At 73.6% G+C, this 56857-nt stretch carries 54 protein-coding genes and 1 pseudogene; 21 read left to right on the top strand and 34 right to left on the bottom strand.

The genetic code is table 11. The features are described from left to right. Positions 1-115: 115 nt before the first annotated feature. The 3 genes from ACI795_RS12385 to ACI795_RS12375 form a co-directional block, all read right to left on the bottom strand. The gene (locus ACI795_RS12385) at positions 116-790 is read right to left on the bottom strand and encodes a GntR family transcriptional regulator (protein ID WP_457075813.1); all 675 of its coding nucleotides are present in this window, start codon (positions 788-790) and stop codon (positions 116-118) included. Positions 791-886: 96 nt separating this feature from the next. After that, on the bottom strand, positions 887-3307 hold the full coding sequence (ppsA, locus tag ACI795_RS12380; protein WP_457075812.1) for a phosphoenolpyruvate synthase: 2421 nt from the start codon (positions 3305-3307) through the stop codon (positions 887-889). After that, positions 3307-4191 (bottom strand): pyruvate, water dikinase regulatory protein, encoded by an 885-nt coding sequence (locus ACI795_RS12375; protein ID WP_457075811.1) that lies wholly within the window; start codon positions 4189-4191, stop codon positions 3307-3309. Before ACI795_RS12375 ends, ppsA begins: the two co-directional genes overlap by 1 nt. Before the next feature lie 345 nt (positions 4192-4536). Here ACI795_RS12375 and ACI795_RS12370 point away from each other — a divergent pair, with 345 nt between their 5' ends. The 3 genes from ACI795_RS12370 to ACI795_RS12360 all read left to right on the top strand — a co-directional run bounded on the left by ACI795_RS12370 (position 4537) and on the right by ACI795_RS12360 (position 7505). Continuing rightward, entirely contained in the window at positions 4537-4941 is a 405-nt protein-coding gene (locus ACI795_RS12370; protein WP_457075810.1) for a helix-turn-helix domain-containing protein, read from the top strand. 210 nt (positions 4942-5151) lie between these two features. After that, positions 5152-7305, top strand: a complete 2154-nt coding sequence (locus ACI795_RS12365; RefSeq protein ID WP_457075809.1) for a carbon starvation CstA family protein — start codon at positions 5152-5154, stop codon at positions 7303-7305. Beyond that, positions 7302-7505, top strand: a complete 204-nt coding sequence (locus ACI795_RS12360) for a YbdD/YjiX family protein (protein WP_457075808.1) — start codon at positions 7302-7304, stop codon at positions 7503-7505. The genes ACI795_RS12365 and ACI795_RS12360 overlap by 4 nt, the downstream gene beginning before the upstream one ends. 65 nt (positions 7506-7570) lie before the next feature. On the opposite strand, the gene ACI795_RS12355 is transcribed toward ACI795_RS12360, so the two are convergent. The 6 genes from ACI795_RS12355 to ACI795_RS12330 all read right to left on the bottom strand — a co-directional run bounded on the left by ACI795_RS12355 (position 7571) and on the right by ACI795_RS12330 (position 13469). Next, the gene (locus tag ACI795_RS12355; protein ID WP_457075807.1) at positions 7571-8503 is read right to left on the bottom strand and encodes a vWA domain-containing protein; all 933 of its coding nucleotides are present in this window, start codon (positions 8501-8503) and stop codon (positions 7571-7573) included. Positions 8504-8563: 60 nt separating this feature from the next. After that, positions 8564-9616, bottom strand: coding sequence for an AAA family ATPase (locus tag ACI795_RS12350; protein ID WP_457075806.1), 1053 nt, complete (start codon positions 9614-9616; stop codon positions 8564-8566). Then, the gene (locus ACI795_RS12345) at positions 9613-10449 is read right to left on the bottom strand and encodes a mycofactocin-coupled SDR family oxidoreductase (RefSeq protein ID WP_457075805.1); all 837 of its coding nucleotides are present in this window, start codon (positions 10447-10449) and stop codon (positions 9613-9615) included. Before ACI795_RS12345 ends, ACI795_RS12350 begins: the two co-directional genes overlap by 4 nt. Beyond that, positions 10446-11261 (bottom strand): mycofactocin-coupled SDR family oxidoreductase, encoded by an 816-nt coding sequence (locus tag ACI795_RS12340; RefSeq protein WP_457075804.1) that lies wholly within the window; start codon positions 11259-11261, stop codon positions 10446-10448. The genes ACI795_RS12345 and ACI795_RS12340 overlap by 4 nt, the downstream gene beginning before the upstream one ends. A 325-nt stretch (positions 11262-11586) precedes the next feature. Continuing rightward, on the bottom strand, positions 11587-12219 hold the full coding sequence (locus ACI795_RS12335; protein WP_457075803.1) for an acyl-CoA-like ligand-binding transcription factor: 633 nt from the start codon (positions 12217-12219) through the stop codon (positions 11587-11589). Continuing rightward, positions 12216-13469, bottom strand: a complete 1254-nt coding sequence (locus ACI795_RS12330) for a HupE/UreJ family protein (protein ID WP_457075802.1) — start codon at positions 13467-13469, stop codon at positions 12216-12218. Before ACI795_RS12330 ends, ACI795_RS12335 begins: the two co-directional genes overlap by 4 nt. Positions 13470-13681: 212 nt before the next feature. Between ACI795_RS12330 and ACI795_RS12325 the strand changes: the two genes are divergently transcribed. Beyond that, positions 13682-14254 carry a hypothetical protein gene (locus ACI795_RS12325; RefSeq protein ID WP_457075801.1) on the top strand — a complete coding sequence of 191 codons (573 nt, stop codon included), beginning with the start codon at positions 13682-13684 and terminating at the stop codon, positions 14252-14254. Here the strand turns inward: ACI795_RS12325 and ACI795_RS12320 are convergent. From ACI795_RS12320 to ACI795_RS12310, 3 genes are read right to left on the bottom strand one after another with little or no spacing between them, the layout of a single operon-like run. Further along, positions 14233-15054, bottom strand: a complete 822-nt coding sequence (locus ACI795_RS12320) for a MerR family transcriptional regulator (RefSeq protein WP_457075799.1) — start codon at positions 15052-15054, stop codon at positions 14233-14235. The genes ACI795_RS12325 and ACI795_RS12320 overlap by 22 nt on opposite strands. A gap of 26 nt (positions 15055-15080) precedes the next feature. Next, entirely contained in the window at positions 15081-15845 is a 765-nt protein-coding gene (locus ACI795_RS12315; protein ID WP_457075798.1) for an ABC transporter permease, read from the bottom strand. Continuing rightward, the gene (locus tag ACI795_RS12310) at positions 15842-16615 is read right to left on the bottom strand and encodes an ABC transporter ATP-binding protein (protein ID WP_457075797.1); all 774 of its coding nucleotides are present in this window, start codon (positions 16613-16615) and stop codon (positions 15842-15844) included. The genes ACI795_RS12315 and ACI795_RS12310 overlap by 4 nt, the downstream gene beginning before the upstream one ends. Before the next feature lie 118 nt (positions 16616-16733). Here ACI795_RS12310 and ACI795_RS12305 point away from each other — a divergent pair, with 118 nt between their 5' ends. Both ACI795_RS12305 and ACI795_RS12300 read left to right on the top strand, forming a co-directional pair. Next, on the top strand, positions 16734-18179 hold the full coding sequence (locus ACI795_RS12305) for a sugar porter family MFS transporter (protein ID WP_457075796.1): 1446 nt from the start codon (positions 16734-16736) through the stop codon (positions 18177-18179). Positions 18180-18278: 99 nt separating this feature from the next. Further along, a complete protein-coding gene (locus ACI795_RS12300; RefSeq protein WP_457075795.1) occupies positions 18279-19121 on the top strand; it encodes an arylamine N-acetyltransferase family protein in 843 nt (280 codons plus the stop codon). Between the two features lie 18 nt (positions 19122-19139). Here ACI795_RS12300 and ACI795_RS12295 read toward each other — a convergent pair whose 3' ends face one another. Next, on the bottom strand, positions 19140-19904 hold the full coding sequence (locus ACI795_RS12295) for a DeoR/GlpR family DNA-binding transcription regulator (RefSeq protein WP_457075794.1): 765 nt from the start codon (positions 19902-19904) through the stop codon (positions 19140-19142). Between the two features lie 62 nt (positions 19905-19966). Here ACI795_RS12295 and ACI795_RS12290 point away from each other — a divergent pair, with 62 nt between their 5' ends. From ACI795_RS12290 to msrA, 4 genes and pseudogenes are all read left to right on the top strand, one after another. Beyond that, entirely contained in the window at positions 19967-20089 is a 123-nt protein-coding gene (locus ACI795_RS12290; RefSeq protein WP_457075793.1) for a hypothetical protein, read from the top strand. After that, on the top strand, positions 20086-20781 hold the full coding sequence (locus ACI795_RS12285) for an NUDIX domain-containing protein (protein WP_457075792.1): 696 nt from the start codon (positions 20086-20088) through the stop codon (positions 20779-20781). Before ACI795_RS12290 ends, ACI795_RS12285 begins: the two co-directional genes overlap by 4 nt. A gap of 43 nt (positions 20782-20824) precedes the next feature. Continuing rightward, a pseudogene (locus ACI795_RS12280) lies at positions 20825-21058 on the top strand (PhzF family phenazine biosynthesis protein); the annotation flags it as partial. A gap of 25 nt (positions 21059-21083) precedes the next feature. Then, a complete protein-coding gene (gene msrA, locus ACI795_RS12275) occupies positions 21084-21596 on the top strand; it encodes a peptide-methionine (S)-S-oxide reductase MsrA (RefSeq protein WP_457075791.1) in 513 nt (170 codons plus the stop codon). A 351-nt stretch (positions 21597-21947) separates the two neighbouring features. On the opposite strand, the gene ACI795_RS12270 is transcribed toward msrA, so the two are convergent. The 4 genes from ACI795_RS12270 to ACI795_RS12255 form a co-directional block, all read right to left on the bottom strand. Then, positions 21948-22697, bottom strand: a complete 750-nt coding sequence (locus ACI795_RS12270; RefSeq protein ID WP_457075790.1) for an alpha/beta fold hydrolase — start codon at positions 22695-22697, stop codon at positions 21948-21950. A gap of 133 nt (positions 22698-22830) precedes the next feature. After that, complete coding sequence (locus tag ACI795_RS12265; RefSeq protein WP_457075789.1) at positions 22831-25542, bottom strand: ATP-binding protein; 2712 nt, start codon at positions 25540-25542, stop codon at positions 22831-22833. A 137-nt stretch (positions 25543-25679) separates the two neighbouring features. After that, a complete protein-coding gene (locus tag ACI795_RS12260) occupies positions 25680-25868 on the bottom strand; it encodes a hypothetical protein (protein ID WP_457075788.1) in 189 nt (62 codons plus the stop codon). A gap of 121 nt (positions 25869-25989) precedes the next feature. Next, positions 25990-26343: a nuclear transport factor 2 family protein gene (locus tag ACI795_RS12255; RefSeq protein ID WP_457075787.1), complete on the bottom strand. Its 354-nt coding sequence runs from the start codon at positions 26341-26343 to the stop codon at positions 25990-25992. A gap of 63 nt (positions 26344-26406) precedes the next feature. Here ACI795_RS12255 and ACI795_RS12250 point away from each other — a divergent pair, with 63 nt between their 5' ends. From ACI795_RS12250 to ACI795_RS12240, 3 genes are all read left to right on the top strand, one after another. Beyond that, positions 26407-27219 (top strand): MerR family transcriptional regulator, encoded by an 813-nt coding sequence (locus tag ACI795_RS12250; protein ID WP_457075786.1) that lies wholly within the window; start codon positions 26407-26409, stop codon positions 27217-27219. Between the two features lie 176 nt (positions 27220-27395). Beyond that, positions 27396-27551 (top strand): Zn-dependent oxidoreductase, encoded by a 156-nt coding sequence (locus ACI795_RS12245; RefSeq protein ID WP_457075785.1) that lies wholly within the window; start codon positions 27396-27398, stop codon positions 27549-27551. A 224-nt stretch (positions 27552-27775) separates the two neighbouring features. Then, positions 27776-28069 (top strand): hypothetical protein, encoded by a 294-nt coding sequence (locus tag ACI795_RS12240; protein ID WP_457075784.1) that lies wholly within the window; start codon positions 27776-27778, stop codon positions 28067-28069. 84 nt (positions 28070-28153) lie between these two features. Here ACI795_RS12240 and ACI795_RS12235 read toward each other — a convergent pair whose 3' ends face one another. Beyond that, the gene (locus tag ACI795_RS12235; protein WP_457075783.1) at positions 28154-30079 is read right to left on the bottom strand and encodes a BTAD domain-containing putative transcriptional regulator; all 1926 of its coding nucleotides are present in this window, start codon (positions 30077-30079) and stop codon (positions 28154-28156) included. Between the two features lie 47 nt (positions 30080-30126). Between ACI795_RS12235 and ACI795_RS12230 the strand changes: the two genes are divergently transcribed. Next, complete coding sequence (locus ACI795_RS12230) at positions 30127-31008, top strand: alpha/beta fold hydrolase (RefSeq protein WP_457075782.1); 882 nt, start codon at positions 30127-30129, stop codon at positions 31006-31008. A gap of 8 nt (positions 31009-31016) precedes the next feature. Further along, positions 31017-31415: a dihydrofolate reductase family protein gene (locus ACI795_RS12225; protein WP_457075781.1), complete on the top strand. Its 399-nt coding sequence runs from the start codon at positions 31017-31019 to the stop codon at positions 31413-31415. 51 nt (positions 31416-31466) lie between these two features. Here ACI795_RS12225 and ACI795_RS12220 read toward each other — a convergent pair whose 3' ends face one another. After that, positions 31467-32078, bottom strand: coding sequence for a TetR/AcrR family transcriptional regulator (locus tag ACI795_RS12220; RefSeq protein ID WP_457075780.1), 612 nt, complete (start codon positions 32076-32078; stop codon positions 31467-31469). Between the two features lie 192 nt (positions 32079-32270). Between ACI795_RS12220 and ACI795_RS12215 the strand changes: the two genes are divergently transcribed. Beyond that, positions 32271-32741, top strand: coding sequence for an ester cyclase (locus ACI795_RS12215; RefSeq protein ID WP_457075779.1), 471 nt, complete (start codon positions 32271-32273; stop codon positions 32739-32741). Between the two features lie 387 nt (positions 32742-33128). Then, positions 33129-34100: a quinone oxidoreductase family protein gene (locus ACI795_RS12210; RefSeq protein WP_457075778.1), complete on the top strand. Its 972-nt coding sequence runs from the start codon at positions 33129-33131 to the stop codon at positions 34098-34100. On the opposite strand, the gene ACI795_RS12205 is transcribed toward ACI795_RS12210, so the two are convergent. The 15 genes from ACI795_RS12205 to ACI795_RS12135 all read right to left on the bottom strand — a co-directional run bounded on the left by ACI795_RS12205 (position 34101) and on the right by ACI795_RS12135 (position 52997). Continuing rightward, a complete protein-coding gene (locus ACI795_RS12205) occupies positions 34101-35057 on the bottom strand; it encodes a VWA domain-containing protein (protein WP_457075777.1) in 957 nt (318 codons plus the stop codon). Then, a complete protein-coding gene (locus ACI795_RS12200; RefSeq protein WP_457075776.1) occupies positions 35054-35992 on the bottom strand; it encodes a DUF58 domain-containing protein in 939 nt (312 codons plus the stop codon). The genes ACI795_RS12205 and ACI795_RS12200 overlap by 4 nt, the downstream gene beginning before the upstream one ends. Beyond that, positions 35989-37251 carry an AAA family ATPase gene (locus tag ACI795_RS12195; RefSeq protein ID WP_457075775.1) on the bottom strand — a complete coding sequence of 421 codons (1263 nt, stop codon included), beginning with the start codon at positions 37249-37251 and terminating at the stop codon, positions 35989-35991. The genes ACI795_RS12200 and ACI795_RS12195 overlap by 4 nt, the downstream gene beginning before the upstream one ends. 199 nt (positions 37252-37450) lie before the next feature. Beyond that, positions 37451-38878: an NlpC/P60 family protein gene (locus tag ACI795_RS12190; RefSeq protein WP_457075774.1), complete on the bottom strand. Its 1428-nt coding sequence runs from the start codon at positions 38876-38878 to the stop codon at positions 37451-37453. Positions 38879-39208: 330 nt separating this feature from the next. Further along, on the bottom strand, positions 39209-40741 hold the full coding sequence (locus ACI795_RS12185) for an AMP-binding protein (protein WP_457075773.1): 1533 nt from the start codon (positions 40739-40741) through the stop codon (positions 39209-39211). A 124-nt stretch (positions 40742-40865) separates the two neighbouring features. After that, entirely contained in the window at positions 40866-41960 is a 1095-nt protein-coding gene (locus ACI795_RS12180) for an ABC transporter ATP-binding protein (RefSeq protein WP_457075772.1), read from the bottom strand. Further along, entirely contained in the window at positions 41957-43060 is a 1104-nt protein-coding gene (locus ACI795_RS12175; RefSeq protein ID WP_457075771.1) for an ABC transporter ATP-binding protein, read from the bottom strand. Before ACI795_RS12175 ends, ACI795_RS12180 begins: the two co-directional genes overlap by 4 nt. Further along, on the bottom strand, positions 43057-43947 hold the full coding sequence (locus tag ACI795_RS12170) for an ABC transporter permease (protein WP_457075770.1): 891 nt from the start codon (positions 43945-43947) through the stop codon (positions 43057-43059). Before ACI795_RS12170 ends, ACI795_RS12175 begins: the two co-directional genes overlap by 4 nt. Then, positions 43934-44971, bottom strand: a complete 1038-nt coding sequence (locus ACI795_RS12165) for an ABC transporter permease (RefSeq protein WP_457075769.1) — start codon at positions 44969-44971, stop codon at positions 43934-43936. The genes ACI795_RS12170 and ACI795_RS12165 overlap by 14 nt, the downstream gene beginning before the upstream one ends. After that, complete coding sequence (locus ACI795_RS12160; protein WP_457075768.1) at positions 44968-46566, bottom strand: ABC transporter substrate-binding protein; 1599 nt, start codon at positions 46564-46566, stop codon at positions 44968-44970. Before ACI795_RS12160 ends, ACI795_RS12165 begins: the two co-directional genes overlap by 4 nt. 437 nt (positions 46567-47003) lie before the next feature. Next, positions 47004-48005, bottom strand: coding sequence for an amidohydrolase family protein (locus ACI795_RS12155; RefSeq protein WP_457075767.1), 1002 nt, complete (start codon positions 48003-48005; stop codon positions 47004-47006). A gap of 10 nt (positions 48006-48015) precedes the next feature. After that, positions 48016-49122 (bottom strand): zinc-dependent alcohol dehydrogenase, encoded by a 1107-nt coding sequence (locus tag ACI795_RS12150; protein ID WP_457075766.1) that lies wholly within the window; start codon positions 49120-49122, stop codon positions 48016-48018. Positions 49123-49239: 117 nt separating this feature from the next. Continuing rightward, positions 49240-50358, bottom strand: a complete 1119-nt coding sequence (locus tag ACI795_RS12145; protein WP_457075765.1) for an NDMA-dependent alcohol dehydrogenase — start codon at positions 50356-50358, stop codon at positions 49240-49242. Between the two features lie 39 nt (positions 50359-50397). Further along, entirely contained in the window at positions 50398-51876 is a 1479-nt protein-coding gene (locus ACI795_RS12140; RefSeq protein ID WP_457075764.1) for an aldehyde dehydrogenase family protein, read from the bottom strand. An 11-nt stretch (positions 51877-51887) separates the two neighbouring features. Beyond that, positions 51888-52997, bottom strand: a complete 1110-nt coding sequence (locus ACI795_RS12135; RefSeq protein WP_457075763.1) for an NDMA-dependent alcohol dehydrogenase — start codon at positions 52995-52997, stop codon at positions 51888-51890. A 375-nt stretch (positions 52998-53372) separates the two neighbouring features. On the opposite strand from ACI795_RS12135, the gene ACI795_RS12130 reads away from it, so the two are divergent. From ACI795_RS12130 to ACI795_RS12115, 4 genes are read left to right on the top strand one after another with little or no spacing between them, the layout of a single operon-like run. Further along, positions 53373-54134: a CoA transferase subunit A gene (locus tag ACI795_RS12130; protein WP_457075762.1), complete on the top strand. Its 762-nt coding sequence runs from the start codon at positions 53373-53375 to the stop codon at positions 54132-54134. Continuing rightward, complete coding sequence (locus tag ACI795_RS12125) at positions 54131-54793, top strand: 3-oxoacid CoA-transferase subunit B (protein WP_457075761.1); 663 nt, start codon at positions 54131-54133, stop codon at positions 54791-54793. The genes ACI795_RS12130 and ACI795_RS12125 overlap by 4 nt, the downstream gene beginning before the upstream one ends. After that, positions 54790-55686: an amidohydrolase family protein gene (locus ACI795_RS12120; RefSeq protein ID WP_457075759.1), complete on the top strand. Its 897-nt coding sequence runs from the start codon at positions 54790-54792 to the stop codon at positions 55684-55686. Before ACI795_RS12125 ends, ACI795_RS12120 begins: the two co-directional genes overlap by 4 nt. 34 nt (positions 55687-55720) lie before the next feature. Further along, positions 55721-56638 (top strand): SDR family oxidoreductase, encoded by a 918-nt coding sequence (locus tag ACI795_RS12115; RefSeq protein WP_457075758.1) that lies wholly within the window; start codon positions 55721-55723, stop codon positions 56636-56638. Positions 56639-56857 lie beyond the last annotated feature (219 nt).

Here is a 56857-nt window from a genome sequence, read left to right as displayed (position 1 = left end):
AGCTCCTCACCGCGGGACGGTGGCCGCCGCTGGCCGGTGTCCCTGCCGGTGACGCTAGGACCGCTCGGCGAGGATTGTCAACAATCCGTGCCGACCGTCGACGGTGCTGCCGGCGTCAGCCCGTGGGCGGCTCCCGCAGCATCCCGATGACCGCGCGCACGTGCTCCCGGGCCGCTGTCTCCGCCGCGTCGCCGTCCCGCGCCACGATGGCGGCGACGACCCGCTGCAGCTCTGCCAGGGAGTGCCGGGGCCGGTCGGGGCGCAGCGACAGCCGGTACTGGTGCCGCACGATCTGCGCCTGCAGGCGCTCCACCAGGGCTGCCGCGACGTGCTGCCCGGCGATCTCCGACACCAGGGCGTGGTGCTGCTGGATCAGCGCCGAGTACTCGGTCAGCTCCTGGCGGGCGAGCGCCTCCGCCATCCGCCGGGCGTTCGCCTCGAGCCGGGCGACGCCCTCGTCGGTCACCGACTCGGCGGCCTTGCGGGCGAGCAACCCGTCGAGCACCAGGCGGCATTCCATGATCGCGACCGCCTCGTCCGCCGACACGGTGCGCACCCGCGCGCCCCGGTTGGGCACGCGCTCGACCAGCCCGTCGGCGACCAGCGCGTCCAGGGCCGTCCGCGCGCTGCTGCGGGTGACCCCGTACCGCTCACCGAGCTCCGCCTCGACCAGCCGCTGGCCCGGCAGGACGTCGCCGCGCGCCAGCTCGGCACGCAACCGCTCCTCGGCCAGCCGCCTGCCCCGGGCGCCGCTGAGCAGCGCCCCGTCCGGTCCGGCCGCGTCGGTCACGTGCGGAACGGTAGGCAGCCCGGTCCGGCGGCTCAACGACCGGCACCTCCACCGCACCCCCGCGGGGGGCACGGGTCCCCGGCAGCGGCTCCGCGGTCAGGTGGTGCCGGTGGCCGCCGCCGTGGTCCGGCCCGCCGTCCTCGCCAGGTGCAGCCAGGTGTCGACGACGGTGTCCGGGTTCAGCGACATCGACTCGATCCCCTGCGCCACCAGCCACTCGGCCAGGTCGGGGTGGTCGCTGGGGCCCTGCCCGCAGATGCCCACGTACTTGCCGCGCTCCAGGCAGGCCCGGATCGCCATCTCCAGCGCGGCGAGCACCGCGGGGTCGCGCTCGTCGAAGCCGCCGGCCACCAGGCCGGAGTCCCGGTCCAGCCCCAGCACCAGCTGGGTCATGTCGTTCGACCCGATGGAGAAGCCGTCGACGTGCTCGAGGAACTCGCCGGCCAGCAACGCGTTGGAGGGCAGCTCGCACATCATCACCACCGAGAGGTCGTTCTCCCCGCGCCGGAGCCCGTGCTCGCCGAGCAGGCGCACCACGCCCTCGATCTCGGCGACGGTCCGGACGAACGGGATCATGATCTTGACGTTGGTCAACCCCATCTCGTCGCGGACGTGGCGCAGCGCCGCGCACTCCATGGCGAAGCAGTCGGCGAAGTCGGCCGACAGGTACCGCGATGCGCCGCGGTAGCCGAGCATCGGGTTCTCCTCGTGCGGCTCGTACAGCTCGCCGCCGAGGAGGTTGGCGTACTCGTTGGACTTGAAGTCGCTCATCCGCACGATCACCGGTTCGGGAGCGAACGCCGCGGCGATCATCGACACCCCCTCGGCGACCCGCTGGACGAAGAAGTCCCGCGCCGAGGGGTAGGCGGCGATCCGCTCCTCGATCTGCGCCTTGAGCGGCGCGTCCAGGGTGTCCAGCTCCAGCAGCGCCCGGGGGTGGATGCCGATCTGCCGGTTGATGATGAACTCCAGCCGGGCCAGCCCGACGCCGGCGTGCGGCAGCCGGGAGAAGGCGAACGCCTGCTCCGGCGTCCCGACGTTCATCATGATCTTGGTGGGGATCTCCGGCATGGCGTCCAGCTCGGTCTCCGCGACCTCGAACCCCACCTCCCCGGCGTAGACCAGGCCGGTGTCGCCCTCGGCGCAGGAGACGGTGACCGGGTCGCCGTCGCGCAGCGCGCGGGTGGCGGTGCCGGTGCCGACGACGGCGGGGATGCCGAGCTCGCGGGCGATGATCGCCGCGTGGCAGGTGCGCCCGCCGCGGTTGGTCACGATCGCCGCGGCCCGCTTCATGATCGGTTCCCAGTCCGGGTCGGTCATGTCGGCGACCAGCACGTCGCCGGCGGCGAAGGAGTCCATCTGGTCGAGGTCGGAGAGCACCCGGACCGCACCCGCGCCGATCTTCTGCCCGATCGCCCGGCCCTCGACCACGACCTCCCCGGAGCCGGTGAGCCGGTAGCGCTCGGAGGTGTTCCCCGAGCGGGACTGCACCGTCTCCGGGCGGGCCTGCAGGATGAACAGCCGGCCGGTGACCCCGTCCTTGCCCCACTCGATGTCCATCGGCCGGCCGTAGTGCTCCTCGATCCGGAGCGCCTGCCGGGCCAGCTCGGTCACCTCGTCGTCGGTGAGGGACAGCACCCGCCGGTCGGTCGGGTCGACGTCGACGAACTCCGTCGTCCGGCCGACCTCGGCGTGCTCGGTGTAGACCATCTTGGTGGCCTTCTCGCCCACGCCGCGCTTGAGGATCGCCGGGCGCCCGGCGCGCAGCGCGGGCTTGTAGACGTAGAACTCGTCGGGGTTGACCGCCCCCTGCACCACACCCTCGCCCAGCCCGTAGGCCGAGGTGACGAAGACCGCGTCGGAGAAGCCGGACTCGGTGTCCATGGTGAACAGCACGCCGGAGGCGCCGACGTCCGAGCGGACCATCCGCTGCACGCCGGCCGACAGCGACACCGACTCGTGGTCGAAGCCGTGGTGCACCCGGTAGGCGATCGCCCGGTCGTTGTACAGGGAGGCGTAGACCTCCCGGACGGCCTGCAGCACCGCGTCGATCCCCCGGACGTTGAGGAACGTCTCCTGCTGCCCAGCGAAGGAGGCGTCGGGCAGGTCCTCGGCGGTGGCGCTGGAGCGCACGGCGAACGAGGCGTCGCCGTCGTCACCTGCCAGCTGCTCGTACGCCGCCCGGACGTCGGCCTCCAGCGCCGGCGGGAACGGCTGCTCGACGACGGCCTGGCGGATCTCCCGGCCCGCCGCGGCCAGGGCCCGGACGTCGTCGGTGTCCAGGTCCCGCAGCCGGTCGGCGATCCGGTCGGCCAGGCCGGTGTCGCCGAGGAAGCGCTGGTAGGCGGCCGCGGTGGTGGCGAACCCGTCGGGGACGCTGACCCCGGCGTCGGCCAGGTGGGAGATCATCTCGCCCAGCGAGGCGTTCTTGCCGCCGACCACCTCGAGGTCGCCCAGCCCCAGATCGGCGAACCACCGGACGTTGTCGTCGGTACCGGTACGGGTGTCACTGCTCATCAGGTCGTCCCTCTTCGTCGAAGGTCTCTGGCATGGGCGGGCCGCCCGGCCGAACGCCGCTGCCGGGCCAGGGTCTGGATCACCACGGCGGCGATCTCCTCGACGGAGGCCGCCGAGGTATCCACGGTGGGCAGGTCGTGGGCCTCGTACATCGCCGTCGCCCGGCGCAGCTCGAAGCGGCACTGCTCCTCGGAGGCGTACCGGGAGTCCGGGCGCCGTTCCTGCCGCACCCGGCTGAGCCGGGAGACCGTGGTGGTCAGGCCGAAGCAGCGGTCGCGCAGGTCGCGGACCGGGCGGGGCAGGTCGGTGGTCTCCAGGTCCTCGTCGACCAGCGGGTAGTTGGCCACGAACAGGCCGTGCTGGAGGGCGAGGTACATCGCCGTCGGGGTCTTGCCGCAACGGGACGGCGCGAGCAGGACGACGTCGGCCCGGTCCAGCCCGCGCGGGCTCAGGCCGTCGTCGTGCTCGATGGCGAACTCGATCGCCGCCATCCGGTCGTTGTACCGCCGGACGTCGCCCACCCCGTGCAGCCGCCGGGCCTCGCGCAGCCCCCGGGCGCCGAGCTGCTGCTCCACCAGGCCCATGTGCATCCCGAAGAAGTCGATGATCGGCGCCCTGGTCCTCAGCAGCTCCTCGCGCACCTCGTCGACCGCGGCGGTGGTGAACACCAGCGGCGCCACCGGGCCGGCCATCACCTCGTCGAGCTGCGCGACGACCTCGCGAGCCATCTCGACGGTGGAGATGAACGGGATCAGCGTCCGCTCGAAGTGCACGTCGGGGAACTGGATGAGCAGCGCGTTGCCCATCGTCTCGGCGCTGATCCCGGTGCTGTCGGACAGGAAGAACACCGGGACGACGGCGTCCGGGTCCCGGGCAGGGTCCATGCCGGCACCTCCGGTCGTCTGCGTCGTTGCAGAGAGAGCGAGCTCGGGTGAGCATCACACGCCGGGCGCCGCTGTGGCGGATCTGCTCCGATCCGCGGAAGACCCGGGCGGCGCGCGCCGGTGCGGGTGCCCGCGCGGCACACCGTTCCCGCCTGTCACCTCACGCAACGCACCGCTCCCCACCGGCGCACGGTCAACAAGTGACGAAGCGGACCGGTTCGTCTCGTCCGCACTGCACTCGCGCAGACCACCTCCGGTTCCCTACTGTCGGTGGCAACACGGAAGCGCAGCGTCGCAGTGATGAGTGAGCGCGCTGTCCGTGCACCGCCACCGAGAGGAACTCCCGTGTCCCTGCCCCAGCGCTCCCCCGCTCCGGCTCTCCCCCGCCCGGCCGCTCCCACCCAGCACCGCTACGCCCGGCCCGCGGTGCCCGGCCCGCGCACGGCGATGCGCCCGGCGCCGACGGGCTCCCGCCTGCAGCCCGGCGCCGTGCCCGCCGGGCAGTACCCGGTGGGCATGCGACCGGCCCAGCCGGCCGTCCGCCCGCTGGCCGAGCGGCCCGCTCCGCGCGCGGTGGCCGCGTTCCTGACCGTGGCCGAGGTCGCGGCGATCATGCGCGTGTCGAAGATGACCGTGTACCGCCTCGTGCACGGCGGCGAGCTCGCTGCGGTCCGCGTCGGCCGCTCCTTCCGGGTCCCCGAGCCCGCCGTGCGCGAGTACCTGGCCGAGGCCCGCACCGACCTCGACTGAGCGGAGCGCGGTTCGCGCCCGGGCGGTCGTGGTCGGGCGTGGCATCCGCACGATCTCGTACCGCACCCTAGGCTCCCGCCGTCGGCGTCACCGGGGAACGCCGCGGGCCCGGAGGCGCACATGTCCACGACCGTCACGACAGACGACCCAGCCGGCGACGGCGGAGGGCAGCCCGCACCGACGTCGGGGCGTCGCTCCCCACTCCGGTCGGTGCTGGTCTGGTCCGCCGTGGCCGCGCTCGGCGCGGTCGCCTGGACCGTGCTGGCGCTGGCCCGCGGGGAGTCGGTCTCCGCGCTGTGGATCCTGTTCGCGGCGCTGTGTTCCTACGCCATCGCGTACCGCTTCTACTCGCGGTTCATCACCTACCGGGTGTTGCGTGCCGACGACCGCCGCGCCACCCCCGCAGAGCGGCTGCACAACGGTGTCGACTTCGACGTCACCGACCGCCGGGTGCTGTTCGGCCACCACTTCGCCGCCATCGCCGGAGCCGGGCCGCTGGTCGGGCCGGTGCTCGCCGCGCAGATGGGCTACCTGCCGGGGACCATCTGGATCGTCGTCGGCGTCATCTTCGCCGGGGCCGTCCAGGACCTGACCGTGCTGTTCTTCTCGATGCGCCGCAACGGGAAGAGCCTGGGGCAGATGGTCCGCGAGGAGATCGGCATCGTCGGCGGGATCGCAGCGCTCGTCGCCGTCTTCGCCATCATGATCATCATCCTGGCCGTCCTCGCGCTGATCGTCGTCAACGCGCTGGCCGAGTCGCCCTGGGGCGTCTTCTCGATCGCCCTGACCATCCCGATCGCCCTGTTCATGGGCATCTACCTGCGCCGGCTCCGCCCCGGCAGGGTGCTCGAAGCCACCGGCATCGGCGTCGTCGCACTGCTGCTGGCGATCATCGGTGGCGGCTGGGTCCAGGACAGCGGGCTGGCCGACGCGCTGACGCTGTCCAAGGAGTGGCTGGTCCTCGCGCTGGTCGTCTACGGGTTCGTCGCCTCGGTGCTGCCGGTCTGGCTGCTGCTCACGCCGCGCGACTACCTGTCGACGTTCATGAAGGTCGGCGTGATCCTGCTGCTGGCCGCCGGCCTGCTGATCGCCCGGCCGGTCCTGCAGGCCGACGCGGTCACCGACTTCGCCCGGGAGGGGACCGGCCCGGTCTTCGCCGGCTCGCTGTTCCCGTTCGTCTTCATCACCATCGCCTGCGGCGCGCTGTCCGGCTTCCACGCCCTCATCTCGTCGGGGACGACCCCGAAGATGGTGGCCAAGGAGAGCCAGGTCCGGCTCATCGGCTACGGCGGGATGCTGATGGAGTCCTTCGTGGCCATCAGCGCGCTGATCGCCGCGTGCGTCATCGACCAGGGCCTCTACTTCGCCATGAACAGCCCGGCCGGGGCCACCGGCGGGACGGTCGAGACCGCGGCCGCCTTCGTCAACGGGTTCGGCTTCGACACGACCGCCCAGGACCTCGCCGCCGCAGCCGCGGCCGTCCAGGAGCCCACCCTCATCTCGCGCACCGGCGGCGCCCCCACCCTGGCCGTGGGGATCTCGCGGATCTTCAGCGAGGCGTTCGGCGGCGGGCTCCAGGCGTTCTGGTACCACTTCGCGATCATGTTCGAGGCGCTGTTCATCCTCACCGCCGTCGACGCCGGGACGCGGGTCGGCCGCTTCATGCTCCAGGACTCGGTGGGCAACGTCTGGAAGAGGTTCGGCGACCTGTCCTGGCGACCCGGCAACGTCATCGCCAGCGCCGTCGTCGTCGGCCTGTGGGGCTCGGTGCTCTACATCGGGGTCACCGACCCGCTGGGCGGGGTGAACCAGCTCTTCCCCCTGTTCGGGATCGCCAACCAGCTGCTCGCCGCGATCGCGCTGACCCTGTGCACGGTGCTGCTGATCAAGCACGGCAAGCTGCGCTACGCCTGGGTCCCCGGCATCCCGCTGGCCTGGGACCTCGTCGTCACCATGACGGCGAGCTGGCAGAAGGTCTTCTCCGACACCCCGGCGATCGGGTACTTCGCGCAGGCGCAGCGCTACCGCGACGCGCAGGCCGCCGGCGAGCTGCTGGCGCCGGCGCAGGACCAGGGGCAGATGGACCAGGTCGTCTTCAACAGCACGCTCAACGGCGTCCTGCAGGCCTTCTTCGCGGTGCTGGTGCTCGTCGTCGCCGCCAACGCGGTGGTCGTCGTCGTCCGGGCGATCCGGGCCGGGGGCTCGCTGCCGACGTCCGAGGAGCCGGCCACCCCGTCGCAGCTCGTCGAGCCCTCCGGGCTGTTCGCCACGGCCGAGGAGAAGCGGGCCCTGGCCGAGCACGAGCGGCTCGTCGGCGCGGGGTCCGGTCGCGGCGGCCGACCCGCGGACGGCGGCCGGCCGTGACCGCCGGGGAGGTGCGGGGCGCCCTCCTCCGCGCCGGGCGCGGGGTGCGCTGGTACCTGCGCGCGTGGAGCGGCGAGGCGCGCTGGGACGAGTACCTGGCCGAGTGCGCCGCGCACGGGCACCCGCCGGTCAGCCGGCGGGAGTTCGAACGCCGTCGCGCCACGGCCCTGGAGCGGACCGCGGGCGGCCGCTGCTGCTGATCCCCGCCGGCGCAGGACCGCGTTCCGGTGGGTGGGGAGCCGTTCCGCCGTCCGGGAGGGGCGACTCAGCCGGCGAAGACGGCGCTCAGGGCCGCGGCAGCGTCGCGGTGGTCGCGGACCGGCCTGAACCGGCCACGCCCGGCCCGGGCGAGGTCGCGTCCCAGCTCCACGTCCACCTCCCCGGAGGTGTCCAGCAGCACGTCCAGCCGAGGCAGCCGGGCCGCGGTGAGCCGCGGGTCCGGCCCGGCGTTGTGCACGCAGTCGGAGAGCAGGAGCACGCGGGAGTCCCGTGGTGGCGCCCCGCCCAGCTGCGCCGCAGCCGTCTCCAGCGCGAAGGTCACGTTGGTCAGCCCCTGGGCCGGCACCCGGAGCAGCAAGTCCAGGACGGCGAGCGGCGCCACCTGCTGCTCCATCCGCACCAGGACCGCGGCATCGGACCAGAAGGCCACCACCGCGAGCCGGTCCCGGGCCAGCTCCCCGGCCAGCGCACCGACCGTGGCCGCGGCAGTGCGCACCCGCTCGCCCCTCATCGACCCCGACACGTCCACCACCAGCACGACCGATCGCCTCTGCCGCACCCGCTCGCGGACGACGATGTCGCCCGCCTCCGGGAACGGGTTGCCGGCGATCGCCTCCAGGGTGCGCTCCAGGTCCAGCTCGTCCGAGCCGCCGCTCCAGGCCGTGCTCGTCAGCTCCCCGACGCCCCGGCGCGAACGGCGCTCCCGCGGTGGCCTGGGCACCGAGAGCCGCCGGGCAATCTGCCGGGCGCGGGCTCGGGTGCGCTGGTCGACCGAGCTCTCCGTGGCCAGGTCGGCGAGCGGGACCAGGTCGGCCGGCTCGTCCGTCGTGCCCGACGCGGTGCCGCCCGGTCGGGACGCCCCGGTCCGGGTCCGTCGGCGGTCACCGGAGGACAGCGCCAGCCCGCCGCCACCCGGGGCCGGCTCGTACAGCGAGGGCTGCTCGGTGAGCTGTTTGGGCTTCCGGCGCAACGGCCGCATCCCCCGAGCAGCACCAGACCGGTCGCGCCGGGCGATCGGCGAGTCGCCCTCGACCGCTCTTCAACCAGGCTCGGCGGCTGCCGGCTGCAGCAGGAAGTGGTCCTCCCAGATCTCCCGGAGCACCGCCTCCGGCGTCGTCTCGACGGTCTCGTCGAGGAAGACCCGCCCGGACAGCGCCAGCAGCACGGCGTCCAGGACCACGGCGGTGTACTCCGCCGGCAGCCCGCGTGGTGGGGAGACCGACGGCTCGTCGGGCAAGGGCACGGCCCGCATCGCGGCGAGCTCGGCGGCGACGAGCGCGGTGTCGATGGCCCCGCGCACGCTGCTGCCCTGCCGAATGTCGTCCCGTTCCCGGGTCGCCCGGGTCAGCGCCACGGCGTCGGCGACCAGCCTGGGCGACTCGACGCCGGTGCGGCGGCCGACGATGCCGCGCTCGGCGTCGGCGTCCTGGTAGCCGATGGCCAGCCGGCAGAGCCGGTCGTGCACCGAGGTGGACAGCCGGGTGGTGCCGACGTTGTCGTAGGGGTTCATCGAGGCGACCACCCGGAAGCTGGGCTCCGCGGCCACCGTCCCGACCCGGGGGATGGCGATCCGCCGCTCGGCCATCGCGGTGAGCAACGTGTTGAGCGTGTCCTCCGGCGCGCGGTTGAACTCCTCGACGTACAGGAAGCCGCCGGCGCGCATCGCCTCCACCAGCGGGCCGGGCACGAAGTTGTCCGGCGAGTAGTCCTCGCGCAGCACCCGCGCCGGGTCGTGGTGCCCGACGAGCCGGGTGGGCGTCAGGTCGGCGTTGCCCTCGACGAACACCAGCGGGATGCCCCACTCAGCGGTGATCGACCGCAGCAACGTGGACTTCGACGTCCCCGGCGGCCCTTCCAGCAGGACGTCCCGGCCGGCGGCGACCGCGGCCAGCAGCAGGTCCAGTTCCCGGGCCCGGCCCACCAGGTGGCGGGCCACCCGGCTGCGAACAGCCCGGACCGAGGCGCCGTCGTCGCCGGTGACCCGGCCGCCGGTCACCCCGGGATCGACGTGCTCGTGCGTGTCCAGGGCGTGCTCCTCGCTCCGCCGCAGCGGGGACGGCGACCGTTCGGCCGCCGTCCCCGCCCCGGTCACTTGGCGGTGTATCCGGCGTCGACCGGGAGGGTCACGCCGGTGATGTACCGCGCCTCGTCGGAGACGAGGAACAGGATCGCGTTGGAGATGTCGACCGGCTCCACCCACGGGATCGGCAGGGCGTTGGTCGAGGCGAAGATCGGCGCGGCCTTCTCCCGGCTGGGTGCCGGGTCGTCGGGCGCGAACAACCCCCACGTCTTCTGGTTCTGGATCATCACCGTGTCCACCCCCGTGGGGTGGACCGTGTTGACCCGGATGGAGTGCTGGGCGAACTCGTTGGCCAGGGTCCGCATGATCCCCACGACGCCGTGCTTGGCCGCGGTGTAGTGGATCGTGTTCGGCGTCCCCTTGAGCCCGGCGGTCGAGCTGGTCAGCACGATCGCCCCGCCCCGCCCGCCCTCGATGAGGTGCGGCAGGGCCACCTTGCAGGTGTTCCAGACCCCGGTGAGGTTGACGTCGATCATCTCCCGCCAGGCGTCGTCGGTGAGCTCCAGCGCCGGCTCGATCTCGAACACCCCGGCGTTGCCCAGCACGATGTCCAGGCGGCCGAGCTGGGCCACCCCGTCGTCGACCGCCGCCCGCAGCGCCGCGGTGTCCCGGACGTCGGCCTTCGTGGCGACGATCCGCCGGTCCAGCGCCTCGACCTGCCGCACGGTCTCGGCCAGGTCCTCGTCGGTGGCCGGCGGGTACATCTGGATCGACTCCACCGGGCCGGCGATGTCGACCGCGATGATGTCCGCGCCCTCCTGCGCCAGCCGCACGGCGTGGCTGCGCCCCTGGCTGCGCGCCGCACCGGTGATGAAGGCGACCTTGCCCTCGACCCGCCCGCTCACTTGGCGAGGATCCCGGCGTCGACGGGCAGGGTGACGCCGGTGACGTAGCGGCCGTCGTCGGAGACCAGGAACAGGATGGCGTTGGAGATGTCGACCGCCTCGATCATCTCCACCGGCAGCAGGTTGGAGATCGCGCCGGCCATCGAGGGGTCCTCGGCCAGGAACTTCTCCATCACCGGGTTGACGACCATCGGGGTGTTCACCCCGGTCGGGTGCACGGTGTTCACCCGGATCCGGTGCTGCGCCAGGGTGGTGGCGAAGGTCCGCATCAGCCCGACCACCCCGTGCTTGGCCGCGGTGTACCCCTGGCCGCCGGCGCTGTCCCCGCCGATCCCCTTGAGCCCGGCGGTCGAGCTGGTCAGCACGATCGCACCGCCGTCACCCTGCTCGATCAGCACGGGCGCGGCAGCCCGGACGGTGTTCCAGACCCCGGTGAGGTTGACGTCGATGACGTCCTGCCACGCCTGCGGGGTGTCGGCCCCCTCGCCCATCGGGGCGATGCCCGCGTTGGCCAGCACGATGTCCAGCCGCCCCAGCTGGGCGACCCCCTCGCGCACCGCCGTCTCCATCGCCGTTCGGTCCCGGACGTCGGCCTGGCTGGCGATGATCCGCCGGTCGAGGGCCTCCACCTCCTTGACCGTCTGCTGCAGGTCCTCTGGCGTCGCCAGGTCGTAGGCGACCGAGTCGATCTGCTGGCAGAGGTCGACGGCGATGATGTCCGCGCCCTCCTGCGCCAGCCGCACCGCGTGGCTGCGACCCTGACCGCGTGCCGCGCCGGTGATGAACGCGACCTTGCCGTCGAGCTTTCCCATTCGTCCTTCTCCTCAGACGTCGTCGTCAGCGGATCCGGTCTCTCGCCTCGCGGCGGGGGATCGATCCCCGGCGCCCTGGTCGGGCACCGAGTTCAGGGGTGCGGCCGTCGTCCGACCGCCGCACGTCCGGCCCAGCTGTGCCGGTGGCCCGGGGCGACTGGCCGTGGGCGCGCCCACGGCAAGCTCCTCGTGTCGACCACGGCGCCCCCGGGTGATCTGGGTCACGGACGAGACGTCGCCGACGTTAGTGGCACTCGGTGCCGAAAGGCAATGGCCGACGGGGCGCGGGGTCCCTCCGGCCCGGCCACGGACCCGGACCACCCCGTCAGCGGCCGGCCGGTTCCGCGGGCAGCAGGAGGCGGAGCATGCCGAGGAGCGCGTCGGCGAGCTCGGTCTCCGGATGGGCGATCCAGTGCGCGTGGGCGGCGACCGTCGCGGCGACCACCGCGTGCCCCAGGGCCTCCGCGTAGTAGGGGTCCGCGCACGGGCGCGTCCGGGCGTGGTCGGCCACTGCCCGGCACCACCGGGACAGCACCACCGAGGTGTGTGCGGCGAGCGCGGGGACGCCGAGGATCAGCTGGGCGCGCTGCAGTGCCCACTCGCGGTCCTCCGGTGGGTGGTGCAGGGCGGCGAGGACGGCGCGGGTCACCACCGCCGGGCGGGGCTCGCCGGGATGCGCGGCGGCGAGCCCCTGGCGGAGCCGGGCCAGCTCGGCCGGGGACTCGACGAAGAGCACGTCGGCCTTGCTCTCGAAATAGCGGAAGAAGGTGCGCCGACCGATCCCGGCGGCCCGCGCGATGTCGTCGATGCTGGTTCCCTCGAACCCCGCTGTGACGAACAACCGCTGCGCGACGGCAGCCAGCTCGTGGGGGGTGGTTACCGCGGGTCGCCCGGTCGCTCCGGCCGGATGTGCAGCTCGATCCCCCACATCCACCAGTCTGCTCCGCCGGCGGGTCATCCACCGCCGGCGCCCGCGACTCCGGGCCGGCGGCGCACCCGGTCGCTGTGGGCACGGTCGACCGGTCGGTCGGCTGCCCGGCAGACCACCGCGAGGGCCGCCAGGCCGGCGACGACCCACCAGGGGTGGGCCACCAACGTCTCCTCCGCACCGGCCAGCGGATCGGCCGACCAGCCCAGCCGGTCCAGCGCCCAGGTCGTCGCGGCGACCAGGGCGACCAACGCCCCCACGGTGCGGACCTGCGGGTACCACCGGGTGCGGGAGAGCAGGTACAGCGAGGGGAACACCAGGGCGACGGTGAGCAGCTGGGCCAGCTCGACACCCACGTTGAAGGCCAGCAGCGCGGGGACCGAGGTGGCGCCGGCCAGGCCCAGGTCGGTGAGGATGCCGGCGAACGCGAGCCCGTGCACCAGGCCGAAGCCCCCGGCCACGAGCACCTCACCGCGGCGGGCCAGCGGGCGCAGGGCGTGCACCGCGGCGACGCCGACCGACACCGCGATCAGCACCTCGACCGGCGCGCTGGGCGCGGCCACCCAGCCCAGCGCGGAGGCGAGCAGGGTCAATGAGTGCCCCACGGTGAAGGCGGTGACCACCGCCAGCACCGCGCCGAGGGTGGGGCGTACGCCGTCCCGCCGGCGCCACCGGCCGCCGACCGCCACCACCGGGGCGATCAGCAGCAGGGTGAGCAGGAACAGCAGGTGGTCCGCGCCCGCCAGCACGTGGTGCAGGCCGTAGCCGACCATGTCGGCCAGCCCGGTGGCGGCCGCGTCGCCGACCACGAGGGTGTCGTCGGTGGCGGTGAGCACGCCGGCGGTGGAGATGTCCCCGGCGGCGTCGGTCAGCACGACCACAGCCTCGTGCGAGGTGTCGGTCGCGATGACCCCGTCGTAGGCCAGCGTGAACGACGACGGGTCCGCTCCCCCGGTGTCGAGCACCACGTCGACGCGGTAGGAGTCGATGCCCTCGACCGTCTCGCGCACCACCGGCGACCAGGTCTCGGCCCAGACGCTGCCGTCGCGGCCGGTGACGGACAGGTGGTCGGCCAGGTACTCGGTCACCGCCACGTCGGTGGCCGCCTCGCCGAGCACCGCGTCGAGGGTGTCGGCGGCGACGGAGACGGTGGCCTCGACCTGCTCCTCCCCCACCCGCACCGCCAGGGTGCTGCTGGTCAGGCTGTGCGCCTGGGCCGTGCCGGCGGTGAGCAGCAGCAGCCCCCCGGCCGCGACACCGCTCAGGGCGGTGGCGGCCATGACTCGGGAGAGCGGGGCACGAAGGGCGCGCGTCGTCATGGCGTCGACCGTGACCGGTCCGGCTGTGCCCGCGCTGAGGACGCCGTGTGGGGCGTCCAGGAGCCACCCAGGGACCGCACAGGTGGCGCACGTGGCACACAGAGCCGCGCCGTCCAGCGTGGTCCCCACACCCCGCGTCGTCCCCCTGACGACCGCGACCGACAGGAGCTCCCGTGAAGATCCGCAAGGCCGTGGCCGCCCTGGCCCTCTCCGCCACCCTCTCCCTCGCCGCCTGCGGTACGTCCGCCACCGAACTCGCGGCCAGTTCCGGCGACACGTCGACGTCCACCTCGGCGGCCGAGTTCGGCGGTGGCGGGATGCCCGGCGGCGGGCAGGGCGGCCCCGGCGGTTCGGTCGACGTCTCGTCGGTGACGACGGAGGAGGAGCTGGTCGCACTGGTCCAGGACGCCTACGGCGACCCGAGCCTGGACCTGCACCGCGGTCACCAGCCGGTGGAGGACGTCCTGGACGAGGTGCTCGGCATCAGCCACGAGGAGCTGCACGTCCGGATGGACAGCGGGCAGGGCCTGGCCGCGGTGGCCGAGGACCTGGGCGTCGACCCGCAGGAGCTCATCGACGGCATGGTCGCGAAGTACGCCGTCGCCATCGACACCCTGCTGGCCGACGGCACGATCACCCAGGAAGAGGCCGACCAGTACCTCGCCGACCTCCAGACCGCGTTCGAGTTCCGGGTCACCTGGGACGGCGAGGAGGCGACCCCGACCTACGCCGGCCTGGGCGCCTGAGTTCGCCCGGCGGCTCCCGCAGGCTCCGGGCAGGTGCGCCGGATGTTCGTCCAGCCGGTCCAGCCGCGCTGCTCGAGCAGCCGGAACAGCCGGGGCGCGCAGGGGAAGTGCTCGACGAACGCCGCGTCGAGCAACGCCACCAGGTCGTCGCTGACGGGCTGCCCCGCCTCGTCCTCGCCGGCCTCGTCGGCCTGGGCGACCGCCGCCTCGATGAAGGCGACCACCCGGTCGGCGAGCGCGGGCAGCCGCGGGTCGTCGGCCGTGCAGTCGGCGAGCTCCCCGACGTCGAGGTAGAGCCGGCGCAGCGTCGGGTGCTCGATCTGCCCGTGCTTCACCGCCATCATGACCGGCACCTGTTCGGGCACCTGGGCCGCGATGAGGATCCAGCTGTCCCGCTCGATCTCGATCAGCCGCTCCGGGAAGCCGAGCTCACGCATCCGGTCGAGGTAGGCGACCGCCACCGGTGGCAGCACCAGGTTCTCCCCCGCCGCGAGCTGGGCGATCCGCTCCCGGTGCCGCTGGCGGTCGCGGATCTCGGCGCGCAGGCGGCGGTCGACCTCATCGACCGCCGCCGCGAACTCGGCCTCGCCTGCCGCCAGCAGCTCCCGGACCCGGGCCAGCGGGACGCCGGCCTCGGCCAGGGTGCGGATCCGGATGAGCTCCACGACGGCTGCGGCGTCGTAGCGCCGGTAGCCGGAGGAGTCCCGCTGGGGTTCGGGCAGCAGGCCCGTGGCGTGGTAGTGCCGCACGGCACGCACCGTCACGCCCGCGTAGGACGCCAGCTGGCTGATGGTCAACACGCAGCCGTTCCCCTCTCCCGCCGTCGTCAGGTGATCTTCCTGCGGTAGGTCGTCATCGCCAGGGCGTAGGCGACGAGCAGCAGCCCGACGCACCAGGCGACGGCGGTCCAGCCGTCGTCGCCGACCGGCTGCTCCGCGTACAGGTTCCGCAGCGAGTCCACGATCGGGGTGACCGGCTGGTGCTCGGCGAACCAGCGGACCGGGCCGGGCATCCCCTCGGTCGGGACGAACGCCGAGCTGATGAAGGGCAGGAAGATCAGCGGGTAGGAGAACCCGCTGACTCCGTCGACCGATGTGGCGGTGAGGCCCGGGACGACCGCCAGCCAGGTGAGCGCCAGGGTGAACAGCACCAGGATCCCCGCGACGGCGAGCCAGGCGAGCACGCCGGCGCCGGAGCGGAAGCCCATCGCGACGGCGACGAGCAGGACGAGCACCAGTGAGACCAGGTTGGCGACGACCGAGGTCAGCACGTGACCCCACAGCACCGCCGAGCGGGCGATCGGCATCGACTGGAACCGCTCGAAGATCCCACTCGAGACGTCGGTGAACAGGCGGAAGGCGGTGTAGGCGGTCCCGGAGGCGATGGTGATGAGCAGGATCCCGGGCAGCAGGTAGTCGACGTACGCCACACCGCCGGTGTCGATCGCGCTGCCGAAGACGTAGACGAACAGCAGCAGCATCGCGATCGGTGTGAGTGCGGTGGTGATGATCGTGTCCGGGCTGCGGAGCACGTGCCGCAGCGACCGCTTCAGCAGGGTCGTGGTGTCGCGGACGGCGTAGGTGGTGCTCATCGGTCCGTCCCCTGCTGGCCGGAGCCGACGATCGCCAGGAAGACGTCCTCCAGGGACGGCAGCTTCTCCACGTACTCGACCGTGGCCGGTGGGAGCAGCTGCCGGAGCTCGACGAGGCTGCCCTCGGCGATGATCCGCCCCTGGTGCAGGACGGCGATCCGGTCGGCGAGGTGCTCGGCCTCGTCGAGCTGCTGCGTGGTGAGCAGCACGGTGGTGCCCTGGCGCACCAGCTCCCGCACCGTCTGCCAGACCTCCAGGCGCGACTGCGGGTCGAGCCCCGTCGTCGGCTCGTCGAGGAAGAGCACGGGCGGGTCGCCGATCAGGCTCATGGCGATGTCGAGGCGACGGCGCATGCCGCCGGAGTACGTCGCCACCCGGCGGCCGGCGGCCGCCACGAGGTCGAAGCGCGCGAGCAGGTCGTCGGCGATCCGGCCGGCGTGCTCGAGGTGCCGCAGCTGGGCGACGAGCTCGAGGTTCTCCCGGCCGGTGAGGACCTCGTCGACGGCGGCGAACTGCCCGGTGAGGCTGATCGACCGGCGGACCTCCAGGGGCTGGGTGGTGACGTCGTGCCCGTGGACGACGGCGGTCCCGCCGTCGGGCCGCAGCAGCGTGGACAGGATCCGCACGACCGTGGTCTTCCCCGCGCCGTTGGCGCCCAGCAGGGCGAGGACCGTGCCTGCCGGGACGGTCAGGTCGACGCCGCCGAGCACCGTGCGGTCGCCGTAGGACTTGGTCAGCCCGGCGATCTCGATGGCTGTTGTGGTGGTCATGGCGGGAGCGTCCAGCCCTGACCCTGCGTCAAGGTCAAGCCCACTCTGGGCAGGCGGTGCCGGGCTGGCGGCCCTACGGTGGCGAGCGCTGTGCTGGCACGCTGACGGGGAGAAGCCGATGACCGCATCCGAGGCCCGGGAACCGGCTGACCCCGGCACGACCGGCATCGACGTGGCGCGTGACGACGGTGGTGGGCTGACCGGTGCCGTGGTGGTCGTGGCGCTGGTCTCGGCGATCTCCGGCCTGCTCTACGGCTACGACACGGGGATCATCTCCGGGGCCCTGCTGCAGATCAGCGACGAGTTCGGCATCGGGAACGGCTGGGAGCAGGTCATCGCGGCCTCGATCCTGGCCGGCGCGGTGGTCGGGGCTCTGGTGTGCAGCTGGCTGAGCCAGCGACTCGGCCGGCGGACCACGCTGCTGATCGTCGCCGCGGTGTTCGTCATCGGCTCACTGGCTGCCTCGCTGGCACCGAACCCGGTGACCCTGTCGCTGGCGCGGGTCGTGCTCGGCTTCGCCGTCGGTGGTGCCACGCAGACCGCTCCCGTGTACGTCGCAGAGCTGGCCCCGTCGAGGTACCGCGGCCGCCTGGTGCTCTTCTTCCAGATCGCCATCGGCGTCGGCATCCTCACCGCCACGATCATCGGCGCGACCGAGAGCGTCGACTGGCGGCTGGCCATCGGCGCGGCCACGGTGCCCAGCGCGCTGATGCTCGGGCTCATGCTGCGCCTGCCCGACAGCCCGCGCTGGCTGGTCAAGGCCGGCCGGGGTGACCAGGCACGGGAGGCACTCCAGCGGGTGCGCCCGCGCGGCACCGACGTCTCGGGTGAGCTGCACGACATCGAGGAACTGGTCGAGGCCGAGCGCACGGCGAGCACCAGCGGCTGGCGGGGACTGCGCGAGGGCTGGGTCCGACCGGCGCTGATCGTCGGGTGCGGCCTGGCGGTCTTCACCCAGCTGTCCGGCATCGAGATGATCGTCTACTACTCCCCGACGATCCTGACCGACAACGGCTTCTCCGACACCGCGGCGCTGCGGGTGTCGGTCGCCCTGGGCGCGACGTACCTGATCACGCAGCTGATCGGGCTGGCGGTCATCGACCGCGTCGGCCGGCGGCGGCTGACCCTGATCACCCTGCCGGGCGCGGCGCTCTCGCTCATCGTGCTGGGCACCTTCTTCGTCACCGGCAACGACGGCGAGGCCCAGGTGCCCTACATCATCGCCACGCTGATCGCGTTCATGGCCTTCACCGCCGGCGGCATCCAGCTCATGGGCTGGCTCACCGGCTCGGAGATCTACCCGCTGGCCACCCGGGAGGCCGGTGCCGCCGCACAGTCGGCGTCCCTGTGGGGCACGAACCTGCTCATCACCCTGACCCTCCTGAGCCTCATCGAGACGATCGGCACCGGTCAGACCTTCTGGCTGTACGCCGCGTTCAACATCGCCGGGTTCGTCTTCCTCTACCAGCGCATGCCCGAGCTCACCGGTCGCAGCCTGGAGCAGATCGAGAACCGGCTCGCCGCAGGGCGCTTCCGGCCCGCCGACTTCGCCGGGCGCCGGTGACTGCGGGCCGCCCGCGCCGACCCACCCCCGGGTAGCGTCGGGCGACCCCATCGCACCGTGCGCAGCCGGCCCGCCGGGCCAGGAGGGCGGGACCCGCCGATGTCCGACGCAGGCCGACCGGTCCGGCACCCGGAGTGGGCGACCGGAGAGCTCCACCTGGCCGGCTACCTCGACCGGATCGGGCACCCGGGTGCGGTCGCGGCGACCGGCGCCACCCTGCACGCCCTGCACCGCGCGCACGTGGCCACCGTCCCCTTCGAGAACGTCGACGTGGTCCTGGGCCGCCCGGTCGCGGTCGACCTCGACGGGGTCCAGGCGAAGCTGGTGGACCGTCGCCGGGGCGGGTACTGCTACGAGCACGCCACCCTCTTCGCCGCCGTGCTGGAGGAGGCCGGCTTCCGCGTGCAGCGGCTGCTGGCGCGCGTCGGCGGGGACCGGGTCCGCCCGCGGCCCCGCACCCACATGGCGCTGCACGTCCGGGGCGAGGACGGGGAGTGGCTGGCCGACGTCGGGTTCGGCAACGCCCTGCTCGACCCGCTCCCCTGGGGGGACACCGGCTGGCACCGGCAGGGCGAGTGGCGGTACCGGATGACCGGTGGGCAGGAGGGCTCCTGGCTGGTCGAACAGCAGACCGGGGACCGGGTCACCCCCCTCTACGGTCTGGTCGACGAGCCGGTGCACGCCTCGGACGTCCTGATGGCCAACCACTTCACCGCGACCCACCCGTCGTCCCCCTTCGTCGGGCGCCTGGTGGCCATCCGCAAGGACGACGACTCGTTCGTCCGGCTGCGCGGGACGACCCGGCGGGTGGAGTGGCCCGACGGCAGCGCCGAGGAAGAGCGGCTGGCACCGGCGCAGGCGGTGGCGGTGCTGCAGGAGGAGATCGGCGTGCCCCTGTCGGACGCGGACACCCGGGCGCTGGAGGCGGCGCTGACCCCCTGAGCCGGTGCGCGCCGACCGTCAGCGACGTCCCGCCCGGACGATCGGCACGCCCATCCACCCCAGCCGGGACACGACCTCGTCGTCGGCGGGTGCGTCGGTGACGACGCCGGCCACGGCGGCCAGCGGCAGCACGGCGAACCGGGACGCTGCCCCGATCTTCTCCGTGCTGGCCAGCACGTAGGTGTCCGCGGCCCGCCGGGACAGTGCACGCTTCATCGCGGCCTCGTCGGCGTCGCCGGTGGTCAGACCGCTCTCCGGGTGCACGCCGGTGACCCCCAGCAGGAACAGGTCGGCGTTGACCGCCTCGGCCGCCTCCACCGCAGCTGCGCCGGAGGCCACGGCCGAGTGCTTGAACAAGCGGCCGCCCAGCACGTACACCTCGACGGTGGGGTGGTCGACCAGCGCGGCGGCGACGGTCGGGCTGTGCGTGACGACGGTCGCGGTCAGGTCCGGCGGGAGCTGGTGGACGACGGCGAGCGCCGTGGTCCCGCCGTCCAGGATGACGGTGCTCCCCGGCTCGATCAGCGCCGCGGCCGCCGCGGCGACCCGGGCCTTGCTGTCCACCGCCACGGCCTGTCGGGTCGCGTAGTCCGCCACCGCCGGCGATGCAGGGACGGCTCCGCCGTACACGCGCTGGCAGAGGCCTGCGGCGGCCAGCTCCCGCAGGTCACGGCGCACGCTGTCCTCACTCAGACCGAGCTCGACCGCGCGGTCCTTGGCGACGATCCGGCCGTCGCGCGCGAGCCGCCCGAGCAGGAGGTCCCGCCGTTCAGGGACCAGCACGCCCACCACCCCCGTCTGCACGTTGCTTCACGTTGTTGCACGTTTCTGCATAGGGTAGCGCCATGCCGCCGACTCGACGACCGATGCTCGTCCTCCTCGCCGCCCCCTACCGCTCCGGCACCGGTGCCGAACCCACCCCCGTGGCCGCCGACCTGGCCCGGCTCGCCGACCGGGCCGTCGCTTGAGCACGCCGACCGCACCCGTGCCGGGGGTCGACCTGCCCGACGCCCGCGGCCGGACGGGGCTGGACCGGGCGGGGCGGGAGCTCACCGGCAACCCCGACGTCCGGGTCACCGACGTCGAGGTGCTGGCCGCGGCCTGGCACGTGCTGCGCCGCACGACCCTGGAGGTCCGCGGGCGGGACGGGAGCGTGCGGACGCAGCAGCGCGAGACCTACGACCGCGGCAACGGCGCGACCGTCCTGCTCTACGACCTGGACCGCGGGACGGTGCTCCTCGGACGGCAGTTCCGGTACCCCGTGTACGTCAACGGGCACCCCGACGGGATGCTGCTGGAGACCGCCGCCGGCCTGCTGGACGACGACGACCCCGCCACCGCGATCCGCCGGGAGGCGGCCGAGGAGCTCGGTGTCGTCATCGGTGACCTGGAGCCGGTGTTCGAGGTCTACATGAGCCCGGGGTCGGTCACCGAGCGGCTGCACTTCTACGCGGCGCCCTACTCCCCCGACAGCCGGGCCGGCCGCGGCGGAGGGCTCGTGCACGAGGGTGAGGACATCGAGGTCTGCGAGCTGGACTTCCACGACGCGCTCGCGCGGACCGCCGACGGCCGGATCGCCGACGCGAAGACGATCATGCTGCTCCAGTGGGCGGCGCTGTCCGGCCCGTTCGCATCTCGGGAGCCGCGGTCGCCCACCTGACCGCCATCGGCCGCGGCGACCGGCGCACGACGGCGGCAAGCCGGCCGGCGTGGTGCTGGAGGCGAGCGACATGACGGAGGACCAGATGCTCGCCGTCGCCGCCGAGGTCGGGTTCTCCGAGACCGCCCTCCTGTTCCCGGGCGCGGAGCGGGTCCGCGCGCGGTACGTCAGCCCGCTCGCGGAGGTGTGCTCCTGCGGCCACGCCGCGATCGCTGCCGCGATCGCCGCACGTCAGGAAACACCGGGACCCGTGGCGGTGTTCTCCGTGCGTCGTTGACGTTCGAGGGAAAGAGGCACACACCGTGACCACCGAGACAGCGATCCTCGCCGGCGGCTGCTTCTGGGGCGCCCAGGAGCTGCTGCGCAAGCGCCCGGGGGTGCTCTCCACCCGCGTCGGCTACTCGGGCGGTGACACCCCGAACGCCACGTACCGCAACCACGGTGACCACGCCGAGGCGGTCGAGATCGTCTTCGACCCCGACCAGATCTCGTTCCGGGAGCTGCTGGAGTTCTTCTTCCAGATCCACGACCCGTCGACGAAGGACCGGCAGGGCAACGACATCGGTCGCAGCTACCGGTCGGCGATCTTCTACACCAGCGACGAGCAGCAGCGCGTCGCGCTCGACACCATCGCCGACGTCGACGCCTCGGGCATCTGGCCCGGGAAGGTCGTCACCGAGGTCGAGCCCGCCGGCCCGTTCTGGGAGGCCGAGGAAGAGCACCAGGACTACCTGCAGAAGATCCCCTTCGGGTACACCTGCCACTACGTGCGCCCCGACTGGGTGCTCCCGCGCCGCGAGGCACAGACCGCCTGAGGACAGGCGGGCCCGCATGGTCCGCGCGAGGGGTGGACGGCCGGCCCGGTCGGCCACCCCTCGCTGCCTCCGCCCGGCGTCAGCGCCCCTGGCCGCCCGACGCAGCCGCCCGTGGCCGGACCCCGTCGCGGGCGGTGCGGTGAGGGTGCGCAGGGCAGCTCCCAGCCTGGCGACGTCGGCCACCGGAGTGGCCGAGCTGCAGCTCACGCGAACCGCGCCGGGCAGCCGGACGGCGCGGTTCGCGCGGGCGTCATCGTGGGACTGCCGCACCTTGGCGGCGCCGAGCCGACCGCCCCGAGCCCGCTCGTCAGCCGGCTGCCGGAACGGGCGGGACGGACGTGGTGCGGCAGCTCAGCCGGCCGTCGCGCGGGCGGCCTCGGCGATCAGGTCGGCGACCGCGCCGGGCCGGGACACGGCGACGGCGTGGGAGGCGTCGACCTCGACGACCGTGGACCGCGCGCGCTGGGCCATGAAGACCTGCGCTTCCGCCGGCACCGCGAGGTCCTGCTGCGTGACCAGGGTCCAGGACGGGATCGTCCGCCAGGCCGCCGCCGTCGCCTTCTCCTCCAGCGCCTCGCTGGTGATGGGCCGCTGCGTCGCGATCATCAGCTCGACGACCTCCGGGGGGACGTCGGCGGCGAACACCTGACGGAACTTGTCCGGCTGGATGTACAGGTCGGTCACCGTGCCGCCGCGCCCGTCGGGGACGGGAACGGGGTCCAGCGCGGACCCCAGTTCGTTGCCGGGGAACCTCCCGGCCAGCTCGCCGGTGCTCTCCCCCTCCTCCAGCAGGAAGCTGCCCACGTAGACGAGCGCCCGGACACCGGGGTGCCCGTCCGCCGCCACGCTCATCACCGAGCCGCCGTACGAGTGGCCGGCCAGCACGATCGGGCCGCGCACCTGGTCCAGGATGCTGCGCAGCTGGTCGGCGTCGTCGCGCAGGCCCCGGAGCGGGTTCGCCGCGGCGATGACCGGGTGGCCGTCGCTCCTGAGCTGCTCGATCACCCCGTTCCAGCTCGCCGATTCGGCGAAGGCGCCGTGCACGAGCACCACGGTGGGCTTCTCCTGAGCCGGCGGGCGCTCGTCGGTGGTGATGGTCATCGTCGTTCCTCTCGATCCGCAGCGACCGGGACGACCGGACTGGCCGCGTCAGCGCTGGTGGACCGACCGTAGGAAGCGGTGCCCCCTCCTCGCGTACGTCAGATGACCGTCGCGCCGACGTCGATCGGGCCGTTCAGGGACCGATCGCGCCCCGCAGCGCGACGCGGGAGGTGATCCCCAGCTTCGGGAAGACCCGGTGCAGGTGCGTGCCCACCGTCCGGTGCGAGAGGTACAGCCGCGCGCCGATCTCCCGGTTGGTCAGGCCCTCCGCGGCCAGCTGCGCGATCAGCAGTTCCTGCGGGCTCAGCTGCTCGCGCGCCTCCGGGATGCGCGGCCTGCTCTGCTCCCCGGCGGCGCGCAGCTCCTGCCGCGCCCGGTCGCCCCACGCCGCGGCGCCCAGGGCGTCGAAGGTGTCCCGCGCGGCCCGCAGCGGGGCACGGGACTCCGCCGCCCGCCGGCACCGCCGCAGCCAGGCCCCGTGGGCCAGCTGCAGCCGGGCACGGGCGAAGGGCCAGGCGCCCAGGTCGGCCGCCAGAGCGGCCGCGAAGAGCTCCTCGGCCTCGTCCTCGGGGGCCAGGAGCGCTCGGCCGTAGCGCAGCCCGATGTGCAGCACCGGCGACGGCGTCCGCGCCGCGATCGCCTCGAGGTCCGCCACGATCGGCTCGACCTCGGCCCGGTGCCCGCTGTGGACGGCGGCCTCCACCAGGTCGCCGATCGCGAAGCTGCGCACCACGGGGTGGTGGGCAGGGTCGGCGGGGTCGGAGAGACGGACGAGCTGGTCCCAGGCCGCCCGGTGCAGGCCCAGGTTGAGCGCGACCATGCCCCGAGCCAATTGCACCCCCGCCAGGAGCGCGCTCGAGTCGACCTGCAGGCCCAGCCGGGCCGCATCGGCGAGACGTTCCTCGACGTCCTCGGCGCCCCTCAGCGCGGCGACCGCCGACTGGACCACCAGGGAGATGCCCCCCATGAGCGGCTGCGCGGAGTCGGCGGCGAGCCGGACGGCCTCGTCGGCAGCCGTGGCGGCCAGGTCGAACCGCCCGACGTTGAGCGCGCTCCACGCCTGCACGGCCAGAGCCCGACCCAGGAGTCCGAGCCGACCGTCGGCCCGCAGGCCGGTCAGCGCCGACGTCAGGAACTCGACGGCGAGCGGGAAGTCACCCACGACGCTCGCCGCGAAGCCGGCGGCCTGGGCCCGCGCCGGGGCGAGCGGACCGTCGGACACGGCGCGCAACCGTTCGTGGAGCATCGCCCCGCGTTCGAACGGGGCCACGTAGGAGAGCACTTCCACCACGAGCACGTCGTCGGGGTCGACGGCGCGGTCGACGACCCCCAGGAGGCGGGCGCGCGCCTCGGCGCCGGGATCGGCCCACCAGCACCGCAGCGACGCGGCCTGGAGGAATCTGAGCGCCTGGTCGGTCCGGCCGTCGGCGGCGGCCGCGGCCGCGACCTCGGTCAGCATCCGGGTGCCCGCACGGACGTCGTGGATGCCCTCCGCGAACCCCTCCCGGATCACCGTCATGCGAGCCCGCTCGCGGGCCGGGACGTCGAGGACCGCGGTCTCGCGCAGGAGGCGGTCGACGACGTCGGGCCGTCCCCACTCGAAGGCCAGCTCGGCCGCGCGCAGGTAGCGCCGCGCCCGCTCCGCCGGGTCGGCGGTCAGTCGGGCGGCCCGCTCGATCGCCGCCTGTGCCGCCGCCACGCCACCTCGGCGCTGGGCGCGGGCCGCGGCGTCCTCCAGTTGGGCGGCGATCGCGTCGTCCGGCGCATCGGCAGCCGCGGCCCGGTGCCAGATCTGCCGGTCGGTGCCGCGCAGCGTCCCAGCCAGCGCGATGTGCGCGCGCTGCCGCTGGGCCAGGGTGGCCCGCTGCCGGATCGCGTGGCGGACCAGCGGATGACGGAAGGCCAGCGTCCCGCCGTCGGCGGCGACCAGCCCGACCTCGACGGCCGAGGTCAGTGCCTCCGCGGTGACCTCCTCGCCGCGGAGTGCGGACGCCGCGGCGAGGGCCTCCCCCAGGTCGCCCTCGTCGTCCAGCGCTGCGACGAGCAGCAGGTCCCGGGTCCCGTCGGGCAGCCCGGGGAGCCGCGCCGCGAACGCGTGCTCCAGTCGCGCGGTCAGCGTCAGGGGCGCCCGGTCGTCCCCCGTGCCCTCGAGGGGCAGCTCCGCCAGCGCGAGCGGGTTCCCCGCGGCCACGGACAGCAGGCGCCGGCGGTCGACCGGATCGAGCTGCGCCGCCCGGCGCGCCAGCACGGCCTCGGCGGAGCGACGGTCCAGGCGCTCCAGGTGGTGTTCGTCCAGCGCCGGACCGGAGAGGACGGACGGGAAGCCGTCGCGCTGGGCCGCCACCAGCACCACCGCCTCGGACTCCAGTCGCCGCGCGACGAAACCGAGGACCTCGGCGCTGGGCCGGTCGAGCCAGTGCGCGTCGTCGATCACCAGCACGAGGGGCTGGTCCGCGGCGCTGTCGCTGATCAACGTCAGGGCCGCCAGACCGATCAGGAAGAGCTCCGGTGCAGCGTCGTCGGTCATGCCGAACGCAGACTTCAGCGCGCGCCGCTGCGGGGCGGGCAATGCGGGGAGGCGACCGAGCAGCGGCCGGACCAGCTGGTGGAGGCCGGCGAACGGGAGGTTCATCTCGGACTCCACGCCGGTCGTGCTCAGCAGCCGCAGCCCGCGTTCGGCCGCGGCCTCGCACACGTGGTGGAGGAGGGCGGACTTGCCGATACCGGGCTCGCCGCGGACGAGGACGGCGGCGCCGCGGTGGTGCACATCGAGGAGCAGTCGATCCAGCGCGTCGATCTCCGCGTCCCGGCCCACCAGGCCGGCTGTCGTCGTGTCCGCACCCATCAGCGCCACCACCGTCCGGCTGCCGCGCGCTCCCTCGACGACGGCAAGCTAGTGGGCGCGGGCGAACCAGGTAAAGGTCCGATACGAGGTCTCTGCTTCCCATGTGGCCGGGCGCTCGCGGCCGCCCGTCCGGCGGGTCACCGCCTCGTCCCGTCCTGCCCGCCCGGGTCGCGCCGTCGCGCGGCCCGAACACGGGCGGCCGAGACGAGGCGGTCGTCGCAGCCGCGGAACTGCCGTCGCTCCGCGGCCAGCTGGCGGATGGCGACGAGCGAGGCCGGCTCCCTGCTCTGCGGTGTGGTGGACGGGGCGTCCTGGTCCGGAGTCATGCCGGAATGCTCGCCGCGGGCCGAGCCACGCACATCCGTCAGATGACCGGTGGTCGACCTCATCCGGCACTCGGAGCGCGGCCGGCCCCAGCGCACGCCGACGACGGCGTGGCCGCGGTCGTCACGGCGCGATGACGAGCTCCGCGATGGAGTCGCCGTCCATCGCGAAGCGGTAGCGCAGGTCGACGACGCCACCGGGGAAGTCCCCCTCCAGGTGCTTGGTGGCGACCCAGTGCGCGTCGTCGGAGCGCTCCGCGGCGATGAGGGTGCTGGTGTACCTGAACTCGGCCCCGGCCTTGGTCAGGAAGCGCCGGACCTCCTCGGTCCCGCGGTAGGTGATGCCGTCGTCGACCACCACGGCGGTCGGCGTGAAGGCCTGCAGCGCGGTGTCCGCATCGCCGGCGTCGTGCGCGGCGAGGTAGCCGCGGATCGTTGCGGGGAGCTGGTCGGGCTGGATGGCGTTCGACGTGGTCATGGCCCCACGGTGCGGCCTCCTGGACCGGGAGGGTCAAGCGCTGGACTCTCCCCCAGGGAGAGGGTGCACAGTGCACGTGTGCTGGCGATCGGCGAGTTCTCCCGGCTGACCCACCTGAGCGTGCGCACCCTGCGCCGGTACCACGACGCCGGCCTGCTCGAGCCCGCGGCCGTGGACTCCACGACCGGATACCGCTACTACAGCGCAGAGCAGATCCCGATCGCCCAGGTCATCCACCGGCTGCGCGAGCTGGACGTCCCGCTGCCCGACGTGCAGCGCATCCTGCGCTCCCCCGACCCGGGCGCCCGGGCCACCCTCGTGGCCGACCACCTGCAGCGGCTCGAGTCGGAGCTGGACCGCACCCGCGCCGCGGTGGCGTCGCTGCGCCGGCTGCTCCGGCCGGAGCCGGCCCCGTTGGACGTCGAGCTCCGCGCGGTCCCGGCGACGACGGTGGCCGCGGTCGAGGACGACGTGGCGCACGAGGAGGTGCTCGGCTGGTACGCCGGCGCCATGGCCGAGCTGGACGCCGTGGTCCGTCGGCCGACCGGCGCTCCGGGCGGGCTCTACGACAACGCGCTGTTCGAGGAGGGCCGCGGGCACCTTCTCGTGTACCGGCCCACGGCGGAACCGCCGCGCAGCGGCCGGGTGCACCCGGCGACCCTGCCGGCCGTCGAGCTCGCCGTCACCACCCACGCCGGGGAGCACGACGACATCGACGTCACCTACGGCGAACTCGGCACCTGGGTGGTGAGCAACGCGCTGGCCGTTGCCGGGCCGGTGAGGGAGACCTACCTGGTCGGCCCCCGCGACACCGCCGACCCGGCTGCCTGGCGCACCGAGATCGGCTGGCCTGTCTTTCGGATGGCCCCGCGATGAGCGGTCAGCCCTTCCGCTGCCTGCGACGGCGTCGACCACGCCGACTCCTCGGGTGCTGCCGCGGCCCGCACAGGGAGCTGGGGCTCGCCCCGGACGGCGCGACCCGGACGGCGCGGTGGCGCCGCTACCGGATCGACGGCACCCGACGTGCTCGGATGATCCTCTAGCGTCGCCCCGTGCGCGCTGTGCAGATCACCCGCTTCGGCGGGCCGGAGGTCATGGACGTCGTCGACCTGCCCGACCCGGTCCCCGGGGACGGCGAGCAGCTCTACGACGTCACCTCGTCCGGGGTGAACTACGCGGACACCCACCACCGCGTGTCGTCCAACTGACGTCAGCGTCGCCCCGTCGCCGCCGGGAGTCCCACTCGTGCGGCACGGCCGATCCATGGTGTCGGGTCGATCACGGCGTCGCGTCGACTCCTCGCCTGACACCGTGCCCACGAGGTGCGTCGCTGAACAGCCCGTCCGCACCAGCCGGCCATCAGCGGACGCCCCGTCCCACCACGGAACCGACACGGGCTCAGCTGGGCCGAGGCCCTGAGACGTCAGTCGCCGTGCGGGTCGAGGTGGTTGAGGGTCGCGACGACGCGGTCGTGGTCGCCACGGGCTTCGCCGAAACGGAGGAACTTGACGTTCTACACCTGGATCTCGCGGGCGTCCGGCTGGGTCCGGATCAGCTCGGTGACCTCGTCGATGAAGTCGGCGAGGGGCATGGCGAACTCGCTCTCCTCGTGTCCCGGCAGCGGCTCACCCGCTTCGGCGGCCCCGAGGTCCTCGACGTCGCCGACCTGCCCTGCCCAGCCCCGGGGAAGGCGAGCAGCTGTGCGACGGCTCCTCGTCCGGCGTGACGTACGCCGACACCCACCGCCGTGAGTCCTGAGGAGCACCGCGGCGTCGAGCGACGGGCGCCGCCCGGACCCACGAGCGACCGCTCAGCGGCCCAGTGCCGTGAGCACGTCGGCCACCGGCCCGGCGGTGAGCAGCCCGCTGCCGGCGGTCAGCTCCCCGGCGGCGGGGGCCAGCGCGGTCGCGGCACGGTCGGCGAGCGCACCGTCGCCGACGGCGAGGGCGGCGCGGGCGGCCAGCACCCACAGCGCCTCGAGCAGGAGCCCCGGCGGCGGGTCGGGCAGCGCACGCACGGCCTCGGCGGCCTCCGCCTCCCGCCCCGCGGCCAGGAGGCGGTGCGGGCGGACCCACTCCTCGTACGGCCCCGCATCGGCGACCGCACCGGCGGGCAGGCCGCGCGCCACGCGCAGACAGGTGACCGCCAGTGGCACCAGCCCCGCGGCCACGCCGGGCATGCCGCTGTCGTCGAACCGGCGCAGCGCCGCCACCAGGACGTCCTCACCGGCGCCGCCGATCACCGCGTGCAACGCCCGCCAGGCGCCGGTGAACGACCCGACCAGCGGCCGCTCGTGCTCGACGGCGAGCCCGTCGAGGTCGGCGAGGTGCCCGGCGGCGCCGGCGAGGTCACCGAGGGCGGTGCGCGCCTGCAGTCGCACCAGGTGGCCGAGCACCAGCGCGTCGGGCAGGTCGTACCCGCCGGCGAGCTCGATCAGCTCGGCGCCGATCGCGTCGCGCTCGGCGGCCCGGCCGGCGGGGTGGCAGGCGTGCAGGTACACCGCGTCCAGCGCCGCCGCCAGCAGCGCCGGGTCACCGCTCCGGCTGGCCAGCGCCACGGCCTCGGCGGCGGCCTCCGGTCCGCGCGGACCGGGGACGCCGCGCAGCTCCAGCGCGAGGGCCACCAGCACCCTCGCGCGCACCGGTGACGGCGCCGAGGTCGGCAGCCGGGCCAGCGTCCGCTCCGCGGCCGCGGCGAGCTCCGCGGACTGGCCCGGGTCGTCCGAACGCGGCCAGACCGACGGGACGTCGAAGGCGCCGAGCACCCGGGCGGTGAGCACCGGGTCGCCGAGCTGCTCGGCGGCGGCGACGGTGGCCGGCCGTTGGTCGCGGGCGGCGGCGAGCCCGCCGGCTCCGCTGACGGCCAGGCCGCGCAGCAGTGTCACCGTCGACTGCAGCCGCGACCGCGCCCCCGGGCCGGGCGCGGTCCAGCTGCGGGCGGCCTGCCGGAAGACGTCCTCCGGCTCGCCGGCGGGCACCCGGTCCAGGGCCGGGTCGCGACGGAGCACCGCCGTCTCCAGCGCGGCCAGCCGTGGCCCGGTGTCCAACCCCAGCTCGTCGGCCAGCCGCGTACGGGCACGACGGAGCACGCCCAGCGCCTCGGGCAGCCGGTCGCCGCGGTACAGCGCGAGGGCGAGCAGTCGCCAGCCTTCCGCACGCCACGGCTCGGTGCCGGTGTGCGCCTCCAGCAGCGGGACGGCGTCACCCGCGCGGTCCAACGCGAGCAGGGTCGCGCCCAAGCGCTCGACCGCCGTGGACCGCAGCTCCGCCCAGCGGGCCCGGTCGGCCACCGCCCACGGCCGATCGTCGATCCCGGCGAGCACCGGGCCGCGCCACGCCCCCAGCACGGCCTCCAGCACCGGCAGGGCCTCCCCCGGCGGGAGGCCGACCGCCGCAGCCACGTCGCGCTCGACCCGCCAGGCGTCCACGCCGTCGGCCGGGAGGCGCAGGGCGTAGCCGGGGCCGTCGGTGACCAGCAGACGCGGTCGGGCGCGGGGCGCCCGCCCGGGCTCCAGCCCCCGGCGCAGCGCGGCGACGAAGGTCCGCACCGCGGCGACGGCACCCGCCGGGGGCGCGCCGTCCCAGAGGTCGTCGACCAGCGTGCCCACCGGGACCACGCGCCCGCGCGCGACGACGAGCCGCGCAAGCAGCTCGCGGTGTCGCGGTCCCCCGAGCTGCAGCTGACCGCCGTCCGGACCCCACGCGACGACCGGCCCCAGCACGCCGACGGTCGTCATCGGCCGGCGCTCATCGTCTGCTCATCGGGGCGGTGGACGGTGGGCGCATGACCCTCTCGATCCCCGGACTCGACACCGTCCGCGTACCGGTCGCCCACGACGTCGCCCTCTCCGCCCAGGTGGGCGGCGAGGGGCCGCCGGTCGTGCTGCTGCACGGCTTCCCGCAGACCTCCCTGATGTGGCGCGCCGTCGCGCCGGAGCTGGCCAGGACGCACACCGTGATCGCCCCCGACCTGCGCGGCTACGGCGCCAGCGACAAGCCGGCTGCCACGGGCCCCGACGTCTACAGCGCCCGGACCATGGCCGGTGACGTCGTGGCGCTGGCGCGGGCGCTGGGCCACGAGCGGTTCGCCCTGGTCGGTCACGACCGGGGTGCGCTGGTGGCCGTGCGTGCCGGCCTGGACCACCCGGACGTCGTCACCCACCTGTGCTCCCTCGACGTCCTGCCCACCCTCGACTCCTGGGACATCCTGCACGGCGTCCAGGCCGCCGTCGCCTGGCACCTCTACCTGATGGCGCAGCCGCCGGGACTGCCCGAGGCGATGATCGCGGCGACCGCCGACGACTTCTTCGGGTCGTTCCTCGACGGGTGGGGCCCGTCCGGGCTGTTCCCCGACGACGTCCGGGCCGAGTACCTGCGCGCCTCGCGGGAGGCGGTGCCGTCGATCGTCGCCGACTACCGGGCCAGCGCCGGCGTCGACCTGGCGCACGACCAGGCCGACCGCGCCGCGGGACGGCGGCTGACGATGCCGGTCACGGTGCTGCAGCAGGACTGGGGTGCCGCGCTGGGCTTCGACGCGCGCGGCCTGTGGTCCCGCTGGGCGGCGGACCTGGACCACCGGACGACGACCGCCGGCCACTTCATGGCCGAGGAGGCGCCGGCCGAGGTGGTCGCCGCGGTGCACGACCTGCTGACCCGCGGGACCTGACGGAGGCGATGAACGCCCACTGGTCGACCGCCGACCAGCAGCCCGGCGCGACGCCGGCACACGTCGAGTGCGCCGGTCGCTGGCGGGCCGTGCCGAAGGTCGTGTTCTTCTCGACGATCAGTCCGGTCGACGGGAACGCCCGCCTGGTCACCGGCGACGCCGTCGCCGAGATCGCCCGGCCGAAGGCGGAGGACGGCGGCCCGATGGACGTGCTCGGGGCCACCCTCGCGGGGGCGGCCGTGCGGGCCGAGCTGGTCGACGAGTACCTGCTCGTCACCCACCCGGTCCTGCTGGGCGGCGGCACCCCGTTCTTCCCCGCCCTGGACACCTGGGTGGACCTGGACCTGGTCGAGACCCGGGCGTTCCCCGGCGGCGTCCTCCTGACCAGGTACGCGACCAGGCGGTGAGGCACCGACGCGGGACAGGCCCGGGCCACAGGCCGGTCCCGCGTCGGCCGGTCAGCGCTCGTGCTCGTGGCGCTGCCGGCTGACGGTGAGGATCTCGTCGGAGAGGTCGGGGTCCGCGAGCCGGACGGCGCGGGAGAGGACCATCGCCCCGACCATTTCGCTCAGCAGGGTGATCGACCGGCGTCGGGCCTCCTCGGGGTCGATCGCCTCGCCGCGCTCGGTCGCCTCGAGCTGCTGCGCAGCGTCGAACCCGGCGATGTAACCGGCCACGCCGCTGGCGTAGGCCGCCTGGACCGCGGGTCCGTGGCGCCCGGCGTCGGTGACCAGCGCCGCCGACGGGCACCCGCCGTCGGGCATGTCCCGGTGCCCGGGCGAGAGATAGCCGGCCACGGTCTCGGCGAGCGAGGGCCGGTCGGGGTCGGTCGTGTCGGTCGTCCGCGCGAGCGTCGCGAGCGAGGTCGCGAAGGCGTCCTCGCAGACCGCCACCGCCAGTGCGTCCTTGGAGTCGAAGTGGTTGTAGAAGCCGCCGTGGGTCATCCCCGCGCCCTTCATGAGCGCAGCGATCCCGACCCCGTCGATGCCGTCGGCTCGGAACCGGGCGCTCGCCGCATCGACGATGCGCTGACGCGTCTGGGCCATGTCCTGCTCGGAGATCCGGGGCATGCGGGAGTCCTCGTGGTTCGCTTGACTTTTAGATGACGGTCGTCATCGTAGGAAGCATTATGACCATCATCCTGAACGCTACCGGGGATCGCTCGGGACGGACAGACGGCGTGCTGACGGTGCCGACCCGGTGAGCTCGCACGCCGTCCGACATGGGGTTGCAGCGACGTCGACGATCAACGAAGGAGAGCAGTGACGAGCAACGAAGAGGTCGTTCGCGAGGCGTACCGGCTGGCGGAAGGAGACGCCCTCGACCCGGACGGCTTCCGCGCGCTGTTCGCCGAGGACGGGACGTTCAACGACAAGCCGAACGCGCTGACCGCCCGCGGGGACCAGATCCCACAGGCGCTGGCCGGCCTCGCCCGCGCGTTCCCCGACATCCACCGCGAGCTGCTCAGCGTGCACGCGGTCGGTGACGTCGTCGCCGTCGAGTTGCGGATCCAGGGCACCCATCTCGGCGGGTTCCCCACCCCAGCCGGCGAGATCCCGCCGACCGGCAACCGCATCGACGTGCCGACGGCCGATCTCTGGCACCTCCGCGACGGGAGGATCGCGACCTTCAACTGCTACAACTCCGCGAACATCTGGCTCGCTCAACTCGGGGTCCACCCCGACTTCACGTCGGCGGTCGGGGCCGCCGGAACGGCCGCCGCGGAGGCATAGCCACCGGAACAGCCGCCTCGGCGACGTAGCCGCCGCGGCGCCCGACCCGTGCTCGCCTCGGTGGCCGACCGCGTCGTCCACCGAGGCGAACCGGCCGCCCCACCGACGGGCCAGGCACCGGTCAGCCCTGCCGACCCATGACGCCCCGGTCACACCCCGCGAGGCCGCTCACCCAGATCGGAGCCCGACCGTGTACCAGATCAAGACCTACACCCTCCGCACAGCGGAGGCGCTCCAGGAGTACGCCACCGTCCACTGATCGCGGGCCTCCGACGAGGCCACCGTTCGCATCGCCGGGACGGCTCCGGTCCGGTCGCCTGGACTGCGGTTCCCCGCGTCACCAGCCGGACAAAGCAGTCGGGCCTCCTCGCGCATAGCCTCCGCACCATGCGTGCTGTGCAGATCACCCGCTTCGGCGGGCCCGAGGTCCTCGACGTCGTCGACCTGCCCGACCCGGTCCCCGGGGACGGCGAGCAGCTGTACGACGTGAGCTCATCGGGGGTGAACTACGCCGACACCCACCAGACGGAGAACAGCTACCTCGCCCCGCAGGAGCTGCCGCTGATCCCGGGTGCGGAGTTCGTCGGCGCCCCGGCCGGCGGCGGGCAGCGGGTCGTCGGGCTGCTGGCCGGCGGCGGCTACGCCGAGCGGGTCGCGGCCAACACCCGGCTCACCTGGCCGGTGCCCGACGAGGTCACCGACGAGCAGGCCCTCGCCGTCGTCCTCCAGGGCGCCACCGCCTGGCACCTGCTGCGCACCTCCACCCACCTCTCCCCCGGCGAGTCCGTGGTGGTGATCGCCGGGGCCGGCGGGGTCGGCACCCTGGCCATCCAGCTGGCCAAGCACTGGGGCGCCGGCCGGGTCATCGCCACCGCCTCCAGCCCGGAGAAGCGCGCCCTGGCCGAGTCCCTCGGCGCCGACGCCACCGTCGACCCCGCCCTGGCCGACGACGACCCGAAGACCTTCACCGCCGCCCTGCGCGAGGCCAACGACGGCCGCCCGGTCGACGTCGTCCTGGAGATGACCGGCGGCAACGTCTTCGACGGCGCCCTCGCCGCGCTCACCCCGTTCGGCCGGCTCGCCGCCTACGGAACCGCGGGCCGGGTGCCGCCGAAGCCGGTGAACCCGCAGGCGCTGATGGGCACCAGCCGCGCGGTCGCCGGCTTCTGGCTGGCGCACTGCTTCCGCCGTCCCGAGATGCTCGACGCGGCGATCACCGACCTGCTGGCCATGGTCGCCGCCGGCACGCTGCGCCCGGTCGCCGGCGGCCGCTATCCGCTGACCGCCGTCCGCGAGGCCCACCAGGACCTGCTCGCCCGCCGCTCCACCGGCAAGCTCGTCCTCGACCCCACCCGGTAGTTAGAGCAGGCGGTTGGTCCAGAGCAGGGAGCCGACGACGCCGAGGAAGGCGAGCAGCAGACCGCCGCGGACGAACCACGGGCTGATGTCCTGCAGCTCGGTGGTGTAGCCGATCTGGCTGCCGAGGTCCTCGTAGACCTCCTCCAGCTCCGCCGCGCTGGCCGCCTGGCTGTAGCTGCCGCCGGTCTCCTCGGCGATCTGCTCCAGCGTCGCGCGGTCGACCGGCACCGGCACCACCTCGCCGTTGAGGTCGAGGGTGCCGTAGTCGGTGCCGAAGGCGATCGTGGACACCGGAACCTCGGCGTCGTTGGCCGCGTCGATCGCCTGGGTCTCGTCGCGGCCCATGGTGCTGTAGCCGTCGGACAGCAGCACGATCCGCGCCGGCGGCACCGACTCGCCCTCGCTCTCCAGCGACGCCTGGTAGTTGCTGATCGCGGTGAGCGAGGTGAAGACGGCGTCGCCGATCGCGGTCGCCTCGGCGAGCTCCAGGTTGTCGATCGCCGTCCGCACCGCGCCGCGGTCGGTGGTCGGGGTGACCAGCGTGCTCGCGGTGCCGGCGAAGGCGACCAGGCCCAGGTTGATCCGCTCCGGCAGCACGTCGACGAACTCCTTGGCGGCCACCTGCATCGCCTGGAACCGGTCTGGCTCGACGTCGGTGGCGCGCATCGACAGCGACACGTCGACGGCCATCACCACCGTCGCCCGCTCCCGCGGCACCCGCACCTCCGTGCTGGGCTGGGCCAGGGAGAACACCAGCACGCCGAGGCCGAGCGCGACCAGACCGAAGGCGACGTGCCGGCGCCACCCCGGCCGCTTGGGCACCAGCGAGCCGAGCAGCGCCACGTTGGTGAACCGGGCGGCGTACCGCGCCCGGCGCAGCTGCAGCACCACGTACAGGCCGACGACGGCGAGCACCGCGAGCAGGGCGAGCAGCCACAGCGGCGACTGCAGGGTCATCGGGAAGCTCCTCCAGAGCCGGCGCGCCGGCGGTCTGCCACGAAACGGACGACGTCGGCCAGCCAGTCGCGGTCGGTGCGCAACCGCAGGTGCGCCGCCCCCGTCCGACGCAGCCCGGCCGCGATCTCCGCACGCTGGGCGGCCGCCCCCTCGGCGAAGCGACCGCGGAACGCCGCGTCGCCGGTGGGCACCTCCAGGGTGCGCCCGCTCTCCGGGTCGACGACGGTGAGCAGCCCCACGTCGGTCAGCTCCAGCTCCCGCGGGTCGACGACCTCGACGGCGAGCAGCTCGTGCCGCGCCGACAGCCCGCGCAGCGGCCGCTCCCAGTCGGCGGGGCCCCGCGCGTCAGAACCCAGGAAGTCGGAGATCACCACGACCAGCCCGCGGCGACGCTGCGGCCGGCGCAGCAGTTCCAGCGCGGCGGCCAGGTCACCGCGGCGCCCACCGGCCGCCCGCGGGGTGGCCACCACCGAGCGCAGCAGCCGGTCGGCGGCCAGCCGCCCCGGCGCCGCCGGGTAGCGGTCGACCCGCTCCCCCGTGGTCACGATGGCGCCCAGCCGGTTGCCGCCGCGCACCGTCAGGTGGCTGACCGCGGACAGCGCGGCGATCGCCAGGTCGCGCTTCTCGCACTGCGCGGTGCCGAAGTCCAGGCTCGCCGATAGGTCGACCACCGCCCAGGTCTCCAGCTCCCGGTCGGCGATCGTCTCCCGCACGTGCGGCACCTGGGTGCGCGCGGTGACCGGCCAGTCCATCCGCCGGACGTCGTCGCCGGGGTGGTAGCTGCGGGAGTCACCGGCCTCGCTGCCGGAGCCGGGCACCAGGCCCAGGTGGTCGCCCTGCAGCAGGCCGTCGAGCCGCCGGCGCACGGTCAACTCCAGCCGCCGGAGCAGCACCTCGGAGGAACCGCTGCCGAAGTGCGGCGGGGCGCCGGTCACCCGCGCTGCGGCCCGGTGTCGTCGGGCCGCTCACCGTGCGCCGCGGTCGAGCCGGTCCCCGGCTGGCCGTTGGGCGCCGGCGGCTGACCCCACGGCTGCGGCTGCCCCTGACCCCAACCCTGCGGGCCGGGCTGCTGCTGCGGCTGCCCCCAGCCGGGCGGCGGGCCCGGCTGCGGCTGACCGGCCGGGCCGAAGCCGGGCACCATCGGGCCGCCGGGCACGCCGGGCCCGAAGCCCCCGGCCCGCTGCCGGGGGGTCACCTGCGGCAGCGGCACGCTCTCCACGATCCGCCGCACCACGTGGTCGGCCGGCACCCCGTCGGCCAGCGCGTCGTAGGACAGCACCAGCCGGTGGCGCAGCACGTCGCCGGTGACGTCGAGGACGTCCTGCGGCAGCACGTAGTCCCGGCCACGGATCAGCGCCAGCGCGCGGCTGGCGCCGATCAGGCCGAGCGAGGCGCGCGGGCTCGCGCCGTAGGACACCCAGCCCGCGACGTCGGGCATGCCGTGCTCGCGCGGGGCGCGGGTGGCCACCACCAGCCGGACGACGTAGTCGACCAGCGCGTGGTGGACGAACACCTCCGAGGCGGTCTTCTGCAGCCGGCGGACGTCGTCGGGGTCGAGCACCCGCTCGGCGACCGGCGGGACCGAGCCCATCCGGTAGATGATCTCCCGCTCCTCCTCCGGGCTCGGGTAGTCGACGAGCACCTTGAGCAGGAAGCGGTCGCGCTGGGCCTCGGGCAGCGGGTAGACGCCCTCGTTCTCGATCGGGTTCTGCGTGGCCAGCACCAGGAACGGGTCGGGCAGCTTGTGCGTGACCCCGCCGATGGACACCTGCCGCTCGGCCATGACCTCCAGCAGCGCCGACTGCACCTTGGCCGGCGCTCGGTTGATCTCGTCGGCGAGCACGAAGTTGGCGAACACCGGGCCCAGCTCGGTGTCGAAGGAGTCCTGCCCGGCCTTGTAGATCCGGGTGCCGATGATGTCGGCCGGGACCAGGTCGGGGGTGAACTGCAGCCGGGCGAAGTGCCCGCCGACGACGGTGGCCAGCGTCTCGACCGCCAGCGTCTTCGCCACCCCGGGCACGCCCTCCAGCAGCACGTGACCACGGGCCAGGAGGCCCACCAGCATCCGCTCGACCAGGCGGTCCTGGCCGACGATGACACGCTTGATCTCGAAGAGGGCCCGCTCGAGCCGGGCGGCGTCGACGGAGGGCGGGGTGGGCTGCTGCTGGGCGGGCGCGCTGCTGGCGGCGGTCACCCGGCCAGTGTCCTACAGGCAGCTGTGCAAGGGGCCGGCACGCACCGGTGGCGCATGCCCGGCGCGGCACACCGGCCGCGCCCGCCGCCGGGGCGGAGAGCCTGCCTCTGCGCTCTCCACCCTGCTAGCCTGACCCTCGCGTCGGGCAGCTCCCCCCGTGGCTGCCCGACGCCCTTCCCCGTCCGGGCCCGGTGCCCGCTCAGCCGGTCGGCCGCACCGCGCCGAAGTAGGTCGAGCTCGACGTGCGGGCCGACGAGATCCGCACCGTCTGCCCGCGGTCCGGCGCCTCGATCATCTGGCCACCGCCGATGTAGAGCGCGACGTGCACGATCGCGCCGTAGGTGGGGTTGGCCCGGCCGTCGTCCCAGAACAGCAGGTCACCCGGCTGCAGGTCGCCCACGGCCACCCGGCGGGTGGAGAACCGGGCGTACTGCTCGCGGCTGGTGCCACCGATCCGGATCCCGGCCTGCGCGTAGGCGTACTCGGTGAGCCCCGAGCAGTCGAACCCCCACACCCCGGTGTCCGGCGTGATGCCGTAGCTGGGGCCCTTGCTCCCGCCGCCGCCCCAGGAGTAGGCGACGCCGAGCTGGCTGCGGGCCGCCGCGATCGCGGTCTGCGCCGCCGAGGCGGAGGGAGCCCCGGCCGTCGTCCCGCCGACCGGCGCGGTGCCGCCCCCGCCGGACGACGAGCCACCGCCCGAGGACGAGCTGCCACCGGAGGACGAGCTGCCACCGGAGGACGAACCACCACCGGAGGACGAGCTGCCACCCGACGACGACCCACCGCCGGACGGGGAGCCCCCGGACGGGGTGGCGCGCGACGGCGTGGCCGCGGCGCGGGCCGCGGCGGCACGCTGCTGCTGCTCCTCGTAGGCCTGGGCCGCGGCGCGCGCGTCCTGCAGCCCGGTGAGCGTCTGCTGTGCCGCGCTGAGCTGCTCCTCGACGGCGGCCTGCTGCTCGGTGAGCTCGTCGGCCTGCGCCCGGGCGGAGATCTCCTGCTGCTGCGCGTCGGCCAGCAGTGTGGCGGTCTGCTCCTGCAGCCCGTCGGCCGCACCGAGGGTCTGCTGGGCGACGGCGTCGGCAGCGGCGGACTGCTCCTGCAGCACCGTGAGCTGGGCGACGACGTCGGTGCGGTGCTCGCCGACCACCTCGAGCAGGGCGGCCCGCTCCAGCAGCTGGGCCGGCCCGCCGGCCGACAGCAGCGCCATGGTCCCGGAGGAGGTGCTGCCCTGGATGTAGCTGGAGCGGGCGAACGCGGCCACCTCGTCCTCGCCCTGCTGCAGCGCGGCCACGGCCCGCGAGGCCTCGGCTGCGGCGGCGTCGGCGTCGGCCCGCGCCTGCTCGTAGGCGGCCTGCGCCTCCTCGTAGTCCTGCAGGGCGATCTGCGCGGCCGCGGAGGCGGCCGCCGCGGCGGACTCGGCCTGGGCGAGCTGGGCGTTGATCGCGCCCACCTGGGCGGCGGCGTCCTGCCGCGCCCGCTCGGCGCTGCTGATCCGGGCGTCGCCCGGATCGGTCGGCGCGGCCATCGCCGGCGCCGGGGCGACCAGCAGGCACACGGTCACCGCCGCGGCGATCCCGAGGGTGCGGTGCACCCGTCGTCGTCCACCCGTGCTGAGCTGCGTGCGCACTGACCCGACTCCTCGCGTTGCCCGGCACCTCGGTCAGGCGCCGGTCTCGACCAGTCCAGGCACACCCGTCTGGGTGTGCTCTCGACCGCGTCATCGACCGGATCGGGTGAACGCCTTGAGCCAGGCGGGGTCGTCTCCCCCTCAGGGGTGAGGCGTCGGCGCACGGCACGTGCTGCGCGGGCGGCTGCTGTTCCCGGGCGAACCGTCGTCCCCCCGCACCAGCGCCTGTCCTCCCACCCCGGTGCTGCTGCGGGGGGACAGGCAGTGATCAGGTCACCTGATCGATGCCGGAGGGGCCGGGCCGGGCCGGCCGCCAGCAGGGCCCTGCGACTACTGGCGCTCCTGGGTGCCCCAGAACGCCTCGCGCAGCTTGAACTTCTGCACCTTGCCGGTCGCGGTGCGCGGGATGGCCGGGCGGAACTCCACCCGCTTGGGCGCCTTGTAGCCCGCCAGCCGGGTGCGGCAGTGGGCGATGATCTCGGCCTCGGTGACCTCCGCGCCCTCGGCGAGCACGACCAGCGCGGTGACCATCTCGCCCCACCTGTCGTCGGGCACCCCGATCACCGCGACCTCGGCGACCGCGGGGTGGCTGAAGACCGTGTCCTCCACCTCGATCGAGGAGACGTTCTCCCCACCGGTGATGATCACGTCCTTCTTCCGGTCGGAGATGGTCAGCACGCCCTCGTCGTCGACCATGCCGCCGTCGCCGGTGTGGAACCAGCCGCCGTCGAGCGCCTCGGCCGAGGCCTGCGGGTTCTCCCAGTAGCCGGCGAGCACCGTGTTGCCCCGGGCGAGCACCTCACCGGTCTCGCTGGTGCGGATCCGGGTGCCCAGCGCCGGGACCCCGGCCCGGGACAGCGCCCTCGCCCGCTCCTCGGGGTCGAGCCGGTCGTACTCGGCGCGCGGCCGGTTGACCGTCAGCAGCGGGGAGGTCTCGGTGAGGCCGTAGATCTGGTTGAACTCCCAGCCCAGCTCCGCCTCGATCCGGGCGATGGTCCGGGACGGCGGCGGCGCACCGGCGACGACGATGCGCACCCGGTCGCGCCCGGGCACCGGCCCGTCCCACTCGGCGGCCGCGTCCAGGACCGCGTTCCACACCGCCGGCGCCCCGGCCATCAGGGTGACGCCGTGCTGGTCGACCCGGCGCAGGATCTCCGCGCCGTCGACCTTGCGCAGCACCACCTGCGTGCCGCCCAGCCCGGCCACCGTGTACAGCAGCCCCCAGCCGTTGCAGTGGAACATCGGCAGGGTGTGCAGGTAGACGTCGCGGTCGCTGACCTGCATGTGCATGCCGAAGGTGACCGCGTTGAGCCAGACGTTGCGGTGGGTCAGCTGCACGCCCTTGGGGCGCGCCGTCGTCCCGCTGGTGTAGTTGATGGTGGCGGTGGCGTCCTCGTCGGGCTCGGCCCAGGGGCGCGGTTCGGTGTCCGGGCGCAGCAGCCCGGTGTCGTAGTCCTCACCCAGCACGAAGCGGTGCCGCGCGGCGACGCCGGCCAGCGCGGGTGCGAGCTCGGGGTCGACCAGCAGCACCTCCGCGCCGCAGTGGTCGACGATGTAGCGGACCTCCTCGGTCTGCAGCCGGAAGTTGACCGGCACCAGCACCCGCCCCGAGGAGGGGACGGCGTGCAACAGCTCCAGCAGCCGGGCCGAGTTGTGGCTGACCACCGCCACCCGTGCGCCCTCGGCCACCCCGAGCGCGTCGAGGCCGGACTGGACGGCGCGGGCCCGGCGGGCCAGCTCCCGGTGGGTGGTCCGCCCCAGCGAGGGAGCCGGCTGCGTGGGCTCGTCGACCACGCCGACCCGGTCGCCGTAGACGAGCTCGGCCCGGTCGAGGAAGTCGCGGGTGGTCAAGGGCACGCGCATGGCGGCTCCCCGGTGCCGGGGCCGGCTGCACTGCCGGCCGCTACGTGGTCTGGGTCACGCTAACCGGCGCAGCCGGGCCGGACGAGGGGGCGCGCACCGCGCCGGCGCCCGCCCCCTCCTCCGGTCATCCCGCCGTGGCCGGGCCGGCCGGCACGGGAACCGCGGTCGCCCCGGCGGGCCGCCGCAGGCTCTCCTCGACCCCGGCCAGCGGGAAGTGGCAGGCCACCTGGTGCCCGGGCCGCAGCTCGCGCAGCTGCGGCGCCTCGTCCGCACAGCGCTGCTCCGCCTTCGGGCAGCGGGTACGGAAGCGGCAGCCGCTGGGCGGGTCGATCGGCGACGGCGGATCCCCCGCCAGCGCCTTGGGCCGGTGCGCCCGGCCGGTGGCGGCGTCCACCCGCGGGATCGAGTCCAGCAGCGCCGCGGTGTAGGGGTGCAGCGGCTGCCGGTAGAGCCCCTCGGCGGGGCCGACCTCGGCCAGCTGCCCCAGGTACATCACCGCGACCCGGTCGCTGACCTGCTTCACCAGCGCCAGGTCGTGGCTGATGAACAGGTAGGCGAGGTCCAGCTCCCGGCGCAGCTTCTCGAACAGGTTGAGCACCTGCGCCTGGATCAGCACGTCGAGGGAGGAGACCGCCTCGTCGCAGATGACCAGTGCCGGGTTCAGCGCGATCGCCCGGGCGATCGCCACCCGCTGGGCCTGACCACCGGAGAGCTCGTGCGGCCGCCGGCGTCCGTAGGACGACGGGTCCAGCCCGACCAGGTCCAGCAGTTCGTTCACCCGGGCGCGCCGCCAGTCGGCGTTGCCCGCGCCGTAGCCGATCATCGGCTCCTCGACCAGCTCGGTGATCCGCCAGCGCGGGTTCAGCGAGCCGAACGGGTCCTGATAGACCATCTGCATCTGCCGCCGGGCGTCCTTGAGGTCGCCCCGCTTGAGCGTCATCAGGTCCTGCCCCTGGAACTCCACGCTGCCGGACTTCGGCCGGGGCGCCTGGATCACCGACCGGGCCAGCGTCGACTTCCCCGACCCGGTCTCCCCCACCACCCCGAGGGTCTCCCCGGCGCACATGTCGAAGGACACGTTCGACACCGCGTGGACCACGCCGCCCCGCACGCCGCCGGCGGCGCGGACCGGGAACTCCTGCACCAGGTCGCGAGCCTTGAGCAACGGCGCCTTGCCGCGCACCTGCTCGCCCTCCACCCGCTCGTCGACGGCGGTCATCGCTGCTCTCCGTTCTCGGTGCCGCAGGGATGCCAGCAGGCCCATGCGTGCTGTGGCTCGTGCTCGACGAGGGCGGGCTGCTCCACGCACCTGTCCGTGGCGTTGCCGCAGCGCGGCCGGAAGGGACACCCCTTGGGCAGGGCCGAGAGGTCCGGCGGCTGCCCCGGGGTGACCGGCAGCAGCGAGTGCGGCTCCCGCTCCAGCGCCGGGATCGCGCCGAGCAGCGCCCGCGTGTAGGGCATCCGCACGTTGGCGAACAGGGTGCGCGTCGGCGCGTGCTCGACCGCGCGGCCGGCGTACATGACCACCACGTCCTGGGCGTAGCTGGCGGCCAGCCCCAGGTCGTGGCTGATCATGATGACCGCCATGCCGAGCCGCTCCTGCAGCTCGACCAGCAGCTCCATGATCTGCGCCTGGGTGGTGACGTCCAGCGCGGTGGTGGCCTCGTCGGCGATGAGCAGCCGCGGTTCACCGGCGAGGGCGATGGCGATCATCACCCGCTGGCGCATGCCGCCGGAGAGCTGGTGCGGGTACTCGTGGAAGCGCCGCTCCGGCGCCGGCAGGTGGACCAGCCGCAGCAGCTCGATGGCCCGGGCGTGGGCGCCCTTCTTGTCCAGGTCGCAGTGCGCCCGGACCGCCTCGGTGATCTGCAGGCCGATCTTCATCGTCGGGTTCAGCGACCGCGCCGGGTCCTGGAAGACCATGGCGATGTCGCCGCCGCGCAGCTTGCGCAGCTCCCCCTCGGACAGCCCGAGCAGCTCCCGGCCGTCGAAGCGGATCGAGCCGGTGATCTGCGCCGTGGGCGGCAGCAGCCCCATCAGCGCCCGGGAGCTCACGCTCTTGCCGGAGCCGGACTCACCGATGATCGCCATCATCCGGCCGGGCACCAGCTCGTAGGACAACCCGTTCACCGCCCGCACGCACCGGCCACCGCGGGTGAACTGCACCCGCAGGTCCTGCACCTGGAGCAATGGCTCGCCAGCGACCGGCTCCGGCCGGCCGAGCACGCCGGTGGCCCCCGGCGCCAGGTCCGAGGAGATCGCCCCCGAGGTCACATGGGTGTCCGCGACCCCGAGGGCCGCCGTCCGCTCGCCGCTCATCGACCGCTCCATCGCGCCCGGAGGTTCTCCCCGAGCAGGTTGAAGGACAGGACGGTGACCAGCAGCGCCAGGCTGGGCCAGACCACGAGCATGGGCGTCGCGGAGAGGCTCAGCTGGCCGTCGGCCACCATGTTGCCCCAGCTGGGAGCCGGGGCCGGGATGCCCAGACCGAGGAAGCTCAGCGCGCCCTCGATGATGATCACGATGCCCATGCCGAGCATCGCGAAGGTGATCAGCTGTGGGGCGATGTTGGGCGCCAGGTGCTTGAACAGCACCCGCCACCCCGGCGTCCCCGCCAGCTGGGCCGCGGCCATGAACGGCTGCTCGCGCAGCCGGATCACTGCCGAGCGGGCGACCCGGGCGACCGCCGGGATGCTGAAGAAGGTCAGCGCGAAGATCGTGTTGGTCATGCTCGGGCCGAGCGCCTGCGCCACCGCGAGGGTGAGCACCAGCGACGGGAACGCGATCAGCACGTCGAGCACGCGCATGATCACCGTGTCGAGCAGACCGCCGACGTAGCCCGACAGCGCACCGAGGGTGCCGCCGATCACCAGGCCAAGCACGTTGACCGTGGCGGCGATCAGCAGCGAGGCACGGCCACCGTGCAGCAGCCGCGACAGGATGTCGTTGCCGTTGGGGTCGGTGCCCAGCAGGTGCCCCGGGGAGCCGGCCGGCAGGTAGCTCTCCAGCACGCTCCCCCCGACCGGGCGCGGGAGCCCCAGGACGAGCGGCCCCAGGAAGCAGGCCGCCGCGATGACGGCGATCATCCCGGCGGGGATCCAGGTGCCCAGGTTGGCGGGCCGACGGCGCCGGCGGCCGGCCTCGACCTGCTCCAGGTCGACGTCCGGGCCGACGGCGGACGCGGCCGCTGGTTCAACGACTGTCATGGCGGATCCTCGGGTCCAGGACGGCGTACATGAGGTCGACGACGAGGTTCGCGACGACGGCGACGAGCGCGAAGATCACGACGGCGGCCTGCACGACGACGACGTCACGGGTGTTGATCGCCTGCAGCAGCATCTGGCCGATCCCCGGCAGCGCGAAGATCTGCTCGATGATCACGGTGCCGCCGATCAGCGCCCCGAGGTTCAGGCCGACCACGGTGATCAGCCCGAACGACGAGTTGCGGAAGGCGTGCTTGATGAGCACCTGCCAGGCGCCGATGCCCTTGGCCCGGGCCGTGGTGATGTACTCCTCCTGCTGCAGCTGGTCGACCAGGTCGCCCCGCAGGAAGCGGGTGTAGAAGCAGAACAGCGGGATCCCGATCGCCGCCGAGGGCAGGATCATCCCGCGCAGGTTCGCCCACAGTCCGTCGGAGAGCGGGACGAACCCGATGGCCGGCAGCGACCCGAGCTGGACGGCGAAGACCAGCACCAGCACCAGCGCCAGCACGTAGTTGGCCACCGAGAGCCCCATCGTGCTGATGAACATGCTGATCCGGTCGACCAGGCCGTTCGGCTTGTAGGCCGCCAGCAGGGCCACCGGGATGGCCAGCACCAGGGAGACGACGAAGGCCAGCACGACGAGCTCGGCGGTCACCGGCAGCCGGTTGGCCAGGATGTCGCTGACCGGCTGACGGCTGACCATGGAGTTCCCGAGGTCACCGGTGAGCGCGCCACCCAGCCAGTCGAAGTACCGGGAGACGCCGGACTCGTTGAGCCCCAGCTGCTCCTCGAGCTGCGCGACGTCCGCCGCGGTGGCCTCGGGGCCCAGCAGCTGCTGGGCGGCGTTGCCGGGGATCAGGCTGAGCACCCAGAACGTCAGGACGGTCACGCCGAGCATGATCGGGATGGCCATCAGGAGCCGCTTGACCACCAGCCGGAGCACCGGCGAGCTGGTCACCCGGCTGAGCGGGGAGACCCGCGGGTCCCGGGAGACCGGGACCCGCGGGGTGGCGGTGGCGGTGGTCACTGCTCCTGCCAGACCTCGTCCCAGATGACCCCGGAGTTGACCAGGATCGCCGGGATCTTCGTGGTCAGCCCGGGGCCGTGCACACCCTGCGCCGCCAGGTTGGCCGGGGCGAAGGCCAGGCCGAACGGTGCGTAGAAGTTCGCTGCGATCAGCTCACCGGCCTCCCGGTAGAGCTCGGCGCGGGCGTCCTCGTCGACCGTGGCCGCGGCGTCCTGCAGCAGCTGGTCCAGCTCCGGGTCGTTCACCCCGCTGTAGGGGACCCCGGAGGTGAACCGGAAGCCGACGCCGACACCGGCCGCCGGGTCCCACGCGCCGGCGGTCTGCAGCATCGACTGCCACTGTCCGCCGGTGAACTCCTGGATGACGCCGGAGAGCTGGTAGTCGTTGATCTCCACGTCGATCCCCGCCTCCTGCCACTGGGTCTGCAGGGCGGTGACGATCTGGGTGGCGACGTAGTTGCTGATCGTGCCGAGCCGCACGGTCAGCCCGCCGAGCTCCTCCACCAGCTGCTTGGCCCGGTCCAGGTCGTACTCCGGGTAGCCGTCGACCTCCGGCTCGTAGAACTTGCCGCCGGGAGCGGTGAAGCTCTGGCTGACCTCGTAGTTGCCGCCGAAGATGCCCTCGTTGATGGCCTCGAAGTCGGTGGCCCGGTAGACCGCCTCACGCGCCTTGACGTCGTCGAACGGGGCGATCGCGGTGTTCAGCTGGATCACGTAGGGCGAGGTCGCCGGCTGGATGGTCACCTGCAGCTGACCGCTCTGCTGCGCCTGCTCCAGCAGCGGCGTGGTGTTGAGGCCCTCGTAGGCCTGTGCCTGGCCGGCCTGCAGCGCCTGGTACGCCGGCTGGTCACCGCCGATGGACTGGAAGGTGAGGCCGTCCAGGTAGGGCAGGCCCTCCTTGAAGTAGTTCTCGTTCCTGGTGAGCTCGAGCTTGGAGCTGAGCTGGTTGGAGACGACCGTGAACGGCCCGGCGCCGACCGGGTTGATCGCGAAGTCCTCCTCCCCCTGCTCCTGGACGGCGGTGGGGCTGGCGATCCAGTTGACGTTGGCGGCCGGGAAGGAGGCCAGTACCGCCGGGTACGGGTCGACGAACTGCAGCTGGATGGTCAGCGGGTCCAGGACGGTGATCCCGTTCTCCGCCAGCTCCCAGGTGGGCTTGCAGGTGCAGGGGTTGGCCAGGTCGCGCTCCCAGTTCCAGCGCACCGCCTCGGCGTCCAGCGGCGTGCCGTCGCTGAACTCGATGCCCTCGCGCAGCGTGACGGTGAAGGTCCGGCCGTCCTCGGAGATCTCGTAGCTCTCCGCCTGGTTGGGCATCACCTCGGCGTTGGAGCCGTCGTCGTCCGCGCGGAGGAGGAACAGCCCGCCGAAGATCGCCTGGTTCATGGCGATGTTGGAGCCACCGGTGGTGTTGGTGGCGGGGTCCAGCCCGGCCGGCCAGGAGCCGGCGAAGGCGGCGTCCTCCAGGACGGTGATCTCGCCGCCGCTCACCGGGTCGCCGGCCGGGGCCGCGGAGCCGGCGGAGCCGGACGACCCGCCGTCCCCGCCACCGCAGGCGGTGACCAGCATCAGGGCCGCGGCGACCGGGGCCAGTCTCATCATTCTTCTCACGTGGGGTGCTCCCGCTTCAGAAGGCGTCGTTGGCTGCGCGGATCCGGCGATCGCCGGTGAGCCTCGGTGCTGGTGCAGCGACCGGGCCTAGTGACCGGGCTCACTGCGTTGGTGCCAATCTCCCGTGGTGGGGGCCACACCCGGCCCGCCGCTTCCGCCGTACGGGAGAGAAGTTGGCCCCCTCGGGCGGCCTCTCCACTTCCGTCCGGAGAGGGTCCGGAAGGCGGTTCGGCGCGGGCCACGGCCCCCGTCACGACCAGGTCACGACGGGGGCCGCGGGCGGGGGTGTGCCGGTCCTCGACGGGCGCAGCGAGGCTCGCCGCCGCGGGTCGAGCCGCACCGCCGAGCGTCCCGCCACCGGCCCCGGAAGGCACCGGGCCCCGCCCGCGGGAGGCGGACGGGGCCCGGGATGAGGGCAGGGTCGGTCAGGGGTGGTCGATCCCCAGCCAGCGGAAGGCGTTGCCGCTCAGCACGTCGGCGAGGTCCTCCGGCGGCAGGTCCAGGGTGCGCAGGGTCCGCCCGGCCGGGTCCTCGCGGAGCATCGCGGGGAAGTCCGAGCCGACCAGCAGCCGGTCGGCGCCGAGGTAGTCGACGAGGAACCGCAGCGCGCGGCGGTCGAAGACCATCGAGTCGTACCAGAACCGCCGGGCCAGCTCGACCGGCGAGGGTCCGTCGTCGTGCATCACCGCCCGGGTCAGGTCGACCGGCTCCTCGTTCCACGAGCCGCCCCAGAAGTACTGCGCCCGCGGCAGCATCAGCGGGAATCCACCGGCCGCGTGGCTGAAGGAGATCCGCAGGTCCGGGCAGGCCTTCGCCGTCCCGCCGGTGACCATCGAGCCGGCGGCGAACGCCCCCTCGACCCCGACCACGTAGGTGCCCATCGCCGACATCGGCAACCGTTCCGACGGGCTGGGCATGGCGTGCACGAATACCGACAGGCCCAGCTGCTCCACCTCGGTGAAGAAGGGCAGGAACTGCTCGTGGCCGATCGACCTGCCCAGGATGTTCGAGGCGATCTCCACCCCGTGCAACCCCTGGTCCTTGATCGCCTTGAGCTCGGCGGTGGCGGCGTCGGGGTCCTGCAGCGGCACCATGCCCAGCCCCTTGAGCCGGTCGGGCACCTCCGCGCAGAGCTGCGCGGTGGCCTCGTTCACCCACCGGGCCAGTGACATCCCGTCCCCGGCCGGGAGGTCGTAGCGCAGCAGCGGCGGCATCGGGCTGAGCACCTCGACATCGACCCCGGAGGCGTCCTGCTCGGCGATGCGCCGTTCGGCGTCGAAGAAGGCATCCCGGGCGGTGAACCGCATCGAGCCGAAGACCAGCGTGCGTGCGGTGTCACCGTCGACCGGTTCCATCCGGGGGAAGCACTCCGGCGCGTCGGCCGGGTAGTCGCGGGGCAGCAGGTGGGCGTGCGCATCGACGAGCACGGGTGCCTCCTCAGGCGGGCAGGTTGGGGTGGACCGACACGTGCACCGGGAGCTCTCCCGGCACCTCGCCGGCGAGGGTCTCGATGGCCAGGGCGGTGTCGTCCAGGCCGAAGGTGTGGGTGTGCAGCTTCTCCAGCGGGAACCGGCCGGACTCGATCAGCGCGATGGCCGCCTCCTGGCCGGCGAAGTCGACGCCGAACGCGCCCTTCACGACGAGCCCGCGGTTGATGATCAGGTCGGTGCTCAGCGGGATCTCCCGCCCGCCCTTGAGCCCGGCGAGCACCACGGTGCCGCCGAACCGGGCGACCTTCAGCGCGTCGGTGACCGGCCCGGCGGCCATCGGGGTGAGCTCCAGGACGACGTCGGCCATCTCGCCGTCGGTGATCTCCCGGACCCGCTCGACGACGTCCTCGCCGTCCTCCCCCACGACCACGGTGTGGTCGGCGCCGAACTCGCGGGCCAGCGCGAGCTTGTGCTCGTCGGCGGCCAGGCCGGTGACGATCACCGTGCCGGCGCCCGCGGCCTTGGCCGCGATCACCGAGGCGATCCCGCGCTGGCCGGCGCCGAGCACCACGACGGTGTCGCCGAGGCCGATGCCGCCCAGGTGGACGGCCCAGCGGACGCCGGCGCCCAGCGGGTTGAACATGACCGCGATCTCCGCGGGGATGGTCTTGTCGATCTTGTGCAGGACGGAGTTGGGCGTCAGGTACAGGTGCTCGGCGAAGCCGCCGAACAGGCTGGGCGCCACGTCGACCCCGGTGACCCCGTGACCCAGGGTCCGGTTCGGGCAAGCCTGGTAACGCCCGGTCAGACACTTCTCGCACGCCCGGCAGGGGACGATGACCTCCAGCGCGACGCGGTCGCCGACCTGCACGCCCCAGCGCTCGGCGGCGCGGTCACCGATCTCCTCGATGATCCCCATCGGCTCGTGACCGGGGATGAAGTCGCCCCGGCCCATCGACATGTGGCCCTTGTAGGTCTCCACGTCGCTGCCGCAGATGCCGTTGGCCTCCACGCGCAGCAGACCGTCGTCGGCGCCGATCACCGGCCGCGGGAAGTCCCGCAGCTCCATCTTCCGGGGGCCGGTCTGGACCACCGCGCGCACGCTGTCGCTCATCGCTCTCCTCGAGCTCGGCCGGCGCGAGGGCGCGCCGGGTGACCGGTGCCGCCCGGGAGGAGCCGGGCGGCACCGGACGTGGGTGGGGCATCCGGCTGGGGTCGGTCGGCGGAGGGGTCAGTCCTCGTGGACGATGACGCCGCGGATGTTCTTGCCGTCGTTCAGGTCCTGGTAGGCCTGGTTGACCTCGTCCAGCCGGTACTTGCGGGTGACCAGCTCGTCGAGCTTGAGGTCACCGGCGCGGTACAGGCCCAGCAGCTTCGGGATGTCGTAGAGCGGGTTGCAGTCCCCGAAGAGCGCGCCGCGGACCTGGCGCTGGTAGCCGATGAGGGCGCCGGCGTGGAAGTGCACGGCCTTCTCGGTCAGATGGCCGACGGCGGTGATGGTGACCTTGCCGCCCTTGCCGGTCATCGCCACCGCGGAGTTCACGATCTCCTCGGTGACCACGCCCGGGGTGAGGATGGCGTGGTCGGCCAGCTGCCCCCACGTCGTCTCCACCACGAAGTCGTGCGCCTCCTTCGCCGAGGCGAAGGTGTGCGTGGCGCCGAAGACGGTGGCCATCTCCCGCTTGAACTCCACCGGGTCGACGACGACGACGTTCTTGGCCCCGGCGTACCGGGCGCCCTGCACGGCGTTGCTGCCCACCCCGCCGGAGCCGAAGACGACGACGGTGTCCCCGGGCTTGACGCCGGCGGCGTAGACCGCCGAGCCCCAGCCGGTGGGGACGCCGCAGCCGACCAGGCTGGCGACCTCGAAGGGGATGTCGTCGGCCAGCGGCACGCAGGCCCACTCCGAGACCACCGCGTACTGGGAGAAGGTGCCCAGCGAGCAGAACCCGCCGAGGTCCTCGTCGCCGAGGTGGAAGCGGAAGGTGCCGTCGAGAAACATGCCGCTGCCGGCGTTCAGACCCTTGACGCACATGTTCTGGTGCCCGGTGGAGCAGGGCCGGCAGGCGCCGCAGGCGGGGATGTAGGAGCAGATCACCCGGTCACCGGGCTTGACCCGGCGGACGTCGGGGCCGACCGACTCGACGATCCCGGCGCCCTCGTGGCCACCGACCATCGGGAAGCGCACCGGGGCGTCACCGGCGGTGATGTGGTCGTCGGAGTGGCAGAGCCCCGAGGCGGCGAACTTGACCCGCACCTCGTGCGACCTGGGCTCGTCCAGCTGGAGGTCGACCATCTCCCAGCCGATGTGCGGCCCGCGGGCGATGGCGGCGTGCGTGGTGATGCTCATCGGGATGCCTCCCTGAGGGGGTGGACTGGAGTGGGGAGGTCAGGCACCGGTGCCGCGCAGGGAGACGGTCTTGACCTGGGTGTAGTCCAGGACGGCGTCGGCGCCCATCGTGCGGCCGAAGCCGCTGCGCTTGTAGCCGCCGAACGGACCGCCGATGACGCCGGCGCCGAGCGCGGCGTTGACCGCCACCTGGCCGGCCTGCAGGCCGCGGGCGAACCGGACCGCCTGGCCGACGTCGTTGGTCCACACCGAGGCGACCAGGCCGTAGTCGGTGCCGTTGGCGACCTGGAGGGCCTCCGCCTCGTCGGCCACCGGGGTGACGCCGAGGACCGGCCCGAAGATCTCCTCCTGGTGGATCCGCATCGCCGGGTCGACGTTGTCGAACAGCGTGGGCTCGACGAAGAAGCCGCGCTCGTACTGCTCACCGGAGGGGCGGCCGCCGCCCAGCACCAGCTCGGCGCCCTCCTCCCGGCCCAGCTGCATGTACGTGAGCACCCGCTCGTGCTGCTTGGCGTTGATCAGCGGGCCCATGTTGACCTGCTCGTACCAGGGGCCGACCTTGACCTTCGACATCTGCTCGGCCAGGCGCTGCACGACCTCGGCGTGGATCGAGCGCTCGACCACCACGCGGGAGCCGGCGGCGCAGATCTGGCCGGTGTTCATCGTGATGCCCATGGCGATCGCCGGGATGGCGGCGTCCAGGTCGGCGCCGGCCAGGATCACCTGCGGGGACTTGCCGCCCAACTCCAGATGCAGCGGGGTGAGGTTCTTCGCGCAGGCCGCCATCACCATGGCGCCGGTGTCCGGTGAGCCGGTGAAGCTCATCCGCCGGATCCCCGGGTGGGCGGACACCGCGGCACCGGCCTCGTGGCCATAGCCGGTGACCACGTTGACCACGCCCGGCGGGATGCCCGCCTCCAGGGCCAGCTTGGCCAGCGCCAGGGCGGTCAGCGGGGCGTCCTCGGCCGGCTTGATCACGATGGTGTTGCCGGCGGCGATGGCCGGGCCGACGTCGTTGACGAACATCGGCGCCGGGGCGTTCCACGGGATGACCGCGCCCACCACGCCGTAGGGCTCGCGCAGGGTGAGGCCGATGGCGTCGGGGGTGTAGGTCGGCAGGGACAGGCCCTGCACCTTGTCGGCCTGACCGGCGACGAAGTTCAGGATCCGGGACATCGGCGGCGGGCCCCAGCTGGGCCGGCCGACCTCCTGGGACTCCAGCTGGTCCAGCTCGGTGGTGTGCTGGTCGATCAGCTGGGCCCAGCGGAAGAGCAGCGCGCCGCGGGCGGTGGCGTTGGTGTCCCGCCAGGCGGGGAAGGCCGCCTCGGCCGCGCGCACGGCGGCGTCGACGTCCTCGGCCCCGCCGCGCGGGACCCGGCCGAGCACCTCACCGGTGGCGGGGTTGATGACGTCGATGGTCTGCCCGCCGGCGGCGGGCACCCAGTCGCCGCCGATCAGCTGGGCGTCGTCGATGAGCAGGGGCGAACCGGCCTGCGGGCCGGGAGGAGCGATCGTCATGTCCGGTTCCTTCAGTGCTCGTGGATGATCACGCCGCGGATGTTCTTGCCGTCCAACATGTCCTGGTAGCCCTGGTTGACGTCCTCGAGCCGGTAGGTCCGGGTGATCAGCTCGTCGAGCTTGAGGTCGCCGGTGCGGTACAGGCTCAGCAGCCGGGGGACGTCGAACAGCGGGTTGCAGGCGCCGAAGATCGCGCCCTGGATGCGCCGCTGGTAGCCGATGAGGGCGCCGGGGTGCTCGTTCACCCAGCCGTTGCCGACCGCGGTGACGGTGACCTGGCCGGCCTTGCCCACCACCTGCAGCGCGTCGGCGATGACCTCGTCGTGGAGGACGCCGACGGTGATGATCGCGTGGTCGGCGAGCTCGCCCCAGGTGACCTCGTTGACGAACTCCTGGGCCTCCTTCGCCGTGGCGAAGGTGTGGGTGGCGCCGAAGACGGTGGCCATCTCCCGCTTGAACTCGACCGGGTCGACGACGACGACGCGCTGGGCACCGGCGAACCGGGCGCCCTGCACCGCGTTGCTGCCGACGCCGCCCGCGCCGTAGACGACGACGGTCTCCCCGGCGCGCACGCCGGCGGCGTGCACCGCGCTGCCCCAGCCGGTGGGGACGCCGCAACCGACCAGGGAGGCGACCTCGAAGGGGATGTCCTCGGGGATCTGGATGACGCTGTACTCGCTGACGACGGCGCGCTCGGAGAAGGTGCCGAGCACGCAGAGGCCGCCGAAGTCCTCGCCGTTCTGGTGGAACCGGAACGTGCCGTCGGGGAACTCCCCGGTGGAGGCGTTCTTGCCCTCGTCACAGAGGTTCTGCCGGGCGGTGGAGCAGTAGCGGCACTTGCCGCAGGCCGGGATGAAGGAGCAGACGACGTGGTCGCCGACCTTCACCCGGGTCACGCCCTCACCGACGGCCTCGACGATGCCAGCGCCCTCGTGGCCACCGACCACGGGGAAGCGCATCATCGCGTCGCCCTTCTGGATGTGGTCGTCGGAGTGGCACAGCCCTGCGGCCATGAACTTGATCCGGACCTCGTTGGCCTGGGGCTCGTCGAGCTCGAGCTCGGTGATCTCCCACGGCTTGCCCGGCTCCCGACAGACCGCGGCGCGTGTGGTCATGCTCATCTGGGGCCCCTTCCGTGCTGACGACTGGTGGTACGGGCGCTGGCCGGGGGGCGAGAGCCTCGCTGACACCCGGGGCGAGGCCCGGAGCCGATGGGGACACTGCCGCCGCAGACGTGGCGTGGGCCACACGTCATTCCGACCGGCGGAAGACGAGCCGGGCGGACCCCCCGGTCCGCGCGCGGACGCCCCGGGGCCCTGCCTTCCCCCGGGTGGAATACGCCTTCTCGGGTACCGGAGGGCGTCCATACGTTCGACGACGTCCGGGTGACCCTCGACACATCGCCGTCCCGCCCAGTGCGCGGGCCCGCCGTCGGGATCGCACCAGTGCACGAGCCAGCCGCACCACCGGGGACTGGCCTGAGAAGGGGACACGGCGTGATCGACAAGTTCCGCGAGGACGTGTTGTCCGTGGTCGACAGGGTGCCGTCAGGAGCGTCCATCGCGGTCGGCGGCTTCGGCAGCTCCGGCCGCCCGGACCTGCTCCTGGACGCCCTCTGCGAGCTGGGCAAGCGCGACCTGCACGTCTACGTGAACAACGTGGGCCACGACTTCACCGGCGTCGGCAGGCTGCTGCACGAGGGCCGGCTGCGCCGGGTGACGGCGTCCTTCCCGATCCTGCAGGAGTTCTACGACGAGTACTTCGCCGGCAAGGTGGAGCTGGAGCTGGTGCCGCAGGGGACCCTCGCCGAGCGGCTGCGGGCCGGTGGCTCGGGCATCCCCGCCTTCTTCACCCCGTCCGGGGCCGGGACGATGCTCGCCGACGGCACCTTCACGCTGCGGTACTCCCCCGACGGCGGGGTCGCCGAGCACGTGCCGGCCAAGGAGCACCGGCTGATCGACGGGCGCGAGCACGTGCTGGAGACCGGCATCGTCGCCGACTTCGGGATGGTCAAGGCGTACGCCGGGGACCGCAAGGGCAACCTGCGCTTCCGCCTGTCGGCGCGGAACTTCAACCCGCTGGCCGCGATGTCCGGCCGGCACACCTTCGCCGAGGTCGACCGGGTGGTCGAGGTCGACGAGCTGCACCCGGACGACGTCCACCTGCCCGGGGTCTTCGTCGACGACGTGGTCCTGACCAGCCCCGCCCGCACCACCGCCCCTGACGACAGCCGGCTGATCGCGAGGACCCGCTCATGACCGCCACGCAGACCCCGCCGGTGACCGGCCGCACCCGCGAGGGCATCGCCGAGCGTCTGGCGCAGGACCTGCAGGACGGCTTCGTCGTCAACCTCGGCGTGGGCATCCCGCTGGCGGTGCCCAGGTTCCTCCCGCCGGGCGTGGAGGTCGTGCTGCACGCCGAGAACGGGGTGCTCGGCCTCGGCCCGGCCCCCGAGGGGGAGGGCGACGTCGACCTCACCGACGCCGGCAAGCAGCCGATCACGCTGATGAGCGGGGCGGCGATCACCGACTCGGCGATGTCCTTCGCGATGATCCGCGGCGGCCACCTCGACGTCACCGTGCTCGGGGCGCTGCAGGTGTCGGCCGCCGGTGACCTCGCCAACTGGTACGTGCCCGGCCGCAACCCCGCCGTCGGCGGTGCGATGGACCTCGTGGCCGGCACCCCGCAGGTGTGGGTGACGATGGAGCACTGCGACCGCAAGGGCCGCTCGAAGGTCGTCCCCGAGTGCACGATGCCGCTGACCGGCAAGGCGTGCGTCACCCGCGTCTACACCGACCTGGCGGTCTTCCACGTCGTCGACGGCACGCTGCGGCTGGTCGAGTGCGCCCCCGGCGTCACCCCCGCCGACGTCCGCGCGAACACCGAGGCGCCCTACACCGAGGACCTGCGGTCGTGACCTGGACCTCGCGCATCGACCTGGACCGGATCACCGCGATCGACGTGCACACCCACGTGCACCGGTCGGTCTCCGCCCCGCCGACGGCGGGCAGCAGCGCCGACGACATGGGCGCCTACTTCGGCATCGGGTCGATGCCCCAGTACACGCTGCCCGAGCTCGCCCAGTACTACCGGGAACGGGACATGGCCTGCGTCGCCTTCGGCGTGGACAGCATCTCCCAGACCGGGGACGACCTGGTGCCCACCAACGAGGAGGTCGCCGAGCTCGCCGCGGAGCACTCCGACGTGGTCATCCCCTTCGCCAGCATCGACCCCGCCCGGGGCGCCGCCGGCGTCCGCCAGGCGCGCCGGCTGATCACCGACCACGGCGTCCGGGGGTTCAAGTTCCACCCCAACACCCAGGGCTTCCACCCCAACGACCGCAAGGCCTACCCGCTCTACGAGGTGATCGCCGAGCACGGGCTGATCGCGCTGTTCCACACCGGGCAGACCGGGGTGGGCGCCGGCACGCCCGGGGGCGGGGGCATCCGGCTGAAGTACGCCAACCCGATGGACGTCGACGACGTCGCCGTCGACTTCCCGGACCTGGACATCATCCTGGCCCACCCCTCCTTCCCCTGGCAGGACGAGGCGCTGGCCGTGGCCACCCACAAGCCGCGGGTGCACATCGACCTGTCCGGCTGGTCGCCCAAGTACTTCCCGCCCCAGCTGGTCCGGTACGCCAACAGCCTGCTCAAGCAGAAGGTGCTGTTCGGCTCGGACTTCCCGGTGATCACCCCCGAGCGGTGGATGAAGGACGCGGAGACCATCGGCCTGAAGGACGAGGTCAAGCCGCTGATCTACAAGTCCAACGCCGCACGGCTGCTCGGGCTGCTCCCGCCCGGCCGCTGACCCTCCCCTCCCCCGGACAGATCGGACATCTCCCATGCAGGACGTCGAGGGCAAGGTCGCCTTCATCACCGGCGGGTCCAGCGGCATCGGCCGCGGGATCGGGCTCGCCCTGGCCCGCGCCGGCATGACGGTGGTGATCAGCGGCCGCCGCCAGGAGCACATCGACGAGACGACCGCGGAGTTCGCCGCCGCCGGCCTCGAGGTCGACGCGGTGCAGCTGGACGTCACCGACGCGGCCGCGGTGGAGGCGGCGGCCGCCGCCACGGTCGAGCGCCACGGCCGGGTCGACGTGCTGGTGAACAACGCCGGCATCGGGCTGACCGGCCCGGTCATGGGAGCCACGCCCAGCGACTGGGACTGGCTGATCGACGTCAACATCAAGGGCGTCGGCAACGGGCTGCGGGCGTTCGTGCCGCACATCCGGGCGCACGGCGAGGGCGGGCACATCGTCACCACCACGTCGATGGCCGGGCTGCTGCCGATCGTCGCGGGGCTGTACTCGATGACCAAGGCCGCCGTGATCGCGCTGTCGGAGGCGCTGGCGATCGAGCTGGCCCCCGAGGGGATCGGCGTCTCGGCGTACTGCCCGGGGCCGGTGCACAGCAACATCGCCGGCGCCGTCGCCGCCCGCCCGGAGCAGTACGGGGAGAGCGGCTACACCCCTCCGCCGGCGGAGTTCCTCGAGTACGCCAAGACCCAGCCGTACATGAGCTACGTGGAGGCCGGCGAGCGGGTGCTCAACGGGATCCGGCGCGGCGACCTGTTCATCCTCACCCACCCGGAGTTCCGCGAGGGGGTGCGCGAGCGGTTCGAGACGACGCTGGCCGCGTTCCCCGACGAGCCGATCGACGAGGCCCGTGCGGCGGCGATCCCGTTCCTCACCAGCTCGCCGGTCTACGCCCCGGAGAACCGCCTCCCCTCCCCCCGCCTCACCGACCGCGTCGGCAGCTGACCGCCCGCTCCTCAGCCCGCTTTCCACGCCCTGTGTGCGCGTTCCCCGCGCTGCAGGGCGTGGGAAGCGGGCACTCGGCGTGGGAAGCGGCGGTCAGCGCAGCGCCGGGACGGACGAGAGCGGGGGGGGGGGGGGGGGGGGGGGGGGGGGGGGGGGGGCGCGCCGGGGGGGGCGGGGCGGGGGGGGGGGTGGGGGCGGGGGGGGGTGGTGGTCGGGGGT

It is taken from the genome of Modestobacter sp. SYSU DS0290, from assembly GCF_054050955.1.
This window is presented reverse-complemented; position numbering and strand designations above follow the sequence as displayed.

Bases quoted from the DNA above. Each gene is read 5' to 3' on its own strand.
- ACI795_RS12225 (WP_457075781.1), top strand. From the start codon at position 31,017: ATGAACGCCCACTGGTCGACCGCCGACCAGCAGCCCGGCGCGACGCCG.
- ACI795_RS12220 (WP_457075780.1), bottom strand. From the start codon at position 32,078: ATGCCCCGGATCTCCGAGCAGGACATGGCCCAGACGCGTCAGCGCATC.
- ACI795_RS12230 (WP_457075782.1), top strand. From the start codon at position 30,127: ATGACCCTCTCGATCCCCGGACTCGACACCGTCCGCGTACCGGTCGCC.
- ACI795_RS12330 (WP_457075802.1), bottom strand. From the start codon at position 13,469: ATGGCCGCCACCGCCCTGAGCGGTGTCGCGGCCGGGGGGCTGCTGCTG.
- ACI795_RS12150 (WP_457075766.1), bottom strand. From the start codon at position 49,122: ATGAGCGACAGCGTGCGCGCGGTGGTCCAGACCGGCCCCCGGAAGATG.
- ACI795_RS12205 (WP_457075777.1), bottom strand. From the start codon at position 35,057: ATGACCCTGCAGTCGCCGCTGTGGCTGCTCGCCCTGCTCGCGGTGCTC.
- ACI795_RS12255 (WP_457075787.1), bottom strand. From the start codon at position 26,343: ATGACCACGTCGAACGCCATCCAGCCCGACCAGCTCCCCGCAACGATC.
- ACI795_RS12160 (WP_457075768.1), bottom strand. From the start codon at position 46,566: ATGAGACTGGCCCCGGTCGCCGCGGCCCTGATGCTGGTCACCGCCTGC.
- ACI795_RS12300 (WP_457075795.1), top strand. From the start codon at position 18,279: ATGTCCGACGCAGGCCGACCGGTCCGGCACCCGGAGTGGGCGACCGGA.
- ACI795_RS12235 (WP_457075783.1), bottom strand. From the start codon at position 30,079: ATGACGACCGTCGGCGTGCTGGGGCCGGTCGTCGCGTGGGGTCCGGAC.
- ACI795_RS12210 (WP_457075778.1), top strand. From the start codon at position 33,129: ATGCGTGCTGTGCAGATCACCCGCTTCGGCGGGCCCGAGGTCCTCGAC.
- ACI795_RS12340 (WP_457075804.1), bottom strand. From the start codon at position 11,261: ATGGGAAAGCTCGACGGCAAGGTCGCGTTCATCACCGGCGCGGCACGC.
- ACI795_RS12115 (WP_457075758.1), top strand. From the start codon at position 55,721: ATGCAGGACGTCGAGGGCAAGGTCGCCTTCATCACCGGCGGGTCCAGC.
- ACI795_RS12305 (WP_457075796.1), top strand. From the start codon at position 16,734: ATGACCGCATCCGAGGCCCGGGAACCGGCTGACCCCGGCACGACCGGC.
- ACI795_RS12355 (WP_457075807.1), bottom strand. From the start codon at position 8,503: ATGCGGCCGTTGCGCCGGAAGCCCAAACAGCTCACCGAGCAGCCCTCG.
- ACI795_RS12125 (WP_457075761.1), top strand. From the start codon at position 54,131: ATGACCGCCACGCAGACCCCGCCGGTGACCGGCCGCACCCGCGAGGGC.
- ACI795_RS12175 (WP_457075771.1), bottom strand. From the start codon at position 43,060: ATGAGCGGCGAGCGGACGGCGGCCCTCGGGGTCGCGGACACCCATGTG.
- ACI795_RS12310 (WP_457075797.1), bottom strand. From the start codon at position 16,615: ATGACCACCACAACAGCCATCGAGATCGCCGGGCTGACCAAGTCCTAC.
- ACI795_RS12140 (WP_457075764.1), bottom strand. From the start codon at position 51,876: ATGACGATCGCTCCTCCCGGCCCGCAGGCCGGTTCGCCCCTGCTCATC.
- ACI795_RS12260 (WP_457075788.1), bottom strand. From the start codon at position 25,868: ATGACTCCGGACCAGGACGCCCCGTCCACCACACCGCAGAGCAGGGAG.
- ACI795_RS12180 (WP_457075772.1), bottom strand. From the start codon at position 41,960: ATGACCGCCGTCGACGAGCGGGTGGAGGGCGAGCAGGTGCGCGGCAAG.
- ACI795_RS12375 (WP_457075811.1), bottom strand. From the start codon at position 4,191: ATGGACCCTGCCCGGGACCCGGACGCCGTCGTCCCGGTGTTCTTCCTG.
- ACI795_RS12315 (WP_457075798.1), bottom strand. From the start codon at position 15,845: ATGAGCACCACCTACGCCGTCCGCGACACCACGACCCTGCTGAAGCGG.
- ACI795_RS12185 (WP_457075773.1), bottom strand. From the start codon at position 40,741: ATGCGCGTGCCCTTGACCACCCGCGACTTCCTCGACCGGGCCGAGCTC.
- ACI795_RS12145 (WP_457075765.1), bottom strand. From the start codon at position 50,358: ATGAGCATCACCACGCACGCCGCCATCGCCCGCGGGCCGCACATCGGC.
- ACI795_RS12135 (WP_457075763.1), bottom strand. From the start codon at position 52,997: ATGAGCATGACCACACGCGCCGCGGTCTGTCGGGAGCCGGGCAAGCCG.
- ACI795_RS12265 (WP_457075789.1), bottom strand. From the start codon at position 25,542: ATGGGTGCGGACACGACGACAGCCGGCCTGGTGGGCCGGGACGCGGAG.
- ACI795_RS12335 (WP_457075803.1), bottom strand. From the start codon at position 12,219: ATGACCCGCCGGCGGAGCAGACTGGTGGATGTGGGGGATCGAGCTGCA.
- ACI795_RS12290 (WP_457075793.1), top strand. From the start codon at position 19,967: ATGCCGCCGACTCGACGACCGATGCTCGTCCTCCTCGCCGCCCCCTAC.
- ACI795_RS12170 (WP_457075770.1), bottom strand. From the start codon at position 43,947: ATGACAGTCGTTGAACCAGCGGCCGCGTCCGCCGTCGGCCCGGACGTC.
- ACI795_RS12270 (WP_457075790.1), bottom strand. From the start codon at position 22,697: ATGACCATCACCACCGACGAGCGCCCGCCGGCTCAGGAGAAGCCCACC.
- ppsA (WP_457075812.1), bottom strand. From the start codon at position 3,307: ATGAGCAGTGACACCCGTACCGGTACCGACGACAACGTCCGGTGGTTC.